Source organism: Veillonella parvula (assembly GCF_018378075.1).
Lineage (GTDB): Bacteria > Bacillota > Negativicutes > Veillonellales > Veillonellaceae > Veillonella > Veillonella parvula_K.
Map to the genome: position 1 here is coordinate 57,672 of NZ_JAGZYE010000003.1, position 57,671 is coordinate 115,342.

53 protein-coding genes, 1 tRNA gene and 1 pseudogene (2 of these 55 cut by a window edge) are annotated in these 57,671 nt (G+C 39.4%); 5 read left to right on the top strand and 50 right to left on the bottom strand.

Annotation, left to right across the window (positions count from 1 at the left end):
• The 3 genes from trpD to KH286_RS04155 form a co-directional block, all read right to left on the bottom strand.
• Window positions 1–296 carry the beginning of an anthranilate phosphoribosyltransferase gene (gene trpD, locus KH286_RS04145; RefSeq protein ID WP_024061342.1) on the bottom strand. It extends 715 nt beyond the left edge of the window, so 296 of the gene's 1,011 nt are visible here — the first part of the coding sequence; its start codon is at window positions 294–296; its stop codon lies off the left edge, out of view.
• 526 nt (window positions 297–822) lie between these two features.
• A complete protein-coding gene (locus KH286_RS04150; protein ID WP_105086860.1) occupies window positions 823–1,389 on the bottom strand; it encodes an anthranilate synthase component II in 567 nt (188 codons plus the stop codon).
• The gene (locus KH286_RS04155) at window positions 1,389–2,858 is read right to left on the bottom strand and encodes an anthranilate synthase component I family protein (RefSeq protein WP_278617658.1); all 1,470 of its coding nucleotides are present in this window, start codon (window positions 2,856–2,858) and stop codon (window positions 1,389–1,391) included. Before KH286_RS04155 ends, KH286_RS04150 begins: the two co-directional genes overlap by 1 nt.
• Window positions 2,859–3,490: 632 nt before the next feature.
• On the opposite strand from KH286_RS04155, the gene KH286_RS04160 reads away from it, so the two are divergent.
• The gene (locus tag KH286_RS04160; RefSeq protein ID WP_004697911.1) at window positions 3,491–4,669 is read left to right on the top strand and encodes an MFS transporter; all 1,179 of its coding nucleotides are present in this window, start codon (window positions 3,491–3,493) and stop codon (window positions 4,667–4,669) included.
• 205 nt (window positions 4,670–4,874) lie between these two features.
• Here the strand turns inward: KH286_RS04160 and KH286_RS04165 are convergent, their stop codons facing one another.
• The 3 genes from KH286_RS04165 to KH286_RS04175 are packed head-to-tail and all read right to left on the bottom strand — an operon-like array spanning window position 4,875 to window position 9,760.
• Window positions 4,875–6,296 carry an anion permease gene (locus KH286_RS04165; RefSeq protein ID WP_008603176.1) on the bottom strand — a complete coding sequence of 474 codons (1,422 nt, stop codon included), beginning with the start codon at window positions 6,294–6,296 and terminating at the stop codon, window positions 4,875–4,877.
• Window positions 6,297–6,298: 2 nt separating this feature from the next.
• Entirely contained in the window at window positions 6,299–7,438 is a 1,140-nt protein-coding gene (locus KH286_RS04170; protein WP_004697926.1) for a 2-methylaconitate cis-trans isomerase PrpF family protein, read from the bottom strand.
• A 24-nt stretch (window positions 7,439–7,462) separates the two neighbouring features.
• Window positions 7,463–9,760 carry a hydratase gene (locus KH286_RS04175; protein ID WP_278617659.1) on the bottom strand — a complete coding sequence of 766 codons (2,298 nt, stop codon included), beginning with the start codon at window positions 9,758–9,760 and terminating at the stop codon, window positions 7,463–7,465.
• Window positions 9,761–9,950: 190 nt separating this feature from the next.
• Between KH286_RS04175 and KH286_RS04180 the strand changes: the two genes are divergently transcribed.
• Entirely contained in the window at window positions 9,951–10,820 is an 870-nt protein-coding gene (locus KH286_RS04180) for a LysR family transcriptional regulator (RefSeq protein ID WP_024062856.1), read from the top strand.
• Between the two features lie 207 nt (window positions 10,821–11,027).
• Here the strand turns inward: KH286_RS04180 and dcuC are convergent, their stop codons facing one another.
• From dcuC to KH286_RS04195, 3 genes are all read right to left on the bottom strand, one after another.
• Window positions 11,028–12,281: a C4-dicarboxylate transporter DcuC gene (dcuC, locus tag KH286_RS04185; RefSeq protein ID WP_009352148.1), complete on the bottom strand. Its 1,254-nt coding sequence runs from the start codon at window positions 12,279–12,281 to the stop codon at window positions 11,028–11,030.
• A gap of 156 nt (window positions 12,282–12,437) precedes the next feature.
• Window positions 12,438–13,682 (bottom strand): M20 family metallo-hydrolase, encoded by a 1,245-nt coding sequence (locus KH286_RS04190; protein ID WP_278617660.1) that lies wholly within the window; start codon window positions 13,680–13,682, stop codon window positions 12,438–12,440.
• Window positions 13,683–13,830: 148 nt separating this feature from the next.
• Window positions 13,831–15,126 (bottom strand): amidohydrolase, encoded by a 1,296-nt coding sequence (locus tag KH286_RS04195; RefSeq protein ID WP_278617661.1) that lies wholly within the window; start codon window positions 15,124–15,126, stop codon window positions 13,831–13,833.
• 135 nt (window positions 15,127–15,261) lie between these two features.
• On the opposite strand from KH286_RS04195, the gene KH286_RS04200 reads away from it, so the two are divergent.
• A complete protein-coding gene (locus KH286_RS04200) occupies window positions 15,262–15,450 on the top strand; it encodes a hypothetical protein (protein WP_278617662.1) in 189 nt (62 codons plus the stop codon).
• 364 nt (window positions 15,451–15,814) lie between these two features.
• Here the strand turns inward: KH286_RS04200 and KH286_RS04205 are convergent, their stop codons facing one another.
• The 18 genes from KH286_RS04205 to KH286_RS04290 form a co-directional block, all read right to left on the bottom strand.
• On the bottom strand, window positions 15,815–16,756 hold the full coding sequence (locus KH286_RS04205) for a DMT family transporter (RefSeq protein ID WP_278617663.1): 942 nt from the start codon (window positions 16,754–16,756) through the stop codon (window positions 15,815–15,817).
• Between the two features lie 88 nt (window positions 16,757–16,844).
• Window positions 16,845–17,738, bottom strand: coding sequence for a DMT family transporter (locus KH286_RS04210; protein ID WP_278617664.1), 894 nt, complete (start codon window positions 17,736–17,738; stop codon window positions 16,845–16,847).
• A gap of 4 nt (window positions 17,739–17,742) precedes the next feature.
• Window positions 17,743–18,219 (bottom strand): YhcH/YjgK/YiaL family protein, encoded by a 477-nt coding sequence (locus KH286_RS04215; RefSeq protein ID WP_195394529.1) that lies wholly within the window; start codon window positions 18,217–18,219, stop codon window positions 17,743–17,745.
• Between the two features lie 356 nt (window positions 18,220–18,575).
• Entirely contained in the window at window positions 18,576–20,642 is a 2,067-nt protein-coding gene (gene fusA, locus KH286_RS04220; RefSeq protein WP_278617665.1) for an elongation factor G, read from the bottom strand.
• 157 nt (window positions 20,643–20,799) lie between these two features.
• Window positions 20,800–21,654 (bottom strand): hypothetical protein, encoded by an 855-nt coding sequence (locus KH286_RS04225; protein ID WP_278617666.1) that lies wholly within the window; start codon window positions 21,652–21,654, stop codon window positions 20,800–20,802.
• A 12-nt stretch (window positions 21,655–21,666) separates the two neighbouring features.
• Window positions 21,667–23,730, bottom strand: a complete 2,064-nt coding sequence (locus tag KH286_RS04230; RefSeq protein WP_278617667.1) for an AAA family ATPase — start codon at window positions 23,728–23,730, stop codon at window positions 21,667–21,669.
• A 240-nt stretch (window positions 23,731–23,970) separates the two neighbouring features.
• Window positions 23,971–25,107: a [FeFe] hydrogenase H-cluster radical SAM maturase HydE gene (gene hydE, locus KH286_RS04235; protein WP_278606719.1), complete on the bottom strand. Its 1,137-nt coding sequence runs from the start codon at window positions 25,105–25,107 to the stop codon at window positions 23,971–23,973.
• The gene (locus tag KH286_RS04240) at window positions 25,094–25,840 is read right to left on the bottom strand and encodes a YaaA family protein (RefSeq protein WP_278617668.1); all 747 of its coding nucleotides are present in this window, start codon (window positions 25,838–25,840) and stop codon (window positions 25,094–25,096) included. The genes hydE and KH286_RS04240 overlap by 14 nt, the downstream gene beginning before the upstream one ends.
• Window positions 25,818–26,420, bottom strand: coding sequence for a hypothetical protein (locus KH286_RS04245; protein ID WP_008603200.1), 603 nt, complete (start codon window positions 26,418–26,420; stop codon window positions 25,818–25,820). Before KH286_RS04245 ends, KH286_RS04240 begins: the two co-directional genes overlap by 23 nt.
• Window positions 26,421–26,726: 306 nt before the next feature.
• Window positions 26,727–27,986, bottom strand: a complete 1,260-nt coding sequence (locus KH286_RS04250) for an Nramp family divalent metal transporter (RefSeq protein WP_278606721.1) — start codon at window positions 27,984–27,986, stop codon at window positions 26,727–26,729.
• Between the two features lie 19 nt (window positions 27,987–28,005).
• Window positions 28,006–28,755, bottom strand: coding sequence for a hypothetical protein (locus tag KH286_RS04255; RefSeq protein ID WP_278617669.1), 750 nt, complete (start codon window positions 28,753–28,755; stop codon window positions 28,006–28,008).
• A 210-nt stretch (window positions 28,756–28,965) separates the two neighbouring features.
• A tRNA-Ser gene (locus KH286_RS04260) sits at window positions 28,966–29,056 on the bottom strand.
• Window positions 29,057–29,106: 50 nt separating this feature from the next.
• Window positions 29,107–29,541: a Dps family protein gene (locus KH286_RS04265; protein ID WP_278617670.1), complete on the bottom strand. Its 435-nt coding sequence runs from the start codon at window positions 29,539–29,541 to the stop codon at window positions 29,107–29,109.
• A gap of 384 nt (window positions 29,542–29,925) precedes the next feature.
• Window positions 29,926–30,537 carry a serine O-acetyltransferase EpsC gene (gene epsC, locus KH286_RS04270; protein ID WP_278451982.1) on the bottom strand — a complete coding sequence of 204 codons (612 nt, stop codon included), beginning with the start codon at window positions 30,535–30,537 and terminating at the stop codon, window positions 29,926–29,928.
• A gap of 158 nt (window positions 30,538–30,695) precedes the next feature.
• Entirely contained in the window at window positions 30,696–31,610 is a 915-nt protein-coding gene (cysK, locus tag KH286_RS04275) for a cysteine synthase A (protein ID WP_004694163.1), read from the bottom strand.
• 214 nt (window positions 31,611–31,824) lie between these two features.
• Window positions 31,825–32,685 (bottom strand): hypothetical protein, encoded by an 861-nt coding sequence (locus KH286_RS04280; RefSeq protein ID WP_008603210.1) that lies wholly within the window; start codon window positions 32,683–32,685, stop codon window positions 31,825–31,827.
• 1 nt (window position 32,686) lies between these two features.
• On the bottom strand, window positions 32,687–33,184 hold the full coding sequence (queF, locus tag KH286_RS04285; protein WP_004697960.1) for a preQ(1) synthase: 498 nt from the start codon (window positions 33,182–33,184) through the stop codon (window positions 32,687–32,689).
• A gap of 91 nt (window positions 33,185–33,275) precedes the next feature.
• On the bottom strand, window positions 33,276–34,103 hold the full coding sequence (locus KH286_RS04290) for a hypothetical protein (RefSeq protein WP_060919288.1): 828 nt from the start codon (window positions 34,101–34,103) through the stop codon (window positions 33,276–33,278).
• 943 nt (window positions 34,104–35,046) lie between these two features.
• On the opposite strand from KH286_RS04290, the pseudogene KH286_RS04295 reads away from it, so the two are divergent.
• Window positions 35,047–35,217: pseudogene (locus KH286_RS04295) on the top strand (class II fumarate hydratase); the annotation flags it as partial.
• Between the two features lie 144 nt (window positions 35,218–35,361).
• Here the strand turns inward: KH286_RS04295 and KH286_RS04300 are convergent.
• The 7 genes from KH286_RS04300 to KH286_RS04330 form a co-directional block, all read right to left on the bottom strand.
• Complete coding sequence (locus KH286_RS04300; protein ID WP_060919286.1) at window positions 35,362–35,898, bottom strand: hypothetical protein; 537 nt, start codon at window positions 35,896–35,898, stop codon at window positions 35,362–35,364.
• Window positions 35,895–37,421 (bottom strand): hypothetical protein, encoded by a 1,527-nt coding sequence (locus KH286_RS04305; RefSeq protein ID WP_229039637.1) that lies wholly within the window; start codon window positions 37,419–37,421, stop codon window positions 35,895–35,897. Before KH286_RS04305 ends, KH286_RS04300 begins: the two co-directional genes overlap by 4 nt.
• A complete protein-coding gene (locus KH286_RS04310; RefSeq protein WP_324249876.1) occupies window positions 37,406–37,846 on the bottom strand; it encodes a hemagglutinin repeat-containing protein in 441 nt (146 codons plus the stop codon). The genes KH286_RS04305 and KH286_RS04310 overlap by 16 nt, the downstream gene beginning before the upstream one ends.
• Before the next feature lie 353 nt (window positions 37,847–38,199).
• On the bottom strand, window positions 38,200–38,541 hold the full coding sequence (locus KH286_RS04315) for a hypothetical protein (RefSeq protein WP_060919284.1): 342 nt from the start codon (window positions 38,539–38,541) through the stop codon (window positions 38,200–38,202).
• Window positions 38,541–39,167, bottom strand: coding sequence for a hypothetical protein (locus KH286_RS04320; protein WP_060919283.1), 627 nt, complete (start codon window positions 39,165–39,167; stop codon window positions 38,541–38,543). Before KH286_RS04320 ends, KH286_RS04315 begins: the two co-directional genes overlap by 1 nt.
• Before the next feature lie 23 nt (window positions 39,168–39,190).
• Window positions 39,191–39,532 (bottom strand): hypothetical protein, encoded by a 342-nt coding sequence (locus KH286_RS04325; protein ID WP_060919282.1) that lies wholly within the window; start codon window positions 39,530–39,532, stop codon window positions 39,191–39,193.
• A gap of 156 nt (window positions 39,533–39,688) precedes the next feature.
• Window positions 39,689–40,150 carry a hypothetical protein gene (locus KH286_RS04330; RefSeq protein ID WP_060919281.1) on the bottom strand — a complete coding sequence of 154 codons (462 nt, stop codon included), beginning with the start codon at window positions 40,148–40,150 and terminating at the stop codon, window positions 39,689–39,691.
• A 467-nt stretch (window positions 40,151–40,617) separates the two neighbouring features.
• Here KH286_RS04330 and KH286_RS04335 point away from each other — a divergent pair, with 467 nt between their 5' ends.
• Window positions 40,618–41,349 carry a copper amine oxidase N-terminal domain-containing protein gene (locus KH286_RS04335; protein ID WP_120055860.1) on the top strand — a complete coding sequence of 244 codons (732 nt, stop codon included), beginning with the start codon at window positions 40,618–40,620 and terminating at the stop codon, window positions 41,347–41,349.
• A gap of 167 nt (window positions 41,350–41,516) precedes the next feature.
• On the opposite strand, the gene KH286_RS04340 is transcribed toward KH286_RS04335, so the two are convergent.
• The 16 genes from KH286_RS04340 to KH286_RS04415 form a co-directional block, all read right to left on the bottom strand.
• Entirely contained in the window at window positions 41,517–43,142 is a 1,626-nt protein-coding gene (locus KH286_RS04340; RefSeq protein ID WP_278617671.1) for a membrane biogenesis protein AsmA, read from the bottom strand.
• Window positions 43,143–43,363: 221 nt separating this feature from the next.
• Window positions 43,364–45,196, bottom strand: a complete 1,833-nt coding sequence (locus KH286_RS04345) for a carbon starvation CstA family protein (protein WP_278617672.1) — start codon at window positions 45,194–45,196, stop codon at window positions 43,364–43,366.
• Window positions 45,197–45,477: 281 nt separating this feature from the next.
• Window positions 45,478–46,104 (bottom strand): imidazole glycerol phosphate synthase subunit HisH, encoded by a 627-nt coding sequence (gene hisH / locus KH286_RS04350; RefSeq protein ID WP_278617673.1) that lies wholly within the window; start codon window positions 46,102–46,104, stop codon window positions 45,478–45,480.
• Window positions 46,105–46,182: 78 nt separating this feature from the next.
• The gene (hisC, locus tag KH286_RS04355) at window positions 46,183–47,259 is read right to left on the bottom strand and encodes a histidinol-phosphate transaminase (RefSeq protein WP_278617674.1); all 1,077 of its coding nucleotides are present in this window, start codon (window positions 47,257–47,259) and stop codon (window positions 46,183–46,185) included.
• A gap of 109 nt (window positions 47,260–47,368) precedes the next feature.
• Entirely contained in the window at window positions 47,369–47,695 is a 327-nt protein-coding gene (gene hisE, locus KH286_RS04360; RefSeq protein ID WP_005387497.1) for a phosphoribosyl-ATP diphosphatase, read from the bottom strand.
• Between the two features lie 2 nt (window positions 47,696–47,697).
• Entirely contained in the window at window positions 47,698–48,015 is a 318-nt protein-coding gene (hisI, locus tag KH286_RS04365) for a phosphoribosyl-AMP cyclohydrolase (protein WP_012863731.1), read from the bottom strand.
• 169 nt (window positions 48,016–48,184) lie between these two features.
• On the bottom strand, window positions 48,185–48,943 hold the full coding sequence (gene hisF / locus KH286_RS04370; RefSeq protein WP_105086839.1) for an imidazole glycerol phosphate synthase subunit HisF: 759 nt from the start codon (window positions 48,941–48,943) through the stop codon (window positions 48,185–48,187).
• Window positions 48,944–49,027: 84 nt separating this feature from the next.
• Window positions 49,028–49,750: a 1-(5-phosphoribosyl)-5-[(5-phosphoribosylamino)methylideneamino]imidazole-4-carboxamide isomerase gene (gene hisA / locus KH286_RS04375; RefSeq protein ID WP_105086838.1), complete on the bottom strand. Its 723-nt coding sequence runs from the start codon at window positions 49,748–49,750 to the stop codon at window positions 49,028–49,030.
• Window positions 49,751–49,776: 26 nt separating this feature from the next.
• The gene (gene hisB, locus KH286_RS04380; RefSeq protein WP_105086837.1) at window positions 49,777–50,367 is read right to left on the bottom strand and encodes an imidazoleglycerol-phosphate dehydratase HisB; all 591 of its coding nucleotides are present in this window, start codon (window positions 50,365–50,367) and stop codon (window positions 49,777–49,779) included.
• Between the two features lie 122 nt (window positions 50,368–50,489).
• Window positions 50,490–51,767, bottom strand: a complete 1,278-nt coding sequence (hisD, locus tag KH286_RS04385) for a histidinol dehydrogenase (RefSeq protein WP_105086836.1) — start codon at window positions 51,765–51,767, stop codon at window positions 50,490–50,492.
• A gap of 65 nt (window positions 51,768–51,832) precedes the next feature.
• On the bottom strand, window positions 51,833–53,434 hold the full coding sequence (gene hisG / locus KH286_RS04390) for an ATP phosphoribosyltransferase (RefSeq protein ID WP_118091113.1): 1,602 nt from the start codon (window positions 53,432–53,434) through the stop codon (window positions 51,833–51,835).
• Between the two features lie 242 nt (window positions 53,435–53,676).
• Complete coding sequence (hisJ, locus tag KH286_RS04395; protein WP_278617675.1) at window positions 53,677–54,540, bottom strand: histidinol-phosphatase HisJ; 864 nt, start codon at window positions 54,538–54,540, stop codon at window positions 53,677–53,679.
• Between the two features lie 100 nt (window positions 54,541–54,640).
• Window positions 54,641–55,141, bottom strand: coding sequence for a GNAT family N-acetyltransferase (locus tag KH286_RS04400; RefSeq protein ID WP_123138330.1), 501 nt, complete (start codon window positions 55,139–55,141; stop codon window positions 54,641–54,643).
• A gap of 137 nt (window positions 55,142–55,278) precedes the next feature.
• Window positions 55,279–55,950 (bottom strand): energy-coupling factor transporter transmembrane component T family protein, encoded by a 672-nt coding sequence (locus tag KH286_RS04405; protein ID WP_123138329.1) that lies wholly within the window; start codon window positions 55,948–55,950, stop codon window positions 55,279–55,281.
• A gap of 9 nt (window positions 55,951–55,959) precedes the next feature.
• Window positions 55,960–56,772: an energy-coupling factor ABC transporter ATP-binding protein gene (locus KH286_RS04410; RefSeq protein WP_123138328.1), complete on the bottom strand. Its 813-nt coding sequence runs from the start codon at window positions 56,770–56,772 to the stop codon at window positions 55,960–55,962.
• Window positions 56,765–57,671, bottom strand: partial view of a tryptophan transporter gene (locus KH286_RS04415; protein ID WP_278617676.1) — the 3' portion only. The gene runs 719 nt beyond the window's last position; the window shows 907 of its 1,626 coding nt (coding positions 720–1,626); the start codon falls outside the window, past its right edge — the gene reads right to left on this strand; the stop codon is at window positions 56,765–56,767. The genes KH286_RS04410 and KH286_RS04415 overlap by 8 nt, the downstream gene beginning before the upstream one ends.

The following is a 57,671-nucleotide window of genomic DNA, read 5'->3' on the forward strand; positions in this document are numbered from 1 at the left end:
GAAATGATAAAGCCAGATGTAGTAGAAATGTTGAATGTATTAGCCTCGTCACCACCAGTACCTACGATTTCCACAACAGTACCTTCATGAGGCACGGAGCCAGCCTTCTCACGCATAACCTCAGCAAATGCTGTAACCTCATCTACAGTAGGACCTTTTGCGGCAAGGGCGCACAAAAAACCAGCCATAGGAACCTCTGGTACATCGCCGCTCATAATTTTGTTCATTGTATCTTTAGCAAGGTCGTAGGATAAGTCCTGACCGTGCGTTACTGCATATAATGCGTCTTTAATCATTTTATATCTCCTTTTGAGGATATCTATTAAATTGATACCCTATCTACCTAGTCGCTAACGATTGGGTCATGCCCTCAGCCTCCAAGTGGCCATCCCCCGCTATGCGGGGCGCCAAGTCGGCTTCGCACATAACCCAATCGTATTTATCCAGCTAAAAGCCATACCAATTTAATAGATATCCCTCAAACAAACTATTATCAAATGATCCTGCGCATTATATGGAGTAATGCACAGGTCATTTCTTTATAGGGTGGTGGGAATGGTGGTGCTTTGCACCACCTTTTCCTATATTAGGAGTTCTGATTCGCAGATTTCTTAAAAAAAATATAACTACAGTTCACAATATGTATTGTAGAGGGGCTATTAAGTAGGTACTACCAAAGTTGAGTTGGCAGGAAATAAGGTCTTAAGGAGCGACTTGGCGGCCCCACGTAGTGGGGTGGGTGGCCATCGGAGTTCCGAGAGACCTTATTTCTGCCTTACCGTACTAGTAACTAATAATAGCTCCTCGAATACAAAACAGTGGTTATTTTTCTAAGAAATTGCGAATCATTTGTTCCCCGTTTGGTGTCATGATGGATTCCGGATGGAATTGTACGCCGTAGATTGGGTAGTCTTTGTGTTCTACACTCATTACTTCGCCGTCGTCGGTAATGGATGTGACGATGAGTTCACTTGGCATGGTTTCGTCGATAATCGCCAAGGAGTGGTATCTAGCGACTTCGAATTGTTCAGGCAATCCCTTAAGGATTTTGGATGTGTGTACTTGTTTCGCTACGCTTTGTTTGCCGTGCATAACTTGTTTTGCATAGGATACGGTGCCGCCAAATACTTCGCCGATGGCTTGGTGTCCCAGGCATACGCCGAGGATTGGAAATTCCCCTTTGCATTCGCGCAATAGGTCTTCGTATACGCCCGCATCAGCTGGTCTACCAGGACCTGGTGAAAGTATTACATAGTCTGGTTTCAACGCACGGATTTCTTCAACTGTTAATTCATCGCTGCGGATGACTTTAATATCTGGATCGATAGAGCCTACTAATTGATATAAATTAAAGGAAAAGCTATCGTAATTATCTATAAGGAGTACCATTATTCTACCTCCTGTGCATCTGTAATTGCGGAAATCATGGATTGGCCTTTGATCAAGGTTTCATTAAACTCGCTTTCAGGAACGCTATCTCGAACGATACCTGCACCAGCGCGAACATAGACCTTACCGCCTTTATTCATAGCCATGCGAATACCGATACATACATCCATGTTACCGGAGAAATCTATGTAACCTACGGCGCCTCCGTATACACCACGCGGGCTTTTTTCAAGTTCGTGTAAAATTTCTATAGCACGAATCTTAGGCGCCCCAGACAACGTGCCTGCTGGCAGTGTAGCACCGATTGCATCGAGTGCATCTTTGCCGTCTTGTATGTCACCACTTACAGTAGATGTAATATGGATGACATGGGAGAAACGTTGCAACATATGTAACGCCTCTACTTTCACAGTACCAAATTTAGAGATTTTACCTAAATCGTTACGGCCAAGGTCAACAAGCATATTATGTTCAGCCAATTCTTTTTCATCATTGATAAGTTTTTCTTCAATAGCAAGGTCCTCTGCTTCATTTTTGCCACGGCGCATCGTACCTGCAATTGGGAATGTGTACATTTTACCGTCTGTCAGTTTCACCAAGGTTTCTGGAGATGCCCCTGTGAGCTCTACATCACCACCGGATAGGTAGAACATGTACGGAGATGGATTCAAAGTACGCAATACGCGGTATGCGTTTAACAAGCTCCCTTCAAACTCGGCTTCGCGGCGGTTAGATACAACACATTGGAAGATATCCCCTTCTTTGATGTAGTGCTGTGTCTTTTTAACAACGGCTTCAAACTCATCCTTTGTGAACTCAGAGGTAAACTCTGTTTTAAGAACGCCTTTTGGAACATCTGCCTCTTTGCCGTTCACTACAAGATCAGCTAATACTTTCAACTCAAGCTCAGCCTTGTTGTAATTACGTTCTAAATCATTTGTGCTGATGTTAGCGATTAAGTAGATTTTATTTTTATAGTGATCAAAAGCGATAACCTTATCAAAGAGCATAAGGTCTACATCATTTACCATCGCAGAGTCATCATCCGGCGTTGGGAAGTCCAATGTTGGCTCGATATAGCGAATGTATTCACAAGCAAAGTAGCCTACAAAGCCACCTGTAAAAGTTGGTAATTCTTCTAAACGAGGACTTTTATATTGGCTCAAAATATTGCGAATCTCTGCAGCTGGATCAGAGCACTCAAAGGTACATGTTGTACCGTCTTTGATGGTCATTGTATGGTTTTTGCAGAATAGCTCAATCTTAGGATCGTAGCCCAAGAAGGAATACCGGCCCCAATGATTACTATTATCCGCACTTTCAAGCAAATACGTATGACTGCTCACTTGTTTTAACGCTTTCAACACACTAATCGGTGTTCGTACGTCGGATAAAATTTCCATATATACAGGCACGATATCGTAGCCCGGTGCGATAGCTTTCACACGGTCAAAACCAGGAAAAATCATGAGAACCTCCATCTGGCATTTGCCAATAAAAAAACTCGCCCATGACAATATAACGTCAAGGACGAGTTTATAGTTCTATTATTACAATATGATTGTATGTGCTATAAATCGCGGTACCACCTTGTTTGAATGCAGTGCATTCCCCTTTCGCAGGATACTAACATATCCCTCACGACTAACGCTCGTGTGACGTCGCACCATACTAGGAATGACTGTGAAAGTTCATTCTGTTCCATGCGCCCTCGGTGGTCCATTTAATAAGCTGCGTACTACGGGTTCTCAGCTAATCCCGCTCTCTGTGAGTGCATTTCCTATTTTTATCTCCACCTCATCGGTTTCTTTCAGGCGAGTATAAAATTATAATCTGATTATAATGTTTCTATAGAATGAAAGTCAAGGAAAATCTGAACTTTCACCTTATCCTTACATTCGTTCATCATATAATATCCATATATAATCCAATTACTGATTTCCCTAAGCCCCTCCAATTTCAGAATATTTATATTGTATTCCTCTAAATACTAATGGTATACTGAAACTACATATGTTATCAGCTTCTACTGATTATTATGCGAAGGAGAGAGTATGAGTTTTTATTAAGAACGTGCTAAGACTAAGAAAGGAGGAATATTTTGGAAACGTGGAAACGAACGGTGTACATTTGCGCATTCTGCATATTCTTCATGTCCCTCGGGGTTAGTCAGGTAAGCCCTATTCTTCCTCTATACTTCCATGAAATGGGCTTAAGCGATACAGGATCGATAGCACAATGGTCCGGTGCCTCCATGGGCATCACCTTCCTCATTGTCTGCTTAGCAGCTCCCTTCTGGGGCCGATTAGCAGACCGTAAGGGACGTAAGATTACCCTCATACGCTCTAGTCTTGGTATGGCTATATGTAGTATATTATTGGGCTTTCAGACTACACCAGAAGGTGTGTTCCTCGTTCGTACATTGCAAGGGTTAGTAAGCGGTTTTTACCCCGCATCGGTAACACTTATCGCGTCAGAAACACCGCAAAACCATACAGGTTGGGCTCTAGGGATTATAGGATCCTTTAGCCTTGCAGGCTCACTAGCCGGTCCGCTTGTAGGAGGGTATCTCAGTGATGTAGTAGGTATTCGAAATGACTTCTTTATCATCGGGGCCCTTATGCTTATCTCTTTTGGCTTGACGGCAATGCTGGTACATGAAAACTATGTTCCAAAGCCACTTGTTGAGAAGCAAACCTTTAGAAATCTAAAAACTCACTTACCTGAGTTTTCTAGTTTAGTCGCTTTATCTGCAACCTCCTTCCTGTATGCCATTTCGGTTACCGCCATCTCCCCCATTATGACGGTTTACATTAAAGGAATGCTACCAAGCAATACGGAAAATATAGCCTTTATTTCTGGTGCTGTGTTCTCTGCCATGGGTATCGCCCAATTCTTTAGTAGCTCTCCACTCGGGAAATTAGTAGACCGTATAGGCCCTAGAAAGGTGCTCATCTACTCGATGATCTATGTAGGTCTACTCAATATACCGCAAGCCTATGTGGACTCTGTGTATGTACTTGGGTTTATCCGTTTCTTGCAAGGTTTTGGGCTAGGTGGTATGTTACCTGCGCTCAATACCTATTTAGCATCAAAAACACCTAAGGAATATACGGGACAAATATTCTCGTACAATCAGTCTTGTTTGTCTATGGGTTACTTTCTAGGCTCCTTTGGTGGTTCCATTGTAGCCGCTCAATTTGGCTTCACAACCCTTTTCTGGGCATGTAGCCTTACCTTTATCGGCGCTGCACTATGGGTTGCGTTAAAACTAAAGTAATGCCGTAATACAACGAAAATAGTGCAAATGCATTAAAGAAACTATATAAACAAATAAAAAGAGCTGTTCTCAGAACTCAGATGTGTGTGTGTACTGATTCCGAAACAGCTCTTTTATTATGTTGTTTGTAAAAGTATAGAAACTTTCACTATCTAGGGGATGATCATTCTATATGTATAGAATAACTATTGTCTCTAGTTAGGTATTATAGGATACCAAGAATTTCCCACCATGCGTAGCCCACTGTAAGGTTTACGATGAAGCACATGATAGCGAAGATACCACCGATAATCCACCAGCTTTTAACTGTGTTGTAACCAGCACCGAATACGATTGGAGCCGCTGCACCGCCGTAGTGAGTCAACGCACCACCGTAGGAGTTTGTAGCAGCTAGTAACAAGGACAACGCCATTGGGTTTACACCCGCTACTTTACCTACAGTAAGGAATACTGGAAGCATTGCAACTACATACGCACTACCAGAAGCGAACAAGTAACGAACAGCGATACTGATAGCGCCGATGATAATAAGAGCCAACATCGGGTTGTCGCCGAAGTTGAAGTGTGTCCCCATAAAGTCAGCTAACCATTCAAAGAATTTAACCTTGGACAACGCACTGGACATACCGATGATACCACCGAACCAGATCAATGTGTTCCAAGCACCTTTGGATTCAAGCATATCTTCCCATTTGATTACGCCTGTTACAAGCGCTGCTACCATGGCTACGATAGCTACTGCTGTTGCATCAAGGGAGAATTTAATGCCAAAGCCTTGCGTCAAGATGGAAGGCAACGCCCAGCCAACTAAGGCAAGAATAAAGATAGCAATAAGAGATTTCTCGCGACCAGACATAGGTCCAAGTTCTTTCAAACCTTCATCAGCAATCGCATGAGAGTCGATGTGTTGAATAGATGGTTTGTCTAAGTAGTATACCAAAGCAGGTGTAATGAGAAGCATTACAAGACCTGGTACTACGAGTGCTAATGCCCAAAGGCCCCAGTTAATATCTACACCGAGGATTTTGTTCATGTAGTCAGCAGCCAATAAGTTTGGTGCCATTGCTGTAGCGAACATCAAGCTTGTTACCTTAGTTACCATGTATGTGTTAACCATGAGGTAAGAACCAGCTTTTTTAGCGCTTTCACCAGGCTCAGAACCTAACGCTTTTGCTACAGAGTTCATGATTGGGAACACGATACCGCCACAACGTGCTGTATTGGAAGGTGTTACTGGGGAAATAATAAGATCTAATAAAGCAGTTACATAGCCAAGGCGCAATGTAGTGTGACCTAAGGATTTAATCAATAGGTACGCAATACGACGGCCAAGGCCTGTTTTTACGAACGCCACACTGAGGGAGAACGCAGAGAATACTAACCATACTGTGGTAGATGCATAGCCAGACAATACGTTTTTCGTAGCATTCAAGAAAATTGCAGAACCTGCAATAGATAATAACAAGATAATTGGTGCTGGCCAAGGTTTAACAACAAGACCAACGATAGCCATTAAATAGAAACCTAGCAGTCGCCAAGCTCCAACGCTCAAACCTTCTGGCGGTGTAATGAACCACATTGCCAGAGGAATGGCAAACATAATTGCAATTTTAAGTAGCTTATTCATTCTTACTCTCCTTTAACATAAGCTATGCCTTTCATAATCGGTCGCGCCGTTCTAGCGACGCCCGCCTTCTCCACATGCCAACCCTTATCTTTGGTTAGGCATATTTCGAAATCAAATTTCCCTGATGGATGCGCTAAAGTAACTTGATTCGTTTCTTTAGCACGTTCGCTCACTACTTCGTTCGCCACCGTACCCGTAATAAGCGCTGCTGTAGCTGTACAAATACCACCTGTAACAGCATACGCTTTATGCATTACAGCTAGTGCCTTTGTACGCGCCACGATGTCTATACTATTCCCCTTGATAGTTCGACCATCGCTTGCCACGTAGGTTTGTGGTGCGGACACCATGCATACCTTTGGAACTGCAGGACTAGCAGCCTCTTTAGATGGAGCAAGTCCCATCATTACAGCTGCAGTAGTGCGAATATCTTCAAGTGTATTGAGTAATACACCGCCATCCGTTTCTGTGAAAGCCGGTAATTCCGTGCCTTCATAACCAAGGTCTGTAGCCTTTACAAATACAGCTGGATTAGCTGCATCTACGAGACTGACTTGGATTGTGCGACCATCAGCCAATGTAATTGTGTCTTGTACATTGCCTGTTGGTAGTAGCTTACCTGTCTTAGAACCGCCAGGTTCCAAGAAATATAATGTAATACGAGCACCTGTACCAGGTACACCATCGATAGCAAAATCACCGTCAATAACAGGTTTACCATCTCGGACTGGCACGTGAGCTTCGATAACCTTATTTGTATTTGTGTTAAAGATACGAACCACTGTTTCTGGTTCTACGGCTTTCACAAAGCCTTCCATAATAGCAAATACCCCTGCACCAGCAGAAATATTGCCACAATTACCTTCGTAATCTACCACCGCATCAGCGATACCGACATAACCAAAGGCGTAGTCGATATCCGCATCATCGCGGTCAGAAGGGTTTACGATAGCTACCTTGCTCGTCAATGGATCGGCACCACCGATACCATTAATTTGACGCGCATCGGGAGAGCCATATAAATCTAAAATCATACGATCCCGAGCAGCTGGGTCAGTTGGAAGCGTATCTTTTAACAGATACGCCCCTTTACTAGTACCGCCGCGCATATAAGTAACAGGAATTTCTTTATACCCGTTCATAACTTACTCCTTTATGTTCACCACTTACGCTTTGCAATTTGCATAGTAGTTGATGAGACAACCTGCTGCGATAATATCTTTTTCTTCATCGCTGAGATGACCTAAGTGCAATGTAATTTCTGCTTTCTTCACGCCACCGCTGATAACATATGCTTTGTAATCATCGGAGTCAGAGAATAATTGGTCACGCACATTTGGCACATATACATAATCGCCTACTGCCATAGTTTTGGAGTCTTCTTCGCTAGTTACGAACGGTAACATACCCCAGTTAATAACATTGCTACGATAACGTTTTGTAGCATATTCAATAGCAATATTAGCACCGCCACCCAATACGCGTTGGCAGGATGCTGCTTGCTCACGAGCGGAGCCATCGCCAGGGCGATTAGCATATACCATGCTAGAAACGGCTGTAGACTTAGCCATATCTTCTACGGATTCTGTAAGACCAAGTGCTTGTTTTACCTCTTCATATGCAGTTACTAAATCCGCTGCGCTTTCACCTTCTTGGCGAGATTTTTCCCAATCGCGAACGGCTTTAGCACGACCTACATATTCAGGAACCTTACGGCTCAAAGCAAATTCAGACAATGCATATGGGTCAGAGCGGTAGGAAGATGTTTCGCCAGATGGAATCAACTCATCTGTAGTTGTTACAGGATCGTCGATATAAGCCGCTACTTTGAGCAATACATTTGGTGTCAATTCTTCGATAGAAGGCCATGGTTTAATGGATGGGCCATACACGAGCTCAGTATCTTTATTAGGTTCGTTAAAGCCACTATATACCTTGCTTTCATAAGGTTTATCATCATAGTGGTAAGCTGGCACCACATCATCATATTCGATATCAGTAGCCGCCGTCAATGCACCACCGTTAATAGCCGTAGCTGATACGGAACGGGAGTCAAGAAGTGCAACGGAGGAAATCTGACCATTCCCTGGTTTAGACCCTTCACGATTCGGGAAGTTACGTGTCGCATGACGACCGCTAAGGCCCGTATTATTAGGTGTATCGCCTGCGCCGAAGCAAGGGCCACAGAAGGCTGTACGCACGATAGCACCAGCGCTCATAAGGTCTACAAGGGCACCATTTTTCATAAGTTCTAAGTAAATTGGCTGGCTAGAAGGATATACGCTGAATGCGAAACGACCGGAGCCTACGCTTTTACCGCGTACGATATTTGCGGCTTGCATAATATTTTCATACAAACCGCCAGAACAACCTACGATGATACCTTGATCTAAGTGTAATTTGCCGTCGAAGTGTTTTTCAGGTAATTGCAAGGACAAGGATTTATTATCTAATTGCTCCACTGCTTGACGTTCGATTTCTGCGAGTAAATCGCGACCGCCTTCGTTAATTTCTTTAATAGTATATACATTACTTGGATGGAATGGCATAGCAATCATGCTTTCCACTTCATCAAGATTAACCTTCACAAGGCCATCATAGTAAGCCACATCGCCAGGGTTAAGCTCTTTGTACGCATCACCGCGACCATGGAGTGTTAAGAACTCTTTTGTATTGCTATCTGTTCTCCAGATTGTTGTAAGGCATGTAGTCTCTGTAGTCATTACATCGATGCCGTTACGGAAGTCCATGGACAAGTGTTCAATACCAGGGCCTACGAATTCCATTACTTTATTTTTTACAAAGCCATTTTTAAATACAGCTTTTTCAATAGCGAGAGCCACGTCTTGTGGACCTATACCGTGTTTAGGTTTACCATCAAGATAAATCGCGATAACCTCTGGACGTTGTACATCGTAGGTGCGACCGAGCAATTGTTTTACAAGCTCTGGACCGCCTTCACCAATCGCCATCGTACCAAGCGCACCATAACGAGTATGGCTATCGGATCCGAGGATCATTTTGCCACAACCTGCCATTGTTTCACGCATATATTGGTGAATAACTGCAAGATGAGGAGGTACATATACGCCGCCGAAGCGTTGTACTGCAGATAAGCCAAATACATGGTCATCTTCGTTAATTGTGCCCCCTACAGCGGCTAAACTGTTATGGCAGTTTGTCAAAATGTAAGGGATTGGGAATTTATCTAGACCACTAGCAATAGCCGTTTGAATAATACCAACATAGGTAATATCGTGAGAAGTTAAAGCATCAAATTTGATGCGTAAATCTTGATCACCTTCATGTTGTTGGTGGTCCATTAAAATACGGTACGCCATCGTTTCCTTATAGGCGCGCTCTTTATTAAAAACTTCTTGCTGATCAAGGGCTGCACTAGAATCTGCAGGAACGATATCCGTACCGTGATATAAAAATACACCATTTGAAATTAACTCAACCATGACTTGCTCCTTTATTACTTTCAGGCATGTGTAAACCTTTACAAACACTATACTTTTACCATGTGTATTGGTGAAAGTTCCATTCCTCTTACTAGCACCTGGTCTTTAATAATTTGTATATATCTAGTGCCCCTCATCTGTACCAACTCTATGGGATAGAGTACAATAATACATATGTAAAGGAGAGTTTATGGACACGAAAGATTGTACAATTTTAAAAACCTTAGCAGAGGAAAATAATATTACTTATGCGGCGCGCCGTCTATTTATGACACAACCTGCATTGAGTGAACGAATAAAAAAATTAGAAAAGGAATTTAACTGTCCCATCATCAACCGACAAGCTCGTGGCGTAGAGTTTACCTACCAAGGTCAACGTCTTGTGCGATACGCCGAAGATTTGCTCAATTCCTATACTTCGGTGCGCCAAGAGCTATTAGCTATGGGTAGTGAACCACGTGGTACATTAAACCTAGGATGCTCAAATGTATTCGCAAAGTATCACATTCCCCATATTTTATCGACCTTTAAAGAGGCCTATCCGCACATTGATATCATCATGTATACGGGACTTAGCTATAAGCTATACCATGACTTCCTTGAAGGTCGCCTACATGCTGCCATCATCCGCGGTGCTCACACCTGGACAGAGTCGAAAGAACATATTTGGTCCGAACCATTCTGCTTCTTTAACAAAACGCCTTGTGCCGTTGAGGACTTACCTCGTCTGCCCTACATTCACTATCAAACAGATCCGAATTTACAGCAAACTATAGATGATTGGTGGTATTCTCACTACTCACAACCACCGATGCGCACCATCGAGGTGAACGACATCGATACCTGCATGAAGCTCGTCAACCAAGGACTTGGTTTTACCATCCTTACCCAAAGCTGTGGCAACGATTACCCTAAACTATTTAAAGAAACCTTAAAGGATCTTGATGGTCACATCATGACTCGTGATACGTGGATGTACACCCGTAACAGCGCCCTTGAGTCCAAGCCAGTACAGGCTTTTTACTCATTTATGAAAACCTGGGCAGACACAAAGGTATAGTATATATTCCTTTAATACATATAATATATTATGAAAATGCAATAAAAACAAATTGCTCTTTTCTTTAGTATCCATAAATTTTACTTATACCTTGTACCTCAGTATATGTAAAAAACCCGTCATGACAAGAATCATGACGGGTTTTCTTTTATATAATAGCTTTTATAAAAATAATTTCTCTACTATGACACAATCACGTATCTTGAATTAGAGTAATAATAGCATAATCACAACTGTAGCAATGATACATGGTACAGCATTGCGTTTTGCCATTTCCATAGGATTGATTCCTGCAATACCAGCAACGATAATACCTGCGCCTGCTACGGGACTCATACTACGACCGATACCTGCACCGATTTGCGCCATGGAGCCAAGTTCCATAATGCCATACCCAAAGTCTGCTGCGTGTGGTGTTACAGCACCGTTAAAGGCAAGGGCGGCTGCATTACCAGAACCAGAGATAACAGCCAACAAGAATGGTCCAAAGGCCGCGCCGATTTGAGCGATTTGTTGAGAGTTCTTCATGCCATCAATAAGAGCATTAGTAAGACCGATAAGTTGCATACCAGCTGTGAAACATGCCGCAGCAGCCATAAGACCTACTACATCACACATACCATCGCCAGTACCGCGGAAGAACTTCTTCACCGCTTCTGTTACATTAGGACGAACCGCTACGATACCAATCGCTGTACCAATGAGCATAGATACAGGAACGGAAACCTCTGGAATTACTGCTACTTGTTTACTGCCTAATACAAGCAATACAAGCGGAATAATAGGAATAATAGCGTAGAAATAATTTACTTTAAACTCTTTACTGTCCTCAGTAGAATCATGTTTCATCACATACCCTGTATGCTCTTTTTTAACGATAGCTACAATATTTAGTAAGATTGCGGCTACTACGATGCCAATCATGGCTTGCATGGAGAAGCTTGCAATAACTGTCATTACATCTACACCCGCTAGCTGTGCTACTTGAGGGTTAAACATAAGGCCTGGGCTCAAGGAGCTACCCCAAGTACCTAAGAAAATAGCAGAACCTGCCATTGCGGGATGTACACCAGAGCGAATAAGCGCGGGGATTAATAGAGCACCTACCGCCGCCGCACAACCTGCCGCTGTAGGCAACGCAATGTTAATTAAGAACGTAATAATAACGGCGCCAGGGATGATGATCTTAGTCATCTTTTTAAGGCCAGCAGAGATGAAATACACCATATGCTCCGTACATTTTGTGTATTCCATAACATAACTAAAACCAAGAACAGTACAAATCGTCGGCACAAGACCTGGGTTTGTCAGTTCTTTTACAAAAGCCGTCGTACCTGCCCCTAGATTACCGCCAATAAAACACATCAGTAGGCCCGACAATAATAACACGAGCCGCGTTTCAAACTTTTTAATAATAGCGATAAAGGTCGCTACTACGATAACAATACCTGCAATAACCATAATCTCTCCAATCCATGTATTCCCTACCAATAGCAAGTATTCTCTACCATTCTATTACGGAATACACCCTTCTAACCACGTAAAACATGATATCTTAGCTAGTTAACACAAATCTAACTAAATTATATCTACATCAAATGTTCTACAGTACTCAACCTAGTTAAGTTTAGTACTTTCTAAACTAAGCTTTCTTAGCACCGTGTCTAATATCTTAGCTCCCGTAACGATGTCATCCATATCTGCAAGTTCAGCTGGATTATGACTAATACCTTCACGGCATGGGATAAAAATCATTCCTGTAGGAACTATATCAGCCCAATGCATGGCATCATGACCAGCACCGCTTGGCATGGTCATATAGTCTACGCCTACAGACTTAACAGCCTCTTCAATTTCTCGAATCATAGCCGAATTCATCACTACAGGATGATCTTGTGCAATAGGCTCAATCGTATAGGATAAGCCTCGTTTCTCTGCAATAACATCAATAAATTCTTTAATGAGGGTAACTACAGAATCTCGGGCCACCTTAGAAATACTGCGAATATCTACGCCCAGTTTAACGGCCCCAGGAATAACGTTCATCGCTCCTGGCACAACCTCTACTACACCGACTGTACCCACTACTGGAGGCTCTTCTTGCATGGATGCAATCTCCTCAATACCGAGAATGATTTTAGAAGCCCCACAGAGTGCATCATGACGCAAGTTCATTGGTGTGGCCCCACTATGATCGGCATTACCACGAATGGTTACATAGAATCGCTCTGGTGCAGCAATTCCTGTTACAATGCCGATAGGTTTAGCTTCGTGCTCTAACACTTTACCTTGTTCAATATGAATTTCTGTGAAAGACTTTACAGGTCTCTTATATTCCATATGCTCAATAACATCTAGATTTAAATTACGCGCTTTTAATGCGTCATACAGGGAAGTGCCTTGTTTATCTACTAAGCGATGTAAATCTTGCAATGTCAATTCACCGCGCATAGCTTTACTCCCCAATGTGGCTGCTCCAAAGCGGCTAGACTCTTCACACATAAAGTCTACTACTGCAATGGTATGGTCATGTTCAAAACCATCATCAGTCATACTGCGAACCGCTTCGATAGCAGATAATACACCTACAACACCATCATAATTGCCCCCATTAGGCACGCTGTCCGTATGAGAACCAACCATGACAATCGGTAAATCAGGATTCTTACCTACCTTATAGCCTATAACATTCCCGAAATCATCTATTTCAACACTCAAGCCCGCATCAGTCATACGGTCAATGATATACTGACGCCCCTTCCAATCTGCATCGGTGAAAGCAAGACGATTAATCCCCTCACCAGGTGCAGTCAACAGTGCCATAGAATCAAAGTCTTTAGCTAATCGCTCTCGTTGGATCATATAACACCTCACAATCTAATCCCCATATTACATCTAACTTATAGCCCACTATACATATTTCTATGCATCCATCTATATAGTTATGCATCTATATAGTTATGCATCTATAGTTTGGATGTATGCATCACAATATCTCAATCAATATGGCCTATTTTAAATAGTGAGTAGCAATTGTACCTAATGCAACAATGCCGTTTAACATATCTTCTTCATCGATATCGAATAATGGATTATGATGAGGTGCTTTAATAGCTGAGCCCAATACCATATAGGTTGCTCGACCACCACGATCAATAACACGATTTAAGAAATACGCACAGTCTTCACTACCGCCACCGCTATAATCGAATGGAACTTCTTTAAAGATACCTAATGGTTCAATGATAGATTGTACTTCGCGAGCTAAATCATCGCTAATACGGCCTGCAGGAGTTTCACCTTGTTTTGTAATTTCAAAGGTACAATCATGCATTTCTGCAGCACCTTTAATAATGGTCTTAGTGCGTTCAATCATATAATCATTGATCTCTGTAGTAGCACCACGAGTTTCTAATTTAAGTGTTGCTACATCAGGAGTAACATTGCGACCTGTACCACTTTCAAAAACACCTACATTCATGCGGGATGCACCCCCACTATGGCGAGCAATGGCTTGTAAGTTAATTACAGCTGTACAACCTGCAAGCATGGCATTTTGAGCCTTTTCTGGAGAACCACCTGCATGGGAAGAATAGCCATGAAATACAGCATCAAGTTTTGTAGTCGCTAAAAAGCCATGATCACTACAAGCAAAGCAATTAGATAACTGTTCATTAAATCCGATATGCATGCCGAACATCAAATCTACATCATCTACTACGCCAGCCTCTACCATCGCTTTAGCACCACGTACGCCTTCCTCTGCTGGTTGGAAGATAAGTTTAATAGTACCCTTCAAGCCATCCTTATGTGTAGCAATATATTCAGCAAGACCAAGGCCCATTGTCATATGTGTATCATGACCACACGCATGCATAGCCTTCTCATGGCGGGAACGGAAACCAGCCTTAGCAGGCATATGGTTAGATGCTTTAGATTCGATTACATCATTGGAATCCATATCTGCACGGAACGCTACTACAGGACCATCATCACTAAACTTCATAGTTGCCACAATAGCTGTTTTACCATAGCCCATCTTCTCTACTAGTTCAGGATCAGCACCTTCATCCATAGCACGAGCCATTGCTGCTTTCATAACATCCTCGCTAGGCAAGCCCATACGAGAATCTAAATCAAGCACTTCTGCACCGAGTGCCACATCATACCCTAAAGCAATTAGCTTTTCAGCTACTTTAGCGGCAGAACGATATTCGAGCCAAGCTGGCTCTGGATACATATGAAAATCACGACGTAAAGCAATAAAATCATCGCGGCGTTGTTGTACAAAATCTTTTACAGACATAGGAACCTCCTAAAAATTAATTAGTACTTATATACTAACTATATGAATAGATAAGTAAATAGTCAACCAAATAGGTCATGTATACAATATAAAGAGACTAGCTATGATATAATAATAGTAACAAAGGAGGTGCCTATGACATTAAATGTTAATAAAGAAAAACTCACCATTTTAGATGTACAATTTGATAATTATGAGGACTTTGATGCAGTTTGGTATGCCGTAGGTTCATCTATGATTGAAGACTTCACTCCTAAAACTGAATCAGTTCTAGAATTAAAAAATTATGTTACAAACAGAAGGAAGGAACTACAAATTGGCTAAGAACCAATACGAAGGTTACCAGTACATAGATTTAGATAATTTCTATACCTATGAAAATTCATTTGTATTAATAAATAAACAAAACGTTCTAGATCCTAACTTAGCAAAAAATAATGAGCATTTATATGTATCAAAACGGCTTGCAGATTTATATATGTTACCAATTCCAGTATATTCTATGACTGATATACTAAAACTCAAATTCGTGTTTCTGAAGATGATACTGTATATAATACCTATATGGACGGAACCGTACATGGCGACTTACAGAAACTAGAACTATTATTTGAAAAAATATTAGAAAAAATATAATATTTGATTACAAAAAACACATATACCTCATGGTATATGTGTTTTCGTTTGTTTATTTCATTTCTATTTTATTCAGTTTTTCTAGTACTTCTCGTTTAATTTGACGGTGTCGATCCCAGGCGATAATGAATACGGTTGCAATGATGCAAATCATGCCAAAAATACCGACCAGCGTAAAATGATTCCCTAGCAATACCCATCCAAAGATCGCTGCTGAGATTGGTTCTAATGATGAAAGTATAGAACCTTGTATAGCACCAATGAGTCTAACCCCTTCCATATAAGCATTAAAGGATACGACTGTACCAAGTATGATGATGGCGAATAATCCTAACCAGGTCATGCCATCCCAGAGGGCTTCTGATTCAACTTGTTGAAACATAACTAAGGATAAAATACCACAGATAAACATGGCAAAGCCCACAATAGATGTGGTGCCATATTTCTTTAATAGCTCAATAGGTTGCAATGTATATACACAGATACTAGCTGCCGATACAAGCCCCCAGAATAAAGCAAGCACATTAAAGTTCGAAACATCTAGCCCTTCTTGCATGACGATACAGAGTGTTCCCACTAAGGCTAATATAATACAGAAAAACTCTGGTACAGATGGCTTTTTAAAGTATCTCAAAAACAAATAGATGATGATCAGCGTAGGCGCAACATATTGAAGGACCGTAGCAATACCGACTCCTGAAATGGCAATGGCCTTGAAGTATGAGTACTGAGATAAAGCAATACCTAAAATACCAAATACTAATAATTTTCCTATATCCTTAGGTTCTGTAAAGATAGAGAAAATACGCTTACCATCCCTTATATAAGCAAGTCCTATCGTCAATATACCTGCTATGAGCAAACGCGCTTCTAGTAGCCACTCCACATTGATATGCTTTGCATTTTCAAGGAATTGTACAGATGTGCCTGAAAGCCCCCAAAATAGAGCACCTAAAATGGCAAGGGCCATACCTTTCCATTGTTTTTCCTCCATACAACCTCCTATCACAACTACTTTCACATTATGTACAATCATAACAAAGAGGCCTCTAAACCGCAATATCCAGCAAAGAGACCTCAAACTATGTACGTTTTTCTAGAGCAATTATAATAACAGTAGCGATGATCATGGCCATGCCAATCAGCCCTAATGCACTAAATTGGTTGTCTAACAAAGCCCATCCAAAGAAAGCCGCCGAAATCGGCTCAATAGATGACAGGATGGATCCTGGTACTGCACCTATTCTCTTAACACCTTCTAAATAAGCATTAAAGGATACAATGGTCCCCAAAAAGACAACATTGAAACAGCCAATAACAGTCCAGACATCCCACATAGCATACGAATTTGGCTGATGAAATAAAATAGCAGCAACAATACCACTGAGAAGCATACCAAATCCTACAATCGGCAAGGTTCCATATTTATATAGTAAATCTACAGGAGAAACACTATATACAGCGACCCCTACAGCAGATAGAAGTCCCCATACGAGCACTGCCAGTGGAAATCGCTCCATAGAAAAGCCATCATTCCCCATCAAACAAATCGTACCTACCAAGGCCAGTATAACGGAAATAATTTCCCCTTTAGAGGGCCTTTTACCATAACGGACAAGCATATAAATAATAATCATTGATGGCGCCAAGTATTGAAGCACCGTCGCAATACCGGCCCCTGCTAAAGCAATAGATTTAAAGTATGTATATTGGCATAAAGCCATGCCAAATACGCCAAAAATGATAAGGCCTGCTGTATCTTTTAAACTACGAAAGACATGGAAGATAGAATTACCATATTTAAACCATGCATAGATAACAGTCAATAATCCCGCTGTAATTAATCGCATGGTGACTAGCCATTCCAAGTTCATATCCCTATAGTTGCTTAAGAACTGTACTGAAGCACCTGATACGCCCCATAAAACAGCTCCTAATAGGGTTAGTAAGACACCTATAATTTCATATCGCTTCATAGGATTAGTCGCCTAAGAGATCTACATGTACTTTTACAACAACCTTGCGAATTTTAATAGGCTTATCATTAACAGCTAATAGTGGTCTATGGATATCAGATGGGAAGAATACTGTATAATACCCTTCTGGACAATGGATGTGTCCTTCATCAACAGCTTCGTTTGGGTAGAAATAGCAATCACGATCTGGATAAGACTCCACAGGCTTTACAAGGCCTTTATCTACAAAAAAGCCCATATTTTCTTCCCCATCTACCATGAATTGAATATCTACATAGTTGCGATGAGACTCAGGTTTTGTAGTTTCAAACAATTTTGTTTCTACATCGTCTACATTGGCGTACATCATGTCCCCTTCAATGGAATGACGGCCGCCTGGCAATGCTTTCAAGTCTGTATTTTTTAAGAAATCTAAAGCTCGTACGATGGCTTTAGGATAGCCCATTTTTGTATAATCTGCAGTAATGCTAGAGAAAAACATATACGATCCTTTCTCGATATATGGAAATAATACCCGATACATAAGCAATTATATTATCTTAATGTTAGCACATATATACATAAAGGACTAGCAATTCTATTATTTCCACTGCATCTATACATACCAATGATTAGTTCCCCATATTCTCCAGTATCGATTAAGCTCTATCCTAATCTATTTCAAATATAGTAAAAGCCCTCCATACGCTACATATATGGAGGGCTCGTGTAAAATACTATTCAAATTTATGACTTACGTCAATTGTTATGCTATTAAGTTGTTACGATATGCAATTATCTATTTAGTTGTAGTGATTCTAACTGTATTTGATACAGTACGTGGACATGTTCTTAACTTTATTCTTGAGTCTTACGAGCAGCGATAATTTCTTCCGCTTGCTTATGTGGAACCTCTTCATAAGTATAGAACTGACGGTTAAATACGCCTTGTCCTTGAGTGATAGAGCGCAATGCAGTTACATAGTCGGCCATTTCAGCCAATGGTACTTGTGCTTTAACAACAGAAATACCTGTTCTTTCACTTTGTTCCATGCCTAATACACGACCTCGACGGCTATTCAAATCACCCATGATGTCGCCCATGAAAGCATCTGGTGCAAACACGTTAACTTCATAGATTGGTTCTAATAGGACTGGTTTCGCCTTAGGAATTACATCCTTGATAGCCTGTGACGTAGCTACTTTAAATGCTAACTCTGAGGAGTCTACGCTATGGTAAGATCCATCCAAGAGTGTCACTTGCACGCCAATCATAGGATATCCCGCAATTAAGCCTTTATCTAGGGTTTCTTTGGCACCCTTTTCCACTGCTGGTATGTATTGTTTAGGTACAGCACCACCAAAGATTTTGTCTACGAATGCAAATTCGCTTCCATCGAATAATGGGTCCACTTGAATCTTAACGTGACCATATTGACCATGACCGCCACTTTGTTTCTTATATTTAGACTCGGTTTCAGCGGAGCCTTTAATTGTTTCGCGGTATGGAATATATGGAGTCACAAGTTTAGCTTGTACGCCATATTTACGATCCATTTTGTTGAGGATATGCTCGAGATGAACCTCGCCCATACAATCGATTTGTAGTTGACGGGCCTCAGCATTTTTCACTACTACGCAAGTAGGATCTTCTTCTGCTACTTTTAGAACAGCACCAGCTAATTTTTCCTCCTCACCTTTTTTCACAGGTTCTAATGCTACTGTGTATAGAGGTTGAGGGAAACGGATAGCGTCGTATGTCACTTTAAAGTCAGGAGCAGTTAATGTATCGCCAGTCTTAGCATTAGCCAATTTCGGTATCACTACGATATCGCCAGCTTTAGCGGCAGATACAGGGATTTGTTGCTTCCCGATAAGGGTAACCATCTTGCCCCATTTTTCTTCTACACCTTGGTTTACATCATAAAGGCGATCACCTTCTTTCAGTTCACCAGAAAAGATACGTACAAAGCTTTGTTTGCCTGCGAATGGGTCTAACAATGTTTTAAATACGAATGCAGTTAATGGTTTATCTACATGTACAACACATTGTTCGCCGGTTTCCGCATCAGTTGCGGTCATCACTTTTTTAGTTGCATCCGGCATGTAACGGATCATACGATCCAATACTTGATCTAAGCCAATACGAGATGTGGCACTGCCACACATGATTGGGCACACACGGCCACTAATCATCCCTTCACGCAAGCCTTGGCGGATTTCCTCTAAGGATAATTCTTCGCCTTCTAAATATTTTTCCAACAACTCATCGCTACCTTCAGCCGCGGCTTCTACGGTCATTTCCCGAATTTCTTGAGCCTTTTCGATAAGGTGAGCTGGTACAGCGACCTCTGTTGGTTGGCCGTCCTTATAAGTAAACGCAGTCATTTTCGCTACGTCTACAACGCCTTCAAAATCGGCACCTTCACCGATAGGAATCTGCAATGGCATAATGCCTTTGCCAAATAATTCCCGCATTCTTTCAATAGTGCCAAAGAAGTCAGCACCATCGACATCCATTTTATTGATAAATGCCATGCGAGGCATTTGTAATTCAACTGCATAATCCCATGCGCGAACTGTGTCAGTTTCTACACCAGATGTGGAGGATAGCACCATCAACATACCATCACAAGCACGCAAAGCGGCACGAACTTCGCCATGGAATTCGTTATAGCCTGGAGTGTCTATGAAGTTAACCTTATGGTCATGCCACTCACATGGCGCCATGCCCAATTGAATAGTTACATTACGTTTAATTTCTTCCGGTTCAAAGTCCATAATATGTTTATTATCTTGACCTTTACCTACGAAATCAACCGCACCAGAAGTTAACAACAAGGATTCAACAAGAGCTGTTTTACCCGCACCATCGTGGGAAACAACAGCAACGTTTCTAATTTTATCACTACTGTACTCTTTCATTGGAATCGCCTCCTTACTGGCAAATTACGGCTTTGCTAATACATTTCGACACTACAATAAAAAAATCCTCTTTTTCTGAGAAATTTTTCTCAAAAAAAGAGGACATTAAAGTAATTATATCAAGAAATTCGAATACGCATTTACTCAAATCCATTAATTAACGGCTATATTTTTCTTTTTTTTCAGCTTCAGAAAGGGAAAGACCATCAAAGTATCCTTGAACACTCTGAGTAATAAAATTTGGCATATAATCTACTTTTACCATAAACGCATTAGTATTATTTATTTGAAAAACATCCAAAATATTAGCACTAATATCATTATCAAAAGCGATTTTATAATTACACACATCTCTATAATCCATATCTATATGATACGGAGGATGAAAAAAAATACGATCTATCACTAAATTACAATCGTTATCTACCTCTATGCTATTCTCAAAATCAATTTCATAGCGAAAATATGCAGTATCGTAATAAAGTAATCGAGAATTCAATAATAAAATATCATCAATAGATATCTCTAAATATGACTCATCATCAGCTTTATATTCATTTAAAATACTTTCAATAGTACTATATTCTTCATCCCAAGGTAATATCTCTATTGAATTTGCGACTAAATAAAGATAGTATCGAATTAAAATTGTAACCTCTTGTATTCCAACAACTTGATTTTCAGGGATTAATTTTAATAAACGTTTAGTTCCTTGTTCATATAACGATAAAAAGGAAACTATAGAGGTATATTTATCCTCATGTTTTATAATAATTCGCTTAATAATTGGATGATAATCAAATGTAAAAATAGTACTATTATTTTTTAAAATATAATCTTTCCTATCCAAGAAATATTCATAAAGCTTTAGTACCATTAAAACTAATTCTACTTTATTTCTAAAGTAAAAGTTATTTATTCTACCAGCAATATTCTCTACTAATAGTTTATCACCCTTATAAATATATAACTCCTCTTTTAATAGTAATAGTTCATTATAGTTTATCCTCATAATAATTCCACTCTATCTAATATATGTAGAATATACTTCTTTAATCTTAGCCATGATTATATCTTTATTTGTTGTACCTTCAGCAATAATTCGAATTGGCCTAAGCATACTACGTAATGCAGCTCTAGTAGTTGAATCTAATTCTAGTTCATCAAAACATTCTTGAATAATCTCATCTTGAGTCTTAAGGAGAGTTGCTTGAATTCCATACAATAAATCTTTCTTAAGAATATTTTGAGGTTTCTGTATAGTAAGCTTAGCTTCATTCTCATGAAGCAGAATTGATATATCAACTAATTTTTCAATGACCTCAGCAATTTCATTTTTTTCAATCACTAAGAATGATGAAATAAAAGATCTAGTTAGTGCCATATATAAAGCATTTCTTTTTTTTACTTCAATATCAACATTTCTATCATTTATATAATATAAATCATCATTAGCAACAACAATTACAAATGGAAACTCTAATCCTTTAACATTATTTATATTTGTAATCGTAATTTCATTTTCGAGCTGAGTTCGCTTTTCTCTAGGGGCTAATAAGTACTCCCAACCAAATTGAATATTTAACTCTTTCCCCAGACATACTGCAAACTTATTCCAAATATTTTCATTGTATTTAGTAAAAATAATAGCAATATCTTTAGCTAACACATCAGGATTTTCAGTCTTAATTTGAGCTATTATAGATGTAACATTTCTAGTTATGCATTCAGTATCTAAAGATTCCTCCGGACAAACTGTAATAGGGACAATATTCTCAAACCCATCATTAATTTCAAAACGTTTTATCATTTTACGAGAAATAACAAACTGATCTAGACTATTTTTTACTTTTGTAACATTATACCCTGACAATTCCCATTCATTATCATCAAGCCATCGAACAGCTTGTGGTTCAAATAATCCAAAACCCAAAATATGTGAAAACAATAAGGTTCTAGGATCCGTACGATATACTTTACTTAAAACATAATCGGTATCAGTATAATTTATAATATTATTGTTAGAAAAAATATTTTGTAATACATCTCCTGCTATAAAAACTTGCTTAGCAGTTACCATATCGCAAAGTTGTATAAACTCAGTGTCAAAATCTTGACCTTCATCAATAAATAAATAATCAAACATTGGTTCAAAACTCTGCTTTTTTAAATATTGAATAGCATCTTTCCAAATTTCTTTTGATGATTTTAATCTAGAAAACGGTTGAAAAGGTATTTTATAATAAGAGCAAATCCGCGCATATAGCCCTGAAGTAGCGTTATTCCTACTCCCCCAGCTATGAGCAATAAACAAACGTGTATCAGTAATTTGTTCACTAACTTTCATTCTATTAAAGAAATCAACTATTCTAACCTTTAAGCTATCTGCTAAAACACGATTAAAACAAGTCACAGCAATACGTGCAGTATCGTCACTAACAAATATTTGTCGAATTTTATGTAATAAAAGCTCTGTTTTCCCAGATCCCGCCAAACCTTGAACTCGTATTATCTTTTTATTACTTTTATCCTCATAAATAAATCTAGTCTGATCTGTATCAAATAAAATGATTCTATTTTTTATAGATTCTAATGTTGACAAAGACGATTTGCTTAATAAAGATTTATCAAAATCTTTTAATTCATTAATGCTACCTATACATAACGAAGAAATTAAATCAATCTTCCTTTGCTGTGCTTTATCACTAATTGTATTAATCTGCTCTCGAGTTGGAATCTCAGATATCCTTTGTATTAACTTAGACCACTCACGTTTTCGTCCCAAAACCCCAAAGTACTGTGGATACTTTTCAGTTATTAATGAATTCAAATCATCAATTATATCTTCATAATAATCTTCAAATAAGTCTAAATCATCACCACAATCAAGTAAATAAATAGCTTTATTAGGAATGACCAAAAGAATCCCATACTCATAATAATCTCTCTCAGTATATATAGCTAATGGTTTTTGTAATAAAAATATAGTCATATCCTCACTATATTTTATTACAGCCTCATATAATTGTTGAAAGCGCGTAGTACCCTTAATACTTTCAGATATATTCATACCAATATAATTATCCATTGAAACTCACCGCCTATCTTTGAATCTTCTACATTATCTTCATGCTCACTTCTAATGTTTTTTCTATTTTTATTAAATTATATCATAAAAAAAATGCCTTTCTCGAATTTCATTCTCAAAAAGCATTTTTATATTAATATAAAAGATAATTATGTATAAATATATAAACACTGTTAATAGTTTTCAACAAACAATATATCCGTATATTAAAAAACTAATTTATTTCTATAATCCATTTTATTAAAATTCCCCCGTCCGTTTGCCGTAGTGTTTAGAGTCCCCATTTTGTTTCCAACCTACTGTATCACCGATGGACATTACTCGGCGAGTCAAGCAGTCTTTACATTGTTCTGCATTGTCGTCTACGCATGGTTTGTTATCGTATAGCAAATATTTTGCACGGTGTTCAGGTATGGTAATAATAGGCATTAGGATATTCGCCCCTGCGGCTAAACCTTTTTCGCGGCCTAGTTTATCTAGTGCTTGTAACGCCGTCGTAGCTGCAATGTTTACGTCTTTTAAGAATAAACGAGTCAATGCAATCATCTTGAGCCCCAGTTGAACACGGCGCAACTTACCTGCTTCGTCATCGATGCCCATCGCCAATGCTTCTTGACCTAGTGGCGTATCATGATGCACCACATAAGGCCCCATGCCGATCATATCGATATCCATGTCGCGATAGAACAAGATATCGTTCACAAGATCTTCCTCAGTTTGACCAGGTAGGCCAATCATAACGCCTGTGCCAACTTGGAAGCCGACGCGTCGCAAACGACGTAAGCATTCTACGCGAGTCTCAAAGGAGTGCAATTCATCACGAGGATGAATTTTATGGTATAAATCTGTATTAGTTGTTTCAATGCGCAGTAAATAACGGCTAGCACCGGCTTCACGCATGCGGCGGTACGCCTCTTCGCTTTGTTCCCCTACACACATCGTTATGCCAAGAGAACCATCACCGATGGCTTTAATGTCGCGAATTAAATCCACAACATAGTCTACAAAGGCATCATCACAGCGTTCACCAGATTGGAGTGTAATGGAACCATATTCATGGTCGTATGCCCACTGCGCCATCTTGATGATGTCTTCGCGATTCATATCAAAGCGTTCCGCCTTATCGTTTTCTCGGCGGATACCGCAGTAATTACAATTCTTAATGCATCGGTTCGAGAACTCGATGAGGCCACGATAATACGCTACAGGCTTTACGTATTTTACCTTTACTTCGTAGGCCTTTTTATATATTAACTGCAACTGTTCTTCATCAGTTACAGACATGAGAAATCGCAATTCTTCCTCGGTCAGCCATTCATCGCCGACAAGGTCTTTTGCAAGAATGTCTTGCACTTGCAAACAATCACTTCCTTTCATAACGAATCGTCATCGATTCGCTTGGTATGGTAATGGATTCAATGTCAGTGACACAGGTAAATCCATTGATTTCGCGCGGCAAGTCCCGCACATGTTTCACTTGTCGGATTAAACATTCGTGAGCCATCACACCTCGACTCATTTTGGAGGACGTACTCATCTGCTTAAACGTGTCGCCCCGTAATTCCCAAAATTCAATAGTTACCACCTTTGGATGGTTCACCATTTTTGCATATTCTTTAGATGCTAGGTTTAGGATCCAATCTTCCTTGTGAAAGTATGCATCCACTGCTTCACGCCATGTATCGTATAAATTAACGCCTACCTTATCAACCATATCGAGTCGATAGTCGCGCACACCCATATTAGGTTCAACGACACCGTACAACGCGGACATCACAACAAGATGGCTTTCACCAAAGGTTTTGGCTTCATCAGATAAGTTCGACCAGTCCAAATATTTGAAAGCAATGCCATCGTAGCTTTCACAGGCACGACCTACAGGATGGGACTCAAAATCCTGGTAAAAATCAAAGACAGCCTGTGCCTTATCAGCCTTTAGCTTTAGCGCCTTTCCAAGAGCTGCTACATCAAGAGATTGTACATGAGTTATAATCTTTTTCGTGATGTTCGGCTGAAATTGACCGTCTCGGACTGCATGATGTACTGTCTCATCGTTGCTAGCAACATCGGCAATCGTTTTTGTCTTACTAGGAGAGAGGACGATTTTCATGAGATAATTCCGCCTTAATAGATTCCTCTGTCAAATTATCGATCAATTCTGGGTTCCACAACATGAGAGGCACCGCCACTACGTGGCTTGCTTTCAATTCTTTACATAATTTAATGCATTCTTTGAGATAATTAGAATCTTCATCTACAAGGTCGCATACGATAACCACGTGACGCCCTTTAAGGTTTACACCTTCATAATCGATACTTTCAGCAGATACTGTAAGCATGCCTGTTTCCAAGCGGCCTTCGCTCATGTCGTTCAAACGAGACATCAATACATGCTCAAGCATAGTAGATACAGGTGTCACTACGCGACCTATGCCGATAAGAGCCTCAGGTTGTGCATGAACGATAACCGTTTTCTTGCGTTTATCCGTTCTGAACTCAATAAGAGCTTTTTCTAAAGCGCCAAAAAATACGAATAACTGCCAAGGATCAAAAGAGCCTGTTTGGAACATATCGATAACAGAACCATCCTCATCCATATTGAGGCGCGTCAATAACTCTTCAGCAATGTCGTTAACCACAACACTAAAATCAGATTGTATTGTCTCTTGCACTTTGATTTCCTTTGCCATTAGGGCCTCCTAGTTTTCCATATATCACACTGCTAAGGAATATCCCCAACAGATATTATATTAATTTTAATTATACTATCTTTAATTGTACCATATTTTATACCCCTCTTGGGTATTCAAAGATACGCTTTTCACATAATAGATACGTTAGTAACATGACAAAAGGACCGCCATAGCGGTCCTTTGCATTTTAATTTTGTATTCTAATGTTGTACTCTAATATTATACTCTAATATTGTACTCTAATGCTGTATTCTAATTATGATTTTATAATAAACCTTTTGGTAACTAACAAAGAATATTCTATTAGCCTACAATCAATAAGTAGATATTCATGATCGTAACGATGATACCTATGCTCCATAAGAGAATATTTGTAAATTTACGGTTTGCGTATTCTCCCATGACCTTGCGGCTACTCGTCATGTAAAGTTGCAAGAAGATGGTGATTGGTAATTGCAAGCTCAAGAACATTTGAGAGAACAATAATGCTTGGAAGGAATCTGTAATAAACACGATCAACAATAATGCTGGAACATATGTTAGTGCCAAGCCTAATCGCGTATGGAAGTCTTTCATATCGTAAGACTCGCCAAACATTCCTGCAAAGATACTTGCCCCCGCCATACCTGCCGTAGCGGATGAGGCAAAACCTGCAAATAACAATGCTATTGCAAAAATAATACCCGCTGCGGGTCCAATGAGTGGTCGCAACAACTCTTCAGCCTGTTCAAGCTCTGTTACTTCAATTCCATGAGCAAAGAAGACAGCCGCCGCCAATATAATCATGGCGGAGTTAATCATCCACCCAATCCCCATAGATAACAAAGTATCGAGGAATTCATAGCGCAACTGCCGTTTCATAATCGCTGGGTCTTGTGTATTAAACTGGCGACTTTGGATGATTTCAGAGTGTAAAAACAAGTTGTGAGGCATAATTACAGCCCCTAATATACTCAAAATAACGAGCATCGATGTATTAGGAATATTAGGATCCACCCAACCAATACCAGCCGCTGCCCAATCTACGTTGACCATATTTACCTCAACGAGGTACGCCAATGCAATGAGGGATACAAAGCCAGCAATGATTCGCTCTAATTTACGATAGGAGTTCGTAATGAGCATGACCGTACAGATAAGAGCCGTCAAAATGCTGCCTATCAAGATAGGAATACCAAAGAGCATCTTCAAGGCGATAGCGGCGCCAATAAACTCAGCCAAGGCCGTCGCTGCCGCCGCAATTCCTGCCGTGCTAAGCACAAAGCGAGATGCATAACGCGGTAAGAATTCATAAGCACATTCCGACAAGCATTGACCGCGTACAATGCCTAAATGTGCCACATTATGCTGTAATAAAATGAGCATAATCGTAGATAGTGTGACTACCCACAGCAATTCATAACCGTAACTGGCGCCAGCTGCCAAGTTGGCGGCCCAGTTTCCCGGGTCGATAAATCCAACGGTTACGATTATACCAGGTCCTATATATTTAAAGACCTCACTTACCTGCTGCTTACCGTTTTGATGGGCAGTAAACAACTGTTTCTTAAAAAAATCAATCATTATAACCCCTTACTAAGAGTTATAGAGTGAACGTCATCTCCGTCTGCATACGAGCATCTGTTTTGGACTTTTTATCCTTAGAGTCAGTGTAACGAATACGCACTTCATTATTTACCTTAACGCGAGAATCATCAATTTTGAATTTCTTCATTTTTTCTTTGATTTGTTCATCTGTTAAAGCGCGTTCTTCCGGTTTTGCTACTTCATCACCAGCCTTATCAAGAGCCTCTTGTTGATCCTTGGATACTTGGCAGGTCTTACCAGATTTTTTAGCCTTTTCAGCACGCTTTTCATCTAGTTTTTGACGGCGCTCATCAGTAGCTTTTTTATCGCGAGCAATACGGTAATCCATTACATCACGCATATTTTCTTGGTAAATACGCAATGCATATTCTCGATCATTATCGTTCATTTGCTCACGTTTTGTGACTACCTCATCGATAAGCGGCATAAGCTCATCCTTTGTGTAGCTAGCACCATCAAAAGTAAATCCGTGGGTATCTGTAATAGCACCATGTTTAATGAGTCTTTGTAATGCTGTATATGTCCAATCATTAGGCGTAATAACATCTGAGTTCACATGCTGTTGTCCTTTACTAGAACTACTAACAGTCTCTACATCAGCACTTACGCCATCCACCATAGGACGTGCACTTGGGATGGCAATACTTTCAGCATGACTAAACCCAACAGACGCAACGAGGCATAATGCGCCAATGCCTAACGCTCGACGGATACGATTCATTTGACGTATATGTTTTGTATTCATAAGAGTCTCCTTAAAATTACATTTTATACAATCTATTATATGAAACCCCTAGACATACGTCAACTCTATACCCTTACACACCTGTGTCATTCAATAGTAATAAGGCCTTGGACTCACTCGAATCCTCACAAATTAGGCCTATATAAATAATATAATAAATTAATATATTATACAAAAAGACCTCACATCGGATGATGTGAGGTCTTTACATGGCGGAGGATTAGGGATTCGAACCCTAGCGACGGTAACCCGCCCTAACGATTTAGCAAACCGTCCTCTTCAGCCTCTTGAGTAATCCTCCATGCTTTACTGAGTAATCATATCATACCCAATAAGGCATTGTCAATTGTCTTATTTCAACATGGATTCGATGAACCAGATTTGTTTTACATAGTATGCAACGTGATCTTCCATCATGCTTACGAGCAAGAAATCACCTTCTTCATCAGCTGCTGCACGAATTGCTACAGCTTGATCATTCATGTATTTAAAATCTTTAAGAAGGATATCAATTACCCTTGCTTGAGGGATGTCTTCTTGACCCAATTCTTCGATTTTAGTTAATTTTGCGTATTCTCCGGAATTTACCAATGGAAATTGACCTTGCATTTTCACATGTTCTGCTACGGCATCAAAGTATTCAAAGGCTTCATCATAAATGGATTCCAAGTATTCATGAATAGATTTGAATTGCGGACCAGTTACATTGAAGTGTAGGTTATGTAATTTTACATTCCATACGGAAAGATCTGCTAAATATTGATTTACTTGTTGTACGTTTTTCATAATAAAACTCCTTTTTCACTTAATTCTCAATTATAGTTTATTCTAAAAGCAGAACAAACACAGTTGGCTTCTACGCCATCAATTCGTTTATTTAATTCATAATCAATATTGATTATGTTTATATTCTACCAATAATGATTTTCCATGTCAATATATGAATAGATATTTTTGTATAAAAGTTTAATGAAAACATCATAACCATACTAGTTCAAACATATACCCAATGGATAGCAAACCTAAATCCAATACTTCACAGAATCATATTTCTACGAATCATAAAAAAACCTCTAACTACTAGTTAATCTAATAGTTAGAGGCTTGTATGATTCTATATTCAATATAACTCTATATTAAAAATGATTATATATTAAATACGCTTTAATATTAAATATAGTATTCTATGTAATTATCAGGGATTTTTTTCTCCTCTGCTTGTGCAGCAGTTGCATTGCGACTAGGTTTACGAACATACATATTTTCTGGATCTGTTTCAAAAATTACCATATCCTTAGGAATATCATGTTTGATAACGAGATTACAGCCAATCTTCGTGCGCGCCCCAATCGTAATGTCCCCTAAAATTTTTGTACCCGTACCGATGAGTACATCATCTTCAATCGTCGGATGTCGCTTTACCTTTTTAGAAGACATCCCACCTAGTGTTACTTGATGGAACAAGGTTACATTATCGCCTACAATAGCCGTTTCGCCAATAACAACACCCATACCATGATCGATAAAGAGGCCGCGACCAATCGTCGCACCTGGATGGATTTCAATACCCGTTACATGACGAGAATGGAGAGCCACACGACGAGCCAAGATTGGCCACCCCGCCTTATATAAACGGTGGGCAAAGAAATGCCAGAACAAAGCCGTAATATGTGGATATGTCCATATAACCATCCATACACTTGTGGCAGCTGGGTCAGAATCCATTACACGCTTAATATTATATTGAATTTTGCCCCATAAATCGCGCAAACCTTGCATCATAGTGACTCCATCTCAAATAACTCTACTTACATTCTACAGAAATATAGATATATCTAGTATACAACATATTTGGTCTATATTCCTATATATAAGGCTTTATATATAGAACCTATTCTTTTACCAATCCAAAATTCAGTATTTTTATTATCTGAAATCTATTATTTAACATATTCGTTGTTGCCAAAGTCCAAGAGGGATAAATATTTCTCTACTCCATCAGGTGCAATAACAACGATATTCGCCTTAGGTAATTCACGAGCCATGCGTTTTGCCGCTACAATGGCCGCCCCCGCGGAAAGGCCAATAGAAATACCACTTTCACGCATAAAGGTTTGCACCTCGCTAAAAGCTTCTTCGTCACTTACAGTTTGCACGCCATCCATCAATGTTTGGTCAAAGTTTTCAGGAATAAACCCAGCCCCAATCCCTTGAATTTTGTGAGGGCCGCCCTTACCTTCGGTAATAGCAGGAGATCCCGTTGGTTCTACAGCAATGGCTTTTAGATTAGGATTATGTTCTTTCAATCGTCTTGTAACGCCTGTGAAAGTACCACCCGTGCCGATACCCGCTACAAATACATCAACATTCGGCACTTGTTCTACAATTTCAGTACCCGTCGTGCGGTAATGCATATCTGGGTTTGCAGGATTTACGAATTGCCCCAAGGTGAAAGCATTTGGATACTTCTCTAAAATTTCATTGGCCCGCTCAAGAGCCCCCTTCATACCTGTTTCTTTTGGTGTTAAGATGAGCTGCGCCCCATACGCCTTAATAAGCTCACGGCGTTCTTTACTCATACTTTCAGGCATGATAATCACTGTTTTAATATGTAAAATAGCGCCTACCATAGCAAGAGCGATCCCCGTATTACCACTTGTGGCTTCTACGATGATGCTATCCTCATGGATGCGACCTTGCTCTCTTGCAGCCTGTAACATACCGAGAACGGCACGGTCTTTTACAGAACCGCCTACATTATATTTTTCAAGTTTTACATAAATATTGGTATTTGGCAATTGATATATCGGTGTTTTACCAATAAGTTCAGTTGTTTGGTTTGTTACTATACTCATCTAATTCTCCCTCTAGCGATAGATGATAAAAATCGTCCTTAGGAACATCCCAAGGACGATTTTATATTGCACCTTGTTATTCACCATACACGGGGTATAACCGTTTATGTATTCCAATTAATACAACCATACTCTAACATTTGAATCATTTCATTGTCAAGAGAATGAGAACGACTTTTAAAACCCTAAAAATACAGGAAATAACTAGCTTTATCTATTTTGTTGTAAGTGCATTAAGTACCCCATCCCATGTGATGGGTACCATTATAATGATGAGGGCCAATCCTATAAAGAAAACCGCTCCTACCAAAACTGTAAGACGAGGGATAAGATATATAGCCATGCTACTAGCTAAGTGCGATACTTTAGTTACATCATGATGTAATGCTACATGACCCCATAAGAAACCAGCAACTACATAGGTGATAATATATGGGTCGAAAATGATTAGGGTCGTCAATTCATTATCAGCATGCATAATTCGGTTAATACTCGGAGACACTAATACATTTACAAGTATAGCTAGGATTTTAAACCACACTAGGCACACGATATAAGGCCACATTGTTTTTATCGTCATTCTCAGCATATAGAGCAAACCCACCAAGCTCGCTCCAAGAAAGCCTCTTTGACTCCCCATGTACCGCTCCATCCAAGATGACTTCTGTTTACCCTCATCTACTTGGTCATAATAAAAGGATAAATCCCGTTCTCCATGAGCTAAATCAACGAGCCCTAACACTTGAAATAACACAAGCGAAAAGACTAGAATAACAACTATTTGAAAGCTTTCACTAAAGAACATGTCCATAGGATTGAAATCATGATAAACAATGTTCAAAAGATTACCATACACATCGTGAAACGCAATATATATACCATTCGTTACGAGCATATCTAACACAAATAGGAGCAACACAAACATGATATATCCGTTCCAGCGAGTCCATTTACTTTGTTCTCTTAAATGAGTGTGAGCCCCTACGATTATTGATGCAGGTTGTAAAGACAAGGTCACACCCATCATAAAACAAGTAATAAAGGATGCGACCATTGTTAAATATTCGTATGCCATATTAACGGTATGCTACGCGCTCTGGCTGCATGTCGTGGAAATGAAGGCGCTCTTTTGCCGTCTTTTCCCACTCTGTACCAGGCTTGCCGTAATTTGCGTATGGATCGATAGACAAGCCACCGCGCGGCGTAAACTTGCCCCATACCTCGATGTACTTAGGATCCATCAACTTCACAAGATCTTTCATGATAATGTTAATGCAGTCCTCGTGAAAGTCCCCATGATTGCGGAAACTAAACAGATACAACTTCAAGGACTTGGACTCAACCATTTTCTTATCTGGTACATAAGAAATGTAGATTGTGGCAAAGTCTGGTTGCCCTGTCATAGGACACAAGCTAGTGAACTCAGGACAGTTAAACTTAACGAAATAATCATTGTCAGGATGCTTGTTATCAAACGCCTCTAACACCTGTGGTGCATAATCAGTTGGGTAATCGGTCTTGTGACCTAACATCGTTACCCCTTGTAACTCTTTTTCAGATCTGCCGGATGCCATAAAGAACCTCTTTCTATAATCTCTATAACTCTATAATTAAGATATATTAAATAATTCATGTAACACTTAATTATAGCATATAAAGAATTACTTATAGCACAACATCCTCATGTAATTCATCAAAGGTAAAAGCATATTCTTCCACACGCATAATCTCTTCCCAATCATTATGTAATAAAAGAGAGAGATGGATTGTATCCTGTTCCTCCAATATATCTGCACCAACACAATAACATGGAAATGAAAAAGAGATTAATTTACTTTCCCTAGCATTCTCTATATTAATAAGCTGTAGCTGTTTTTCACCAATTGCTAACAAATATCTATTAGAGGCCATTAGTTGATAGTATTTGATAGAAACTACATCTGGAATTTCAATAACACGTGTACCATCTACAATTATTATATTTTTAGAGTCATGACAAATTAATTTATGATTTCTAAAATACGTCACTATTCCATTATATCTATTTCGATACTCATTAAATGGATATTCATTAACAGAATCAAGATCTAGCACTGTAACTTTAAAGTCAATTAAATCCAAAGATACTACATTCTTACTCGTACCTATCATAATATAGTCTTTGCCAAAACAATGTAAGTCTGAAAAACATAAATCTTGCAAATCACTAGGAAGCTCTATTAGTTTAACCCAACTACTCTCAATATCAATTAAGCACAGAAATGCTTCTAACTTAAAAAGTATCCTATTATTGACGTAATCTATATATCTGGCTTCAGGGAAAAATAGATTTTCATCTACCTTAATTTTTTTCACTTCATTCCATGAGGAGTCCAATACAATAATCCCTTGATGGTTATTATTTATTATGCTATATGGTCCTATTCGTTCTAACATACAAATATCATTTTGGTTATATCTACTATATAAAGACTTAATAGGTTTCATAATCATTACCTTAAATCCTTTCTAAGTTTTTTGCTACGGTCTTGAGATCCCTCCCTAATCACTCCAGTTATAGGATCTGCTTCTCCTAAATGATTTCCATTTTTATCAAATACTTCTAAGTGAGCATCTACACCTTTATGAAAATATAGCTTTTAAAAAATTTTTATTGTTAGCAGGCATTCCTACTTCTCCCTTGATTCTCAATAAAGGGAATATACTTTTTCTTTACAACTTAAACGCTACAAAAAATCATAAAATTTCAATACACCTAGAACCGCTAATAAATAAAAGAATACAATCCACACTACATACATCTGTTTTTTTCTAGCCCAATCATAATAACGACTGTGTGATGACTGCCTGAATAGTGTAGCTGCAACTAAAACAGGTTGTAAAAACCAAGCCATAACAATTGGCACGGCTATGTAATCTAAGAAATAAAACATGCTAAAAAGCATGAATGGGTATGTAATAATTATCGCCCAAGAGATAAATTTAATAAAACTATAATTAGAATTAGCAATTAAAGATACTAGTAATGGTGAAAGTTTTTTTCTTAAGAGTATCTTATATATGATCCAATAGAGAACAATTGCCGAGTAAAAGATGACTACGAAAACTAATGGTAAATGAATATGCACAAATGCTAACCTCTTTTACGTCTTAAATAGTTATAAATATAGGTCCATACCACATAGCTCAAAAGGATTACAATATATAGAGTAACAAAAAAATGAAAATCGACTTCATCCTCGATCATTTCAGGATTTGTAACAATAGTAAAAGGGATAATTATAAGAAAGAAAAGTACAACGCCCCTCACAAAATAATTATAAATTTTTAAAAATAACATATGAGTATTCCTATCATTAAAACTACTCGTTTACAACACAACTAAAATTTTAATTCTAATATATCACAAAATTTATATAAGTTTATATAATAAAAATTAGAACAATCCATCATGATTGCCACATCCTTAACACCATACATCGGTTATGATAAGAGTACTAAGATAGTAAAAGAACCATACAAACGCGGTTGCTCTATTAAAGAAATCATATTGGAAGAAAAACTCATGACCGAAGACGAATTCGGTGAAGCAGTTCGCATGAAATAAAATCTCTCTCATCTTTATAACATATCTGTAACATCCTCTCATACCTCAAATGAACGGAATAAAAAAGGACGCTATAGTTCTAAATCAATCAGTATAACGACTGAAGATTAGACTATAGCGTCCTTTTTAGATTTATTGAAACAACTATATTAAGCTTTTATCATTACCTGTTATATTTCTTAGAACTTGAAGCCATTTTGGTTCTCGATTTACGTCAACATAAGTAGGTAATCGTTTATCAATTCTATCAATTAACTTTTGATAGAGCTTTTTCTCTTTATCACTTAACGATTGACTGCTATCATACACTACAACCTGTCGTTTCTTAGCTTTATCTTTATAAGAAGCAATTTCTTTTAAAAGTGAGGCTCTATCATCGACTTCAATAAGATAGTGAATACTCCCCTCATTACCATTTACAAAAATAGCACCAAAAGACGTTAAACATGCAATCTCATAATCATTATAAACTTCAACAGTCAGTATTTCTCCTGGAACATACAAATCATAATCCATATCATTAAGATACCCAGCCTCCCTACCAAGAGAAGAGTCATAATTAGAGGTAGCTAAAAAGGTTGTTGTAGAAGCAACATAGGTAATTATATATATAGCTACAATACTAATAAATATAATTACAAAATAACCCATCCTTTTCAGTAAAGATTTTAGTACTATCATTTAGTATATACCTTTCCATTAGACTTATTGAAGTAAAAATTAGAAGTTACCTCAAAAGAAAACGGAGTAATTAAACCTTGTTGTTGTAAATCATAAAAGAAATTATTGGCCCATCTAATCCACTTATCTTTTATATCACTAGCATCCTCTTTATATTCATAATTAGATCTATCGAAACCTAAAAGTTTGACATCATAATAATCACCATGCTTTATAACTTTTAATCTAGCAGCCATTCTTCCTACCGATGCCCCTAAATCAGACCAGGCGCCACCCTTTTCAGTCTTAGCAAAATTAATATCAATACGTTTTAAAACACTATTTGTATCCTTATCAAAATCCTCATCACGCAAAGAAACTAAAATATCTTTAATGCCATTTGACTGCGCAATTGTTTTTGCTAAAATACTTTTCGAGTTATACTTTTCCATACTACCATTCCCAGTTCTCATTTTTTCAAAAAAAACTGTTAACACAGGATATTTAGATTTAAGTACATTACGTTCAAAAGCCATCCCGGCTTCCTTTGCTGTGTAGTGAATTATATTCTGACGTTTATTAACATCTCTTTCTTTATTAATATCAATATCCTTTTCCTTCTCTAATCTTATTGCTTCATCCAAGGCTCTCCTATCTTCATCAACATAAATAGCTTTAACCGGTACAACATCAGTAAACACATACCCTTGTTTGACTAACTCTTTTTGTAATCTAATTTGTTCATCCTTCAATAAACTATAATGATGTTCAAAGTCAGAGATACTTTGATAGGATAAATTGCCATATGAAATAAGAAAATCCTCCCAATGAGATAAATCCCAATATGATTCTGACATTATCTCCCAAGATTTGGCTTTATCACTATCTTTTTCAGCTATACTCCTTAAATTCTCCAAAAGGAATATTACTTCACGCTCACTTAAACTTTCTCCATTCTTTTTCTTTAAATATTTTTTTGCCAAATATATTGTATCTGGATTTGTTGTTAAATATTGATTCCATTTAGTCCCATATTGTGCTTCAGCTGCACCTGTCACAGGGGAATAGCCTAAGCTACCATTTACAGCAGCACCTAATAAAGCACTTAATGTTTGAGCTACATCAGGTTTTTCTTTTGCAATTTTTTGAATCTCTCCAATTAATGCTTCATTGGTAGCTCCAGCATAAAACCCACTACCCGGTTTATTCCCTGCCATACGAGCAGATACTTCAGCGACTACACCATGGGCTATTGCTTTTGCGGCTTTACCTTCTTTAGAGATTGGATTCCAATTATGTAATTGTTCAAAGGCTTCTTTTGCAAATAACTTAGATAATTCTTGACGTTCTTCAATTTTCTTTTTATCAAAGATTTCATCAAGCTTATTCAAGCTATCTTTTGTATCTCGAGACAGTGTTTGCATATTAAAGCCAGCATCTCGTACTTCTATTGTACCATTTGAAATAGCAGATTTTGTAGTAGTAGAAGTAGATTTGCTAGAGTCTGGTAACAGATTAGGTAATGTGCCTAATGTGTTCCACACAGCATCTTTTCCTGCTTTACTAAGGTTCTTAAAATTACAAAGCCACCATCACCTGCATATATCCCCGCTTGATCAGTAACACTTGCATAATCACTTTTCATTTTACCTTTGCTTGAGCTCATAGATACATTACTTAGAGAACCCGCATTTGTAGATATACTAAACCCTTTATTAGAGCTTTCACCTACATATGTCTTTGTATCTTGTAAGCTTTCAATAGAAAGATTTCCACCTACGTCGGCTGTTACAGATTTACCAATTACCTTGGAGCCACTGATATAGGTATCCTTTCCTGATGTAATATTAACAGCATCCGTACCTACAACAGTAGTACCAGTATGTGTTGTTACCTTTGTATTACCCTTTTGTTTTGCAGCATTAGCACTTGCATCAAAACCAAGTATACCGCCACCAGCAACACTAATATTAGCCCCAACAGACTAGCCTTTACTCTTAGCATTTTCAAGCTTTTCACTTGTATTCGTTGCCGCTTGTAAAGATACATCATTAGAAGCCACTAATTTGACTGATTTACCTGAAATTGCTTCACCAACAGCTTTAATGTTCGCATGAAATAAACTCTCTTTCAGCTCTATGACTTATCTGTAACATCCACGCAGACCTCAAATGAGCGATTAAATAAAAAGACGCTATAGTTCTAAACCATTCTGTATATACTACTGAAGATTAGACTATAGCGTCCTTTTTATGTTTATATACCTTATATTAGAGTTACATATTAATCAATAAAATCCTACTATATACATTATCAAAGTATCTAATAATAGGTTAAAACATATAAATATATGTATAAAGCGACTAGAAATAACCAAGTATATACGCCTACTTTAAAATTGGACTGATATTTCTCTACTTTATCACTTTCAAACTCGTCATTCTTAAGCATGAAATACATCCCAACCAAAGAAATTCCCATGCAAACTATTGTCAGAAAAAATAATACAAATACTGGGGCAAATTCATGAAGCAAAGCTATTCCGCTTCCCATTGCAAGGCCTAAAAATGTAATAATTCTAGCTAAAGTAAGCTTACCTTTATGAGTAATAAGTTTGTATATGAGAAATATAATCCCCAATATTATAATCAAATCTCGAGACATTACTTAACTACATCCTTTTTCAAATTAGACTTAATCTTATCTTTATAATAGTCTCCCGTTGTCGCCAAAGTAACACCAACGACAAAAGAACCTGCTGGTCCACCAGCACTGCCAGCAACACCTCCACCCAATCCGAAAACTACAGGAAGTAAATCCGCGCCCCAAGCTTTAGCTAGTTCTCGACCACTGTACATTTGGTAATCATTTTGCATATCGTAAAGTAAGTAACCTATTAAAACAGGCCCTCCAACTTTCGCTACAGTTCGAGTAAATTTTGATGCGTTCTCTGCATAATGCACATATCCAACCCATGGTTGATTTCCCACCTCTGATAATACATTTTGAGCAACTGACTTTCCTAAAGCCTCCTTAGTCCAAACAAATTCTGAATTATTAGAATTTTTTAGTATTTCACTATGATTAAAAGACAAGAACTTCGGTTTATCAAACGAACCAGCTTTATACTCTTTTGTTCTTTTAATTATAATATCAATTACTTCTCTTCCATCAGATCTATAATAGTTATATATAAATCCATATGTGGGATTAACAGCACCTATTTTTTCTTTATATTGATGAATATGGTTTCTTATTAAAGAATATAATTTACACAAAATTATTGACACTACCCTCAATAACAAGGATATAGCTAATAATAAATCAAAATATATAGAAAAATATATAAAGTTATCATAAATATCCAGGAGTATAAAGCCCCTTTATATAGCTTTTGATGCTTTTGGGCTTTATCCTCATCATAATTCTCACTACTTGGCACAAAATACATTCCTATTAAAGAAATACCGAGACAAATTAGCCACCAAAATAGTAAAACAAATGGAGATATCAGTTTACTCAGCAATACTAATCCACAACCGACAATAATAGAAACCGTTGCAATAATTCTAGCTAAACTAAGCTTACCTTCATGTGTAATAAGTTTGTATACGAGAAATATAATCCCCAATATTATAATCAAATCTTGATACATTACTTATCTACATCCTTTTTTAAATTAAATTTAATTTCATCTTTAACGCAATCGCCAAGTGTTGCTCCAGTAATACCAATAACAAAAGCACCTGCAAGACCAGCAGCAAGACCTCCAACACTTATTATAGAGCCTATTTAAATACTGTAATTCATACTAATGCCATGGCGTTAGCAAAACCCATTTACTGGGAACTGTAATGGCATAATTATCATCATCATAATAACGATCATCAGAATACTTCAACTTAAATCCATAATCAGTATGTAAATAAGGGCCCTCCGAATAATATGTGCTAAATGATGAATCAAATTTGTGATAGACTAAATATTTATAGTTGAATGTTCCATTAAACAAATAGTTATATTTACAAAAAATAATTTTATCATCATCTTCACGATAGCATAATACTTTTTCAAATATAACAAGCGGTTCATCAAAAAGACTATCTTTATAAATTACGTTTCCATTATTTAAAATTTGAATCTTTAATCCTTCAAAGCATTCCGTAGCATAGCGCTCCGCAAAGATAAAAACATATATTCGTTCTACTGGATTTAAGATTAAACATATCCCGATACATAATAGTATAAAAATGATATAACGTTTTAATTTCATTATTATTTTCACTACATATTACCTCGATCCTCTTCATAGATACCCCTTAAAGTTTTTTATCTGAACCATTTAACTAAATACAAGCCCAACAGAACATATACGTTTCCTACTATCAAGCCTAAACTTCACACTATTCTCAGGATGTAAGAAATAAATTATCAGAAAATCATACTATTCTTAACTTATCAAATTTAAAATCAATTTGAACACGAGAGTTAGTCACAGTCCTCATTTCCTGCATATGAACACCAATACTATTAATCATGTTTCCTCAGAATAGCATAATTAAAGTTTTGTTGTAAAGTATAAATATATTTTACAATCAAGCCTAGGTATAAAATCGATAAATTTACTCCTTCTCCTTTATCAGTTTTATAAAATTAAAATTCATAATATAATATTCATATATCCATGTTATAGTACCAATTATGATTTATCGTGACGTTTTATACACAATGGAGGTTACCATGAAATTAAAACAACTTATTGTATCCGGTATAGCCTTAGGAGCGCTGGCTTTCACAAGCGGAGTGGTACAGCCTGCACAGGCAGCAGTCGGTATGGATACACCTGCACCGACGCAGAGTTTAAAAAGACCTGCATCAGTAACGACACAGCATTACATCAATGTAGATGGCATATTATTGGAGCCAATCGATAAAAAGCCAAATGTCATCTATGTTGACGGTCAGCCACTCGTAGCTTTACGTCAAGTATCAGAAGCATTAGGTTACAAAGTATCTTGGGATGCACCTACTAAAACAGCATTGATCGACATGAACATTGCTACATTAGCGGTACAACCGGACTCTAAACAAGTCGTGCGCAAGGGTAAACTGCAAATCATCAACCTTGATACATCCGAATCTTTACTGCCTGCAGCACGTATGGTAGACGGAATTCTATATGTAAGTCCAAATGCATTCAAACTCTTGCTAAATGATGTAACCATCAATAAAGACGAAATCTATATCGTTCCACAACAAAGTCAATTGGCCACTGATTCAAACACGCAAAAAGGCAAACGAAACGGTATCGAAACATTTTTACCGGATCAAGGAGATAAAGTAATTCCATACGAAGAAAAGGAAACCAAAGAAAAGAAACCTCTTATTACGGTAAAACGAACTAACACCAAAACAGATACCAAAGACACAGAAAATACCGAATATGTACGCTCTAACGGATTAAACAGATAATAAAATCTTTCGTATAGCTATATATAATTTAGCACCTTATAACTTAAAGAAGGCAACTCATCACCATGATAGATTGCCTTCTTTTTTGATTTTTGTTAGTTTATTATTTTTGTTACTTTATATTGTTACTTTATTATTACTTCTTACCCTTTACAGCTCAATACAGTTTATTGCTTACTGTTTTTTGACAGATTATCTATACTATCTTTTGCCGTATCCATACTCCGCTTCAGATCCTTCATGGATTCTTTTATGTCCGGCGCTGTAAGGCCAGATTTGTCGATGTCTTTTGCAGAGTCAGAAGCACGTCTACTATTTTCCCTAGCTTGTTTCATATCATCTTTAATGCGAGTCATATTTTCATCAATTTCATCAAATGACTCATCATACAGAATGAAATTACTACCCCCGTGAGAAGTAATATTAAGCGGCCCCATCGTGAGCTGTCCATCATCGATACGCAGAGCATCCGTAGTGATAGTGGTGATTTTCGTATGTACGTTCACATCGCTAAAGGATAAATGCCGCCCTTTATTGTGAAAGTTTCCCGTAATGCTTTGAATCGGAATTAGCATATAGTGCCCTTCACCAGACCAGAAGTTACCCCATACCTCCATATCTCGAGGTTGGCCTTCACTTTTAAAGTTCAAATTTGCCGATACGGGCACGAGAAACTCAGGAGCCTTGAGGGCTACACTACTATCTAAATCCTTTGCTACGCCTGTAATCGTATAGGCTCGAGTGTCCAAATTATATACACCCTTAGCCTCCAATTTACCGCTGTATACATTGGCACTAACGTTTTCAAAATTCAAAATACCATCTTGGTACGTCACATCTCCTACTACATTCTCAAAAGTAAGTGCAGGAATCCGTAAAATAGGCATCGTCACACGACCTTTAGCAAAAGGACGGTTAAAATCGCCTGTTACCTTTGTAAGCAAGGTCATGGCATCATGAATATTCTCACCAAAGCCTAGTGATGATGGATCCACCCCTTTCACATCAAATTGTAGATCCAGTTGAGGCATGCGATGCTTTAAAACATCCTTTAAATCTACACGACCTTTTAATACGAGACCATCCCCTATGGCTGTACCACCAAATTTGCCCGTTTCCATATCGATACGAATGACCCTCTTACTATCAAGATCAATTTTTGAGTTTACATTCTTTATCACATAATGGCGGTTTCTATTAAAGACCTCTAACTGACTATTTCTAAGTGTAATCTTAAGATCTAAATGTTGACCTTGCCAATTAAAGTTACGTACTTTCTTACCTAGTTCCTCTTGCCGTTCTTGTGTGGTCTTTTTAGGTGCTTTCGGACGAGGCTCTACCTCATTAATTGGTTTATTTACATCTGGAGATATGGGCGCGAAATCTAACCGATTATTATCGTCCAAATCAATGACTATAACCGCATTATCTAATTCAATGCCTTTGATAGCAGAGGACTTAAAATTACGTGTCACCACATCCCACATATTAACGCGGACCTTCCCGCTCGGTGCATTGAGCAACTCATGCCCTTCTGGGTCTTTCCAAACCAGGCCTGTAAAAGTCAAAGTCCCCCACGGTGTAGCAGATAAACTTTCAACAGTAACCGTGCCACGCATCATAGTTTGTCGAGCCATAACCTCATTAAAAATAACGCCCATTCCACGACTAGCAATGGTTGCTAGTACAAAGACTATAATCACTCCAATGGCAAGAAAGGCAGCAATGCCTTTTAGGCCTTTCTTATACAATTGTTTATATTTTGTCCAATAAGAACGTATATAATGTTTCATAGCCCTATTATAACATGTTCAAATAACAATACCCATGCGGTGTTAACTGTATCAATCATATTGACCATAAGAAACTCTTTTCCATACAAAAAGCGCCTTGCTCACAGAAAACTTTGCATGCAAGACACCATTACCTAACTATTTATAAAAAAGCAGCAAATTTATAGATTAAAAGTACACTCACAAATGTGAGTGCACTTTATATATTGCAATAATCAATCTTATGCTTTTACTTCTTTACCGTATTTTACAAGGCTTTCAGCTTCGATTTCAGCTTGTGTACGATAGTCTTGAGGAATACTAGACAAGCGGATCCAACTACGTACGGCTTCTACCAATACGATAAGAATCATGAGGAACATAGCAACACTAAATGCTACTAAAATCCATTTATCAGCAGGAATATAGCTGTAGAATACATTTTCATAGTCTGCAGCGATAGCAACGATAGCCATTAAGATACAAGGAATACCTGTTACCCATGCATAGCGTTTGCGGCCAAGTCTCATGATAACTGTAGTACCTACGGCCAATGTCATGGTACCTAATAATTGGTTAGATACGCCGAATAGAGGCCAGATAATACCGATATTACCTTGTAGAACTAGGTAGCCCCACAAGATACAAATTAAAGCGGCACAACCATACACACCAGGAGCCCAGTGTTGGTCGTTGAATTTAGGATGGAAATGACCTAATAATTCTTGAAGTAAGTAACGACCTACACGAGTACCAGCATCGATTAATGTCATGATGAACAATGCTTCAAACATGATACAGAAGTGATACCAGTAACCCATCAAGTGATCCATATTAGGCAATCTGGAGAAGATATGAGCCATACCTACTGCAAGGGATACAGCGCCACCAGGACGGTGCATCAAGTCTTCACCAACCATTGCAGACAATGCTGGTAATTCATGAACTTGAAGGCCTAATGCTTTGAAAGACTCAACTGTGGAGTTAATCGCAAAGTAATCATCTGGATGCAATGCAGTAGCAGCAATCAACGCCATCATAGCGATAAAACCTTCTGTTAACATTGCACCATAACCGATAGGTAAAATTTCTTTTTCATTAGTAAGCATTTTAGGTGTTGTACCTGTAGCAATAACAGTATGGAAGCCAGATAACGCACCACATGCGATAGTAATGAAGATGTAAGGGAATACGGAACCTTTCAATACAGGACCGCCGCCCCAGATGTAAGGAGTTACAGCTGGCATTTGAATTTCAGGCATTACAATGATAATACCAAGTGCCAATGCGCCGATTGTACCGATTTTAAGGTATGTGGACAAATAGTCACGAGGAGCAAGTAACAACCATACTGGCAATGCAGCTGCAAAGAAACCATACACAGCAAGCATAATTTCAATAGTTTGCAAGTCGTATGTGAACCAAGATGCATATTCGCTAGCCGCTACATTTGGACCGTAGATGATAGCTGCGAAGATTAAAGCTACCCCAATAATAGTCGCCTCTTGGATTTTACCAGGACGCAACCATTTCAAATAAATACCAATAAAAATAGCGATTGGAATGGTAGCAAATACGGAGAAGAATCCCCAAGGAGAGTTATGCAATGCATTAGCTACTACTACAGCCATACCAGCAAGGGTAATGATCAATAGGAATAAGGTAGCGAGCATAGCACCAAAACCAGCAAGTTTACTGATTTCTTCGCGAGCAATATCCGCAATCGATTTACCATCGTAACGAACGGAAGCAAACAAAATAACCATATCATGTACAGCACCAGCTAATACGGAACCTATAAGAATCCATAATGCACCAGGCAAATACCCAAACTGTGCTGCGATAACAGGACCTACAAGTGGCCCTGCACCAGCAATTGCTGCAAAGTGATGACCAAAGGTTACCCATTTGTTGGTTGGCACGTAATCGTGACCATCATTGTGAACCATAGCTGGCGTTGGACGATATTGATCCAATGTCAGTACCTTAGCCGCTATAAAAGCCCCATAAAAGCGGTACGCTAAAATTAGAATACACGCGGAGGCAATAACTAAGTAAATACCATTCATAACCATATAAACACCTCCAATAATCACGTGACATGGAGTATATGAATATTACTGATAAAACTTGTGTATCGTATCCATGCCACAATGGCTTCCTAAAATGTTAGTACTTACAACATTATTGTATAACTAATCAACAAGGTGTCAATTATTAATTTCTCATTTTGAAAGTTAAGTATAACTATAAAGCATAATAACGGCATTCTCTACCTATGAGATGCCGTTATTATCCTAGATATATTGGTTACTGAATGACTTATTCCTATCTGTAATGAAAGATAGCTATATTCCTATTCTCCTGCTGCTCTATAAGTTTTTGTAATAGTCCCAAATGTACGCAACAAATTTAGACCTACCACACCGCTTTTTTCAGGATGGAATTGCATTCCATATACTCTACCTCGTTCTACAACGCCAGGTACATCGATACCATAATTTGCAGTAGATGTAATATATTCAGGATCTGTATCCACATAATAGGAATGAACGAAATATGTATATTGATCATCTACATTGCTAAAAGCACTATGAGGCTGGTGTACTACATTTTTATTCCAACCCATATGAGGCACGCTAAAGCCAAGGTTGCGAGGAATTTCTTTTACCTTACCGGGAATAAGGCCTAAACCGGGCGTTGGGCCGTATTCTTCAGATTCTTCAAATAAAAGTTGCATCCCTAAACAAATACCTAATAAAGGTATATCCCGTTTTACTACTTCATAGATAACATCGACTAAACCACGCTCTTTTAGAACTGCCATCGCTGGCGCATATGCGCCTACACCTGGCAAAAGAACACCATCAGCATTTAATATAGTCGCCGAATCTGCCGTTAGCACTGTCTCAAGGCCAATGTAAGCTAAGGCTTTCTGGACATTGAAGGTATTCCCTGCATCATAATCTATAACGGCAATCATAATAAACTCCATTCTATAGGGTAAAACACGATAAGATAAAATAAAACGTATAATAAATTGTACGTTATTCTGTACAAATTAATTCATGAAGTCTCTTAATATCTTACGCATAACATCCCCATCTTGAGACATGGGAATTGTAAGACGCAACCACCCTTCACGTTGACCTCGGCGCACTTGGTAACCTGATTTGAGCCAAGCATCTGCAAGACCTTCCGCATCAGACGCTGCAAAGAAAATAAAATTAGCTTCGCTTTTATAGTAGTGAATACCTAGCTCATCAAAGAGGCTTTCCCATTTTGCCCGTTCCTCTGCATTTTGAGAGACCGTTCTCGCCACGAATTCTTGATCACCAAAAGCGGCTTCTGCCGCCACTTGAGATAAGGTATTCAAATTGTACGGTAATCGAATGGTTTGCATATAATTTGCCAATTCTAAAGGTGTCATCATGTAGCCTACACGGTAGTTGGCAAGGCCATAGGCCTTCGAGAAGGTACGCATAATTGCCACATTAGGAAATTCATCCAATAGCGCACGTGATGTAGGAACTGCTACGGAGGTAACAAAATCGATATACGCCTCGTCTATGATGACCAAGGTTTCCTTTGGTACAGCTGCTACAAATTTGCGAATATCTTCAACAGACTCATAGGTGCCTGTTGGGTTATTAGGATTACAAATCCACACGAGGCATGTCGATTCATCTACAGCTTTCACGAGAGCAGAAAAATCATACTGTCCCGTTTCAAAATTAGCTGGCACCTCGCGGATTTCAGCACCTTCCACGAGGCCATTCAAAGCATATTCCGAGAAGGCTGGCACGCTTACTACGATGGAGTCACCAGCGGTAATCAATGTTTTATTGACCATGGCGATGACCTCATCGAGACCTACGCCGATGACGAGTTGCTCAGGTTGTACTTGCCAGTAGTCAGCGAGTTTCATACGCAAATTGGAGGCGTTGCCATCCGGATAGTAGTTGGCATCATTATGGGTTACATAGCTAAGGATAGCCTCCCGTACCAATGGCGATGTACCGTAAGGATTTTCATTCGCCGACAAGCGCACCAATCGCTCTACACCAAGGCGCTCTTTCACCGCTTCAGCCGGCTCCTCAGGTATATAAGGTTTCAATGTGCGAATTATCTCTTTCATAGGCTATCCTTTCTATCTATTCCTTAACGCATATAACTCATATAACACTTAAAAAACACATATAAACTCCACCAGAGCTCATATGTCCGAGCTCATAACAGGATATACATTATAAGTTTGTAATTTCTGGGCGATCCGTAGTCTTGCTAACAACCCCTTCGCGGCTCGCTAGCTCAGCTTCAATGGCTTCGTATGGGATATTTTTCTCCGCTAATAACACGAGCAAGTGATATAACACGTCTGCTGTTTCGTAAATCAGCTCCTGTGGATCTTCATTTTTTGCGGCGATTACTACCTCTGTAGCCTCTTCACCAACTTTTTTCAAGATTTTATCGAGCCCTTTGTCGAATAAATAATTCGTATAAGAACCTTCCTTTGGCTGTGCCTTACGGTTTTTAATAATTTCGTATAATTCGTTCAGTGTTTGCTGTGCCATGTTTAACTCCGTTCTACTTCATTAAAGAAACAGCTTGTACGCCCAGTATGACAGGCAGGACCTTCAGGCTTAACTTGAATGAGCAAGGTATCGCCATCACAATCTAGGGCCATGCTCACCACGTGCTGCACATTACCGCTAGTGCCACCCTTATGCCATAGTTCTTGACGAGATCGAGACCAAAACCACGTTTCCCTTGTTTCCAGTGTCTTGTGAAAGCTTTCTTCGTTCATCCACGCCACCATGAGGACGTCCTTTGTCTCCGCATCCTGCACAACCGTCGGCAACAAGCCATTTCCTTTTTCAAAATCCGGTTTCATATTCTATCCTTTATTAAAAGTAATCAATAATCTGTTATCCTATATTAGCTTGTGTCTCTATCTATTGCTATTTCTATTTTCTGTTTATCTATAAATAAACTATTTAACTAACTCTGAACATATAGACTAGTAAAGAACTTACGAGAGATAATAATTTTTTAAATCTGTTTTAGCGTACTGTAATTCCGTGAGCTCGTAGTTCTTGTTTGAGTTCAGGAATTTTAACTTCTCCGAAGTGGAATATAGATGCCGCCAGTGCACCGGTAACGCTGGTTTGCTTAAAGAGATCTATAAAATCCTCAACCTTACCTGCCCCTCCAGAGGCGATGATAGGTACATTTACGACGGACTCTAGAGCCTTATATAGTTCAATATCAAAGCCGGATTTCGTGCCATCTTTGTCCATACTTGTCACTAGCAACTCTCCTGCTCCACGAGCTACGGCCTCTTTAGCCCAGTCGAGAGCTTTCCATTCTGTACGGTTGCGCCCACCATGAGTGTAAGCATACCATTCACCAGTTTTTTCATCGGTTTTCACGTCGATGGCTACCACCATACATTGATTGCCAAACTTTTGAGCCCCTTCTGTGATGAGCTCAGGGTTAACGAGAGCCGCGGAGTTCAAAGATACCTTGTCGGCACCAGCTTTTAACAAAGCCGTCATATCATCAACGCTCTTGATACCACCCCCCACGGTGAGTGGCATAAATACTTGTGTGGAGATTTCTTGAACCACATCGCGCATAGTAGTCCGCGCATCAACGGTGGCCGTAATGTCTAAAAATACGAGCTCATCAGCTTGTTGCTGCTCATAGGAGGCCGCAATGTCTACGGGACTGCCTACGTCTACGAGATTAACAAAGTTAACCCCTTTTTTTACGCGCCCATCATCTACATCTAGGCAAGGAATAATCCGTTTCGCTAACATAAAGCTCCTTTCCATCGAGTGTCACTCAATATATTCCATTGGTTGCGATCAATAATTAATTTGAGAGCATCACAATCATTTCTATTATTTCTGCTGATTGTACTCGGCGATTTCCTCTAGTGTAATCGAGCCCTCATACAGAGCCTTACCAACGATGCTATCCATAACGCCTTTTTGTTCAAGGGATTTAATATCTGCCAAATTACGAACACCCCCAGAGGCAACGATGCGTGCTGTAGAGAATTCTTTTTGCAAATTTCCAAGTAACTCTTCATTGGCACCCTGCATCGTACCGTCTCGGTCTACATCGGTAACGATAAAATACTTTGCCCCACCTTCAACCATGGCACCAATTAAATCGGTCATCGGCACGTCGGATTGGTCGAGCCAACCTTCAGCGGCGACCTTGCCATTTTTCCCATCTACACCGATAACGATGCGCTCCGCACCGTATTCAGCGATAACCTGCTTTGTAAGCTCCGGATTTTTAAGCGCTACAGATCCTAAGATAACCCGATCTACGCCCAAGCCTAAATAGATATCAACGGCCTCTTTATCACGGATGCCGCCTCCAATTTCCAGAATACCTGTAAAAGCTACACGCACTGCTTTTACAATATCTACATTTACAGGCTTGCCCGCCTTGGCTCCGTCTAAATCGACAAGGTGTAAGGCCCCCACTTTAGCTGCTTCATATTGTTTCGCTTGGTCTACTGGATCAGGATTGATGACCGTTTCCTGTGCAAAATCGCCTTTATAAAGACGAACACTGCGCCCATCTTGTAAATCTATAGCTGGAAAAATCATAGGTTCTCCTTTATTAAATGACTGTATTAAATAACGCCCTTTGTAGAATTTACGCCTTGGATATCTGGGTTGATAGTAACTGCTTTGCGCAACGCACGGCCCGTTGCCTTAAACATGCTTTCAATAATGTGGTGTGTATTGCGACCATATAAATTGCGCACATGTAAGTTCATAGCAGCGCTCATCGCAAGAGCTTGGAAGAAATCCTCCACCAACTCTGTTTCAAAGTTGCCACCTAGAATCGGCGTACTCCATTCCCCTTGGAAAACGAGGTATGGACGACCGCTCAAATCGATTACAACTTGCGTCAATGCTTCATCCATAGGAACCCAAGCATCGCCATAGCGCTCGATACCAGCCTTATCGCCAAGAGCTTTCACCAAGGCCTGACCTAATGCAAGTCCAACGTCCTCAACCGTATGATGAGCATCCACATATGTATCGCCCTTTGCCTCTACCATAAGTTCAAAACGGCCGTGCTTCGCCAATAGCGTCAACATGTGGTCAAAAAAGCCAATCCCTGTGGATATGGAGCTTGTTTGTGCCCCATCAAGGGTAATTTCTACTGTAATATCTGTTTCTTGAGTGGTGCGTTGCACCGTACCTGTGCGTATCATAACGACCTCTATACTTCAAATCTATTTTTATAATCTATATTTCTAATCTATGTTTTCACTGTATATTTTAAATACACATATAAATATAGATACCAAATTTATTTTCTAATATTTTTTATAAGCTATTTTTCAAATCGTACTTCGATGGCACGAGCATGCGCTTCGAGACCTTCCGTACGAGCCAATGTAGTAATGTGTTTTGCCACTTCTTCTAAACGTTCTTTTGTAAATTGTGTGAAAGATGTACGTTTCACAAAGTCATATACGCCTAACGGAGATGAGAATCGCGCCGTACCACTAGTAGGCAATACGTGGTTCGTACCACCTACATAATCGCCCAATGGTTCAGACGCATAAGCGCCGAGGAATACGGAGCCTGCATTTTGAACGAGGCTCATGTAATTCATTGGATCTGGCAATTGGATTTCCAAATGCTCTGGCGCCACTTCGTTCATCACCGTGAACATGTCTTCAATGCTGTCCATAATAGCAATGTAACTGTTGTTTTCAATAGCTGGACGAGCGATACTTTCACGAGGTAACAGTTTAAGTTGACGTTCCACCTCATCGGATACGGCATTTGCTAAACTTTCACTAGTAGTCACCATAATAGCGCGCGCACGAGGATCATGTTCAGCTTGAGATAAGAGATCTGCTGCGAGGTGAACTGGATTTGCGCTGTCATCGGCGATAACACCGATTTCACTTGGACCCGCAATCATGTCGATATCGACTTGGCCAAATACTTGACGTTTCGCCGTTGCCACGTAAATATTGCCAGGGCCTACGATTTTATCTACCTTTGGAATCGTTTCCGTACCATAAGCAAGGGCCGCCACACCTTGGGCACCGCCCACTTGATATACCGCATCAACGCCGGCAAGCTTTGCAGCACCTAATACGGCAGGATTAATGCCATCCTTTTGAGGGGGCGTAACCATAACGATTTCTCTCACCCCTGCGATTTTTGCAGGCAAAGCAGTCATGATAATGGTCGAAGGGTACGCGGCTGTACCTCCAGGGACGTAGAGACCAACGCGAGCCAAGGGAATCACCTTTTGACCGCGGATGATACCCGGTGTATCCATGTCCACAAAGCCCTGCTCGATTTCACGGCTGTGGAATTCTGTAATGTTTGCCTTTGCCTTTAATAATGCGGCTTTCAAATCATCAGATAAAGACTCATAAGCTGCGTTGATTTCCTCTTGAGGCACCTTGAAATCTTCAATGGAAACGCCGTCAAATTTTTCAGAATACGCTTTGAGCGCCGCATCACCGTTAGTGCGGACATCAGCAATGATATCGTACACCCGACGTTCAATCTCCATATCTGTGGTTTGTTGTGTATAATTCCGTACGATGGCAAGCATCGCCTCTAATGATTCCTTATATATTTTCATCTGTCGTCCTTCTTCCTACTTGAGCTATCCGTATTGCTAGTTAAATATATGATTCACTCTACATCTTACTTATTAATTGCTTCTGAAAGCTGATCTATGAGATTAAAAATGGTATTTCGCTTTTGTTTTAATGCTAGCGGATTTGCTACTAAGCGTGTAGATATCGGCTGCAACCAATCAAAGATTTCTAGATTATTTTCACGTAAAGTGGTACCCGTTTCCGTAATATCTACGATAGCATCTGCTAGTCCTACAAGTGGGGCCAGCTCAACAGAGCCTTCAATCTTGATGATTTCCACATCTTGAGCTCCAAAGTACTGTTTTGTAATGGTTGGATATTTTGTACCAATTCGTTGACGGCGACCTTCTTTAGGATCGTAGCCCGCTAAGGACGCCAAGATGAATTGGCATTTACCCGTTTGTAAATCTAGCATTTCATAGCTTGTATCGTCTTGTTCATCGAGCACATCGCTACCAACGATACCAAGATCAACAACACCATTTTTCAAATACGTCGTTACATCTGGCCCCTTTGCAAGGATGATCTCCATAGAATCGCCTAAAGAGATGATGAGCTTACGCGCCTTATTATGTAATGGCTCGCAATCAATGCCACCTGCTTCTAGGAGTGGAATAAAATCCTTTTCTACGCGCCCCTTCGTAAGAGCGATACGCAATGTATCGTTATCTTGAGCTTTGCTTTCACCCTGCAAGGTAACATCAGTCAAGACGTCGATATTGAAAGCCATCCCTACAGCCGGCATCGGCGTACCATCAAAGCTAGATAGCAAGCCATCATAACGACCGCCGCTAACAATATATTGAGACACGCCATCCACATAGCCTCTAAACGTAAGGCCTGTGTAATAGGATTGAAGCGGTTCCGTAGATACATCGATGCGAACCTGTTGCCCCGTTGCTTCCACTTGATTTGCCATATCTACGAGATTATCTAAAATACGCTGCGCCGCTGCAGGCAAGATAATTTGGTTTAGCTCATCCTTTATATCTTGAACCGTACCAAATAAACGAGGCCATACAGTTAAGAATGGATATAACGCACTATTTTTAAAATCAGAAATCAACTCGTTATATCGTGGCAAGTATTTAGTGAATAACGCCTCTAAGAGCTCCGCTTTTTCATCATCGCTGAGTCCAAGAGCATCGGTAATAGCACGAGAGAACCGAGCATCCCCAATTTCGAGCAACAAATGATTACCCAACTGAGCTTCGTTCACCTCTTTAATAATCTTGAAGCACTCTTGCTCAGCCTCAAGCCCTTCGTAGCCTACCATCTCGATGCCACCTTGCGTCACTTGGTTCACATCGCCGCGGTGCTTTTTATTTTTCATAAACACATCGCCCAAGTAGTAGAACGTGCGAGGCAATTCAATATTGGTAGTCGCCAAAAAACGACCGATTGGCATCGTCAAATCAGGACGAATTACGACGGACTCATCAGAACTATCCATGAACTCGTACATATGCTGACCGCGCCCCATTGCATAGCCATTAAATACATCCTTGTACTCCACAAGCGGTGTAGAGATCTTTGTGTATTGGCGGCTACGACATAGACCGAGCACATATTGACTCACATCATCCTTGCGCTCTGCTACGATCCCTATATCATCACGGAACCCCGTAGGTAATTGCTGCTGTACCATCGTAAACATCCTTTCTATCATTTCGTCTTATTAGTTCTCTTGTCTATGAAAGCATCATATAACTAGTTTTAAATGCGTTATATAAATCTTCTATTTACTATGAGAAAAATTCTACCTATATCGATACTTTTCTATTTTATCGCTTTATCTAGATAAAGTATGAAACTATAATATAACGGTTCTATAGAATTGTCAATAGAACCGTTAATATTTCATGTATTTACTATAATAATGATTTTATACTAGCCCCAAACATTTTCTATATCTGCCACACTATGTGCATCAGATCCCAATACAAATGGCACACCGATGATAGCCGCCATGCCTTGAATGAAGCGACTTGGGTACATTTCACGGCAGTCAGGTTTGAAGAAGCCGCTCATGTTGTAGTCTAGCTCGCAACCTTGGACGCGCATAATATGCAAAATATCGCTCACCACCTGCGCATTGCGACGATCTAAATGACGTTCAAAGCCAAAGTGATGTTGGTATTTCTTGATTAAATCAAAGTGGCCTATACGTTTAGGTGTATATTCACCGAGGTCAGCACGCACGGCTTGGCGCACGGTGGAGTAATATTTGTAATATAACTCATATTGTTTTTCGATCCACGGCCCAAAACCTTTTTCGAATTCTTCAGGACTGTAGTCTAAGCAGTAAAAGGCATTATTAACGCCTTCCATAAAGTGAACGGATAAAATATTATCATCCGTCAACGGACCATAACGATCCAAGAACTCTTGAATATCTGATTCAAAGCCTGGAATATAATCGACTTCAAAACCGAGAGAAATATCGATATGTGTGCCATACGCACGTTGTAATTGACGGCCTAGCTCTAAGTAGGTATCAACTTCATTTAATTTCAAAGACGCTGTGTCATAGGCCTTTTTATCGCCACCGTATTCTACAGCAAAAGCTGTTGGCAATGGTGCATGTTCTGTAAGGCATACCTTTTCAATACGCAACTCGATAGCCTTTTCTATCATCATCGCAGTTCGGTCCCCACTACCATGTGGACACAACTCCGTATGCACATGACCGTCCACGAGACGGCTACGATACTTACTATATCCAACGAACTGCCGTTCATCTTTCATGTTCATTCAATCACCCCTATTCGCCCTAACCCCTGGCGAATCCTTATCTATAATCTATACATCATTGGTATAACGTATTAATTTATATATTTTACTATACTAATTATTATACCAATAATGCGTATGTTTCGGTATCCTGATATTTACCATGTTTGAATCCAACTTGAGGCGTTAGACCACAATAGGTAAAGCCAAATCGCGCGTGTAACTTGGTGCTGCCTTCATTGCCAGCCGTAATAACGGATACCACATTGTGCAATAACGGATCATTTTTTGCTATTTCTAAAATATGAGCCATCAGTTGTGTAGCAACCCCTCTACCGCGATAATCTTGATGGATATAGATAGATAATTCGACGGTACTTTTATAGGCCTCTTTAGGTCGATATGGTGAAAGCGATGCATAGCCTGCTACAATCCCATCAATGGTACCTACCACAATAGGATGGTGCTCATCGCTATGAGCCTCATACCACTCCTGCCACTCTGACAACGTGCGAGGTTCAAGATCAAGCGTGGCTACGCCGTTTACAACCTCATAATTATAAATATCTAAACAAGAGGCTATATCATTCCTTGTAATTGGTCGTATTACTAATTCACTCATAAGTATTCCTCAAAACTGTAGGTATCCTAAAAAATATTATTTCTATTTAACATAATATATAAAAATAGCCCACATACGCAAGAAAAAGGACGAGCTACAACTCGTCCTTTTAATTATATTATTTGATCAGTAAAAAACTAAGCTGCAATAACAAATAAAATAATCGTTACTACCACAAGGCCTGCAATCACAGTATAATCGATTCTTTTCAATCCTACGGATGCAGCAAAGCTGTGTGTGGGGCCACCAAAACCACGTAGCTCCAAGGACAACGCCATTGTTTCGGAGCGTCCCAAGGATTTTAACAGCAATGGTTGAATAACAGATGCATAGGATTTGATGCGCTTAATGAAGTTGCCTTCTAGAGATAAGCCACGGCAAGCTTGCGCCTCTTGTACAGCATGGCTTTCAGCAATGAAGTCAGGCACAAAGCGAAGTGCGGCAGTGAACATAAATGCATATTCGTAAGGAATTTTACATTGTGTTACGAGCGCGGCCGTAAGATCTTGTAATTTTGTAGTTGCCAACAGACCTATAAAGACAAGTGTCATAGCCAACATTCGCAAGCCGGATACGATGGCAGATGTTATATCGCCACTGCCAAGGAATTGGATGAGGCCAAGGAATACAGCAAAGCTAGTTAATGCCAGCACTGCTTTGTGTTGTTTGAACAACAAACCTGCCACAAACAATCCACCAAGCTCTACTACGACTAATGCCAATAGAGATACCCAGTCGCGCAACAGGATGGCCCACACGGATACAGCGAGGGTCATCAAGATTTTTGTTAACGGTACTAAACGTTCCATATGCCCCTCCTATTTTCCGCTCAACTGAGCCACTAACTTGGATTTCAACTCATCCATAGATTTGCAATAACCTAAGGCTGGTACCGCTAATGAAAGTTCTACACTTGGCGGTTTTGTAAGGCCTAGGTCTTGCAATTCATCCGTAGATTTTTTGAATAATTCTTCTGGACTACCGTCAAAGGCAACGGTTTGGTTACCCATGATGATAGCACGGCTACATTCGCTAGCCATGATTTCCATATCATGTGTAATAAGAAGGATTGTGATACCTTCTGAATTAAGCTGACGCAATAATGCTAATAACTCTTTAGTTTCCTTACCATCTTGACCACTGGTTGGTTCGTCAAGGATGAGGATTTTAGACTGCATAGCCAGCGCAGAAGCAATGGCAACACGCTGCTTTTCACCGCGGCGCAATGTTGGAGGATAGGCTTCACGCAAATGGCCGATGCCTGTACGCTCCAATACTTCATCAACGATACGCTTCACTTCGGCTTTACTGCGTCCCAAGGACTCAGGTCCGAAGGCAACCTCTGTGGCTACGGTAGGTCTGAACATTTGGCGATCTGGCTGTTGGAATACGTAGCCGATAAATTGCCCCCGTTTAGACGGTGGCATGGACGTAATGTCTCTGCCGTTATAATACATGTGGCCTTCCCTAGCCTTTTCGAGGCCTACGAGCAAACGCGTAATAGTCGTTTTGCCGCAACCATTACGGCCACCAATAGCGATATATTCGCCTCCTTCGATGGTGAAAGTCACGTTTCGGAAAATATCTACGGATGGCACATAGCCAAAGCGGATCTTTTCAACCTTAAGCATGAGCGCCACCGTCCTTTCCTAGTACATCATCAACACGTTGAACTGGTTGTCTATTTTCTACTATATTAGATTGATCAGCAAGATTATCTACTGTATTTCTTTGATTAACTGGAGAATTGCTTTTACCATGCACCTCGGTTTGAATAGCATGAGCCATTTCAATTTGGTGCAAGCCCTTGATAGCAGACTCGATGCTGAGCCAAGGTTCATCACTGTGGAAGCCGGCTTGTTCTAATTCCATATAGGTTGTAAATACAGATGGCAATGCATCGACATGAATATTGTGCTCGTACATGTAACGAAGCGTAGTAGATACATCGTCATCACAGGCGATAGAACCATTTACCATGAGGGCCATGCGGTTTGCATACGGCAATACAGCATGCAAGTCATGGTCGATAACAACAACGGTAATGCCGTGTTTTTGGTTCAAATCACCTACAAGGCGATATAATTCAGCGGTCCCATCTGGATCGAGAGAGCTAGTCGGTTCATCAAGAACAAGTACAGTTGGGTTCGTAGCCAATACAGAAGCGATAGCTAAACGTTGGCGTTGACCACCAGATAAACTTGTAATCTTGCGGTCTTCTAAGCCTACGAGGCCAACTTGCTTAAACACTTCTTCAGAGCGAGCTTTAATAGTTTCGCGGTCATAACCGCGGTTTTCCATAGCAAAGGCCACTTCTTCACGAACTGTCATCGTTACGAGCTGTGTATCGTAGTCGGCCAGAACTACACCGATATGGTTCGCTAGTTCTGGGATTTCCATTTGCGTAGTCGCATGACCATCAACGAAGACCATGCCTTCTAGACGTCCACCATAGAATTTAGGCACCGCCCCTACCATCGCCATGCAAAGGGTACTTTTACCACAACCAGCAGGACCTGTAACAACGAGG

What these genes read in the sequence shown, in the direction of transcription:
- KH286_RS04150 (WP_105086860.1), bottom strand. Translation starts at nt 1,389, where the DNA reads ATGGTACTCCTTATAGATAATTACGATAGCTTTTCCTTTAATTTATAT.
- KH286_RS04155 (WP_278617658.1), bottom strand. Translation starts at nt 2,858, where the DNA reads ATGATTTTTCCTGGTTTTGACCGTGTGAAAGCTATCGCACCGGGCTAC.
- KH286_RS04165 (WP_008603176.1), bottom strand. Translation starts at nt 6,296, where the DNA reads ATGAATAAGCTACTTAAAATTGCAATTATGTTTGCCATTCCTCTGGCA.
- KH286_RS04170 (WP_004697926.1), bottom strand. Translation starts at nt 7,438, where the DNA reads ATGAACGGGTATAAAGAAATTCCTGTTACTTATATGCGCGGCGGTACT.
- KH286_RS04175 (WP_278617659.1), bottom strand. Translation starts at nt 9,760, where the DNA reads ATGGTTGAGTTAATTTCAAATGGTGTATTTTTATATCACGGTACGGAT.
- KH286_RS04180 (WP_024062856.1), top strand. Translation starts at nt 9,951, where the DNA reads ATGGACACGAAAGATTGTACAATTTTAAAAACCTTAGCAGAGGAAAAT.
- dcuC (WP_009352148.1), bottom strand. Translation starts at nt 12,281, where the DNA reads ATGGTTATTGCAGGTATTGTTATCGTAGTAGCGACCTTTATCGCTATT.
- KH286_RS04190 (WP_278617660.1), bottom strand. Translation starts at nt 13,682, where the DNA reads ATGATCCAACGAGAGCGATTAGCTAAAGACTTTGATTCTATGGCACTG.
- KH286_RS04195 (WP_278617661.1), bottom strand. Translation starts at nt 15,126, where the DNA reads ATGTCTGTAAAAGATTTTGTACAACAACGCCGCGATGATTTTATTGCT.
- KH286_RS04200 (WP_278617662.1), top strand. Translation starts at nt 15,262, where the DNA reads ATGACATTAAATGTTAATAAAGAAAAACTCACCATTTTAGATGTACAA.
- KH286_RS04205 (WP_278617663.1), bottom strand. Translation starts at nt 16,756, where the DNA reads ATGGAGGAAAAACAATGGAAAGGTATGGCCCTTGCCATTTTAGGTGCT.
- KH286_RS04210 (WP_278617664.1), bottom strand. Translation starts at nt 17,738, where the DNA reads ATGAAGCGATATGAAATTATAGGTGTCTTACTAACCCTATTAGGAGCT.
- KH286_RS04215 (WP_195394529.1), bottom strand. Translation starts at nt 18,219, where the DNA reads ATGTTTTTCTCTAGCATTACTGCAGATTATACAAAAATGGGCTATCCT.
- fusA (WP_278617665.1), bottom strand. Translation starts at nt 20,642, where the DNA reads ATGAAAGAGTACAGTAGTGATAAAATTAGAAACGTTGCTGTTGTTTCC.
- KH286_RS04225 (WP_278617666.1), bottom strand. Translation starts at nt 21,654, where the DNA reads ATGAGGATAAACTATAATGAACTATTACTATTAAAAGAGGAGTTATAT.
- KH286_RS04230 (WP_278617667.1), bottom strand. Translation starts at nt 23,730, where the DNA reads ATGGATAATTATATTGGTATGAATATATCTGAAAGTATTAAGGGTACT.
- hydE (WP_278606719.1), bottom strand. Translation starts at nt 25,107, where the DNA reads ATGAAAGGAAGTGATTGTTTGCAAGTGCAAGACATTCTTGCAAAAGAC.
- KH286_RS04240 (WP_278617668.1), bottom strand. Translation starts at nt 25,840, where the DNA reads ATGAAAATCGTCCTCTCTCCTAGTAAGACAAAAACGATTGCCGATGTT.
- KH286_RS04245 (WP_008603200.1), bottom strand. Translation starts at nt 26,420, where the DNA reads ATGGCAAAGGAAATCAAAGTGCAAGAGACAATACAATCTGATTTTAGT.
- KH286_RS04250 (WP_278606721.1), bottom strand. Translation starts at nt 27,986, where the DNA reads ATGATTGATTTTTTTAAGAAACAGTTGTTTACTGCCCATCAAAACGGT.
- KH286_RS04255 (WP_278617669.1), bottom strand. Translation starts at nt 28,755, where the DNA reads ATGAATACAAAACATATACGTCAAATGAATCGTATCCGTCGAGCGTTA.
- KH286_RS04265 (WP_278617670.1), bottom strand. Translation starts at nt 29,541, where the DNA reads ATGAAAAACGTACAACAAGTAAATCAATATTTAGCAGATCTTTCCGTA.
- epsC (WP_278451982.1), bottom strand. Translation starts at nt 30,537, where the DNA reads ATGATGCAAGGTTTGCGCGATTTATGGGGCAAAATTCAATATAATATT.
- cysK (WP_004694163.1), bottom strand. Translation starts at nt 31,610, where the DNA reads ATGAGTATAGTAACAAACCAAACAACTGAACTTATTGGTAAAACACCG.
- KH286_RS04280 (WP_008603210.1), bottom strand. Translation starts at nt 32,685, where the DNA reads ATGGCATACGAATATTTAACAATGGTCGCATCCTTTATTACTTGTTTT.
- queF (WP_004697960.1), bottom strand. Translation starts at nt 33,184, where the DNA reads ATGGCATCCGGCAGATCTGAAAAAGAGTTACAAGGGGTAACGATGTTA.
- KH286_RS04290 (WP_060919288.1), bottom strand. Translation starts at nt 34,103, where the DNA reads ATGATTATGAAACCTATTAAGTCTTTATATAGTAGATATAACCAAAAT.
- KH286_RS04300 (WP_060919286.1), bottom strand. Translation starts at nt 35,898, where the DNA reads ATGATAGTACTAAAATCTTTACTGAAAAGGATGGGTTATTTTGTAATT.
- KH286_RS04315 (WP_060919284.1), bottom strand. Translation starts at nt 38,541, where the DNA reads ATGTCTCGAGATTTGATTATAATATTGGGGATTATATTTCTCATATAC.
- KH286_RS04325 (WP_060919282.1), bottom strand. Translation starts at nt 39,532, where the DNA reads ATGTATCAAGATTTGATTATAATATTGGGGATTATATTTCTCGTATAC.
- KH286_RS04330 (WP_060919281.1), bottom strand. Translation starts at nt 40,150, where the DNA reads ATGAAATTAAAACGTTATATCATTTTTATACTATTATGTATCGGGATA.
- KH286_RS04335 (WP_120055860.1), top strand. Translation starts at nt 40,618, where the DNA reads ATGAAATTAAAACAACTTATTGTATCCGGTATAGCCTTAGGAGCGCTG.
- KH286_RS04340 (WP_278617671.1), bottom strand. Translation starts at nt 43,142, where the DNA reads ATGAAACATTATATACGTTCTTATTGGACAAAATATAAACAATTGTAT.
- KH286_RS04345 (WP_278617672.1), bottom strand. Translation starts at nt 45,196, where the DNA reads ATGGTTATGAATGGTATTTACTTAGTTATTGCCTCCGCGTGTATTCTA.
- hisH (WP_278617673.1), bottom strand. Translation starts at nt 46,104, where the DNA reads ATGATTGCCGTTATAGATTATGATGCAGGGAATACCTTCAATGTCCAG.
- hisC (WP_278617674.1), bottom strand. Translation starts at nt 47,259, where the DNA reads ATGAAAGAGATAATTCGCACATTGAAACCTTATATACCTGAGGAGCCG.
- hisE (WP_005387497.1), bottom strand. Translation starts at nt 47,695, where the DNA reads ATGGCACAGCAAACACTGAACGAATTATACGAAATTATTAAAAACCGT.
- hisI (WP_012863731.1), bottom strand. Translation starts at nt 48,015, where the DNA reads ATGAAACCGGATTTTGAAAAAGGAAATGGCTTGTTGCCGACGGTTGTG.
- hisF (WP_105086839.1), bottom strand. Translation starts at nt 48,943, where the DNA reads ATGTTAGCGAAACGGATTATTCCTTGCCTAGATGTAGATGATGGGCGC.
- hisA (WP_105086838.1), bottom strand. Translation starts at nt 49,750, where the DNA reads ATGATTTTTCCAGCTATAGATTTACAAGATGGGCGCAGTGTTCGTCTT.
- hisB (WP_105086837.1), bottom strand. Translation starts at nt 50,367, where the DNA reads ATGATACGCACAGGTACGGTGCAACGCACCACTCAAGAAACAGATATT.
- hisD (WP_105086836.1), bottom strand. Translation starts at nt 51,767, where the DNA reads ATGAAAATATATAAGGAATCATTAGAGGCGATGCTTGCCATCGTACGG.
- hisG (WP_118091113.1), bottom strand. Translation starts at nt 53,434, where the DNA reads ATGGTACAGCAGCAATTACCTACGGGGTTCCGTGATGATATAGGGATC.
- hisJ (WP_278617675.1), bottom strand. Translation starts at nt 54,540, where the DNA reads ATGAACATGAAAGATGAACGGCAGTTCGTTGGATATAGTAAGTATCGT.
- KH286_RS04400 (WP_123138330.1), bottom strand. Translation starts at nt 55,141, where the DNA reads ATGAGTGAATTAGTAATACGACCAATTACAAGGAATGATATAGCCTCT.
- KH286_RS04405 (WP_123138329.1), bottom strand. Translation starts at nt 55,950, where the DNA reads ATGGAACGTTTAGTACCGTTAACAAAAATCTTGATGACCCTCGCTGTA.
- KH286_RS04410 (WP_123138328.1), bottom strand. Translation starts at nt 56,772, where the DNA reads ATGCTTAAGGTTGAAAAGATCCGCTTTGGCTATGTGCCATCCGTAGAT.